General features: G+C 73.0%; 45 protein-coding genes, 1 tRNA gene and 1 other RNA gene (2 of these 47 running past the window's edge). 16 read left to right on the plus strand and 31 right to left on the minus strand.

Annotated features, from left to right (window positions below; genetic code table 11):
* Window positions 1–1,038, minus strand: partial view of an MFS transporter gene (locus tag ACLJTM_RS05520; RefSeq protein ID WP_411102172.1) — the 5' portion only. 492 nt of this gene lie to the left of the window's left edge; only the first 1,038 of its 1,530 coding nucleotides appear in the window; the start codon lies at window positions 1,036–1,038; its stop codon lies beyond the left edge, outside the window.
* 239 nt (window positions 1,039–1,277) lie between these two features.
* On the opposite strand from ACLJTM_RS05520, the gene ACLJTM_RS05525 reads away from it, so the two are divergent.
* Both ACLJTM_RS05525 and ACLJTM_RS05530 read left to right on the plus strand, forming a co-directional pair.
* A tRNA-Cys gene (locus tag ACLJTM_RS05525) sits at window positions 1,278–1,349 on the plus strand.
* 206 nt (window positions 1,350–1,555) lie between these two features.
* Window positions 1,556–2,197 (plus strand): SLATT domain-containing protein, encoded by a 642-nt coding sequence (locus ACLJTM_RS05530; protein WP_411102173.1) that lies wholly within the window; start codon window positions 1,556–1,558, stop codon window positions 2,195–2,197.
* Between the two features lie 463 nt (window positions 2,198–2,660).
* Here the strand turns inward: ACLJTM_RS05530 and ACLJTM_RS05535 are convergent, their stop codons facing one another.
* The 12 genes from ACLJTM_RS05535 to ACLJTM_RS05590 form a co-directional block, all read right to left on the minus strand.
* A complete protein-coding gene (locus ACLJTM_RS05535) occupies window positions 2,661–3,386 on the minus strand; it encodes a hypothetical protein (protein WP_411102174.1) in 726 nt (241 codons plus the stop codon).
* The gene (locus ACLJTM_RS05540) at window positions 3,383–5,713 is read right to left on the minus strand and encodes a hypothetical protein (protein ID WP_411102175.1); all 2,331 of its coding nucleotides are present in this window, start codon (window positions 5,711–5,713) and stop codon (window positions 3,383–3,385) included. The genes ACLJTM_RS05535 and ACLJTM_RS05540 overlap by 4 nt, the downstream gene beginning before the upstream one ends.
* Window positions 5,714–5,743: 30 nt before the next feature.
* Window positions 5,744–6,166, minus strand: coding sequence for a hypothetical protein (locus ACLJTM_RS05545; RefSeq protein WP_411102176.1), 423 nt, complete (start codon window positions 6,164–6,166; stop codon window positions 5,744–5,746).
* Window positions 6,167–6,215: 49 nt separating this feature from the next.
* A complete protein-coding gene (gene mycP / locus ACLJTM_RS05550; protein WP_411102177.1) occupies window positions 6,216–7,397 on the minus strand; it encodes a type VII secretion-associated serine protease mycosin in 1,182 nt (393 codons plus the stop codon).
* 21 nt (window positions 7,398–7,418) lie between these two features.
* Window positions 7,419–8,903 carry a WXG100 family type VII secretion target gene (locus ACLJTM_RS05555; protein ID WP_411102178.1) on the minus strand — a complete coding sequence of 495 codons (1,485 nt, stop codon included), beginning with the start codon at window positions 8,901–8,903 and terminating at the stop codon, window positions 7,419–7,421.
* Window positions 8,903–9,409, minus strand: a complete 507-nt coding sequence (locus ACLJTM_RS05560) for a hypothetical protein (RefSeq protein WP_411102179.1) — start codon at window positions 9,407–9,409, stop codon at window positions 8,903–8,905. The genes ACLJTM_RS05555 and ACLJTM_RS05560 overlap by 1 nt, the downstream gene beginning before the upstream one ends.
* A gap of 167 nt (window positions 9,410–9,576) precedes the next feature.
* The gene (locus tag ACLJTM_RS05565) at window positions 9,577–11,919 is read right to left on the minus strand and encodes a xanthine dehydrogenase family protein molybdopterin-binding subunit (RefSeq protein WP_411102180.1); all 2,343 of its coding nucleotides are present in this window, start codon (window positions 11,917–11,919) and stop codon (window positions 9,577–9,579) included.
* Window positions 11,916–14,024 carry a 2Fe-2S iron-sulfur cluster-binding protein gene (locus ACLJTM_RS05570; RefSeq protein ID WP_411102181.1) on the minus strand — a complete coding sequence of 703 codons (2,109 nt, stop codon included), beginning with the start codon at window positions 14,022–14,024 and terminating at the stop codon, window positions 11,916–11,918. The genes ACLJTM_RS05565 and ACLJTM_RS05570 overlap by 4 nt, the downstream gene beginning before the upstream one ends.
* Entirely contained in the window at window positions 14,021–15,034 is a 1,014-nt protein-coding gene (locus tag ACLJTM_RS05575) for an FAD binding domain-containing protein (protein WP_411102182.1), read from the minus strand. The genes ACLJTM_RS05570 and ACLJTM_RS05575 overlap by 4 nt, the downstream gene beginning before the upstream one ends.
* Before the next feature lie 168 nt (window positions 15,035–15,202).
* Window positions 15,203–16,840: a beta-N-acetylhexosaminidase gene (locus ACLJTM_RS05580; RefSeq protein WP_411102183.1), complete on the minus strand. Its 1,638-nt coding sequence runs from the start codon at window positions 16,838–16,840 to the stop codon at window positions 15,203–15,205.
* Between the two features lie 147 nt (window positions 16,841–16,987).
* On the minus strand, window positions 16,988–17,278 hold the full coding sequence (locus ACLJTM_RS05585; protein WP_257556126.1) for a DUF3039 domain-containing protein: 291 nt from the start codon (window positions 17,276–17,278) through the stop codon (window positions 16,988–16,990).
* Between the two features lie 29 nt (window positions 17,279–17,307).
* The gene (locus tag ACLJTM_RS05590; RefSeq protein ID WP_411102184.1) at window positions 17,308–17,868 is read right to left on the minus strand and encodes a YqgE/AlgH family protein; all 561 of its coding nucleotides are present in this window, start codon (window positions 17,866–17,868) and stop codon (window positions 17,308–17,310) included.
* 263 nt (window positions 17,869–18,131) lie between these two features.
* Here ACLJTM_RS05590 and murA point away from each other — a divergent pair, with 263 nt between their 5' ends.
* Window positions 18,132–19,478 carry a UDP-N-acetylglucosamine 1-carboxyvinyltransferase gene (murA, locus tag ACLJTM_RS05595; RefSeq protein WP_411102185.1) on the plus strand — a complete coding sequence of 449 codons (1,347 nt, stop codon included), beginning with the start codon at window positions 18,132–18,134 and terminating at the stop codon, window positions 19,476–19,478.
* Between the two features lie 308 nt (window positions 19,479–19,786).
* Here murA and ACLJTM_RS05600 read toward each other — a convergent pair whose 3' ends face one another.
* From ACLJTM_RS05600 to ACLJTM_RS05635, 8 genes are all read right to left on the minus strand, one after another.
* Window positions 19,787–20,068, minus strand: a complete 282-nt coding sequence (locus tag ACLJTM_RS05600) for an HU family DNA-binding protein (protein WP_007264399.1) — start codon at window positions 20,066–20,068, stop codon at window positions 19,787–19,789.
* A gap of 353 nt (window positions 20,069–20,421) precedes the next feature.
* Complete coding sequence (locus ACLJTM_RS05605; protein ID WP_411102186.1) at window positions 20,422–21,825, minus strand: NAD-dependent malic enzyme; 1,404 nt, start codon at window positions 21,823–21,825, stop codon at window positions 20,422–20,424.
* A gap of 495 nt (window positions 21,826–22,320) precedes the next feature.
* On the minus strand, window positions 22,321–24,627 hold the full coding sequence (locus ACLJTM_RS05610) for a HelD family protein (protein WP_411102187.1): 2,307 nt from the start codon (window positions 24,625–24,627) through the stop codon (window positions 22,321–22,323).
* A gap of 137 nt (window positions 24,628–24,764) precedes the next feature.
* Window positions 24,765–25,325 carry a CGNR zinc finger domain-containing protein gene (locus ACLJTM_RS05615; protein WP_411102188.1) on the minus strand — a complete coding sequence of 187 codons (561 nt, stop codon included), beginning with the start codon at window positions 25,323–25,325 and terminating at the stop codon, window positions 24,765–24,767.
* A gap of 114 nt (window positions 25,326–25,439) precedes the next feature.
* Window positions 25,440–25,988, minus strand: coding sequence for a GNAT family N-acetyltransferase (locus ACLJTM_RS05620; protein WP_411102189.1), 549 nt, complete (start codon window positions 25,986–25,988; stop codon window positions 25,440–25,442).
* Between the two features lie 50 nt (window positions 25,989–26,038).
* Window positions 26,039–27,190 (minus strand): uroporphyrinogen-III synthase, encoded by a 1,152-nt coding sequence (locus ACLJTM_RS05625; RefSeq protein WP_411102190.1) that lies wholly within the window; start codon window positions 27,188–27,190, stop codon window positions 26,039–26,041.
* 117 nt (window positions 27,191–27,307) lie between these two features.
* A complete protein-coding gene (locus ACLJTM_RS05630; protein ID WP_411102191.1) occupies window positions 27,308–28,675 on the minus strand; it encodes an MFS transporter in 1,368 nt (455 codons plus the stop codon).
* Between the two features lie 97 nt (window positions 28,676–28,772).
* Window positions 28,773–29,756 (minus strand): LysR family transcriptional regulator, encoded by a 984-nt coding sequence (locus tag ACLJTM_RS05635; RefSeq protein ID WP_411102192.1) that lies wholly within the window; start codon window positions 29,754–29,756, stop codon window positions 28,773–28,775.
* Window positions 29,757–29,840: 84 nt separating this feature from the next.
* Between ACLJTM_RS05635 and ACLJTM_RS05640 the strand changes: the two genes are divergently transcribed.
* From ACLJTM_RS05640 to ACLJTM_RS05655, 4 genes are all read left to right on the plus strand, one after another.
* Complete coding sequence (locus tag ACLJTM_RS05640; protein ID WP_411102193.1) at window positions 29,841–31,256, plus strand: MFS transporter; 1,416 nt, start codon at window positions 29,841–29,843, stop codon at window positions 31,254–31,256.
* A gap of 49 nt (window positions 31,257–31,305) precedes the next feature.
* Window positions 31,306–32,532, plus strand: coding sequence for an SH3 domain-containing protein (locus tag ACLJTM_RS05645; protein ID WP_411102194.1), 1,227 nt, complete (start codon window positions 31,306–31,308; stop codon window positions 32,530–32,532).
* Between the two features lie 152 nt (window positions 32,533–32,684).
* Complete coding sequence (locus ACLJTM_RS05650) at window positions 32,685–32,960, plus strand: type II toxin-antitoxin system Phd/YefM family antitoxin (RefSeq protein WP_411102195.1); 276 nt, start codon at window positions 32,685–32,687, stop codon at window positions 32,958–32,960.
* Complete coding sequence (locus ACLJTM_RS05655) at window positions 32,957–33,214, plus strand: Txe/YoeB family addiction module toxin (protein WP_411102196.1); 258 nt, start codon at window positions 32,957–32,959, stop codon at window positions 33,212–33,214. The genes ACLJTM_RS05650 and ACLJTM_RS05655 overlap by 4 nt, the downstream gene beginning before the upstream one ends.
* A 60-nt stretch (window positions 33,215–33,274) precedes the next feature.
* Here the strand turns inward: ACLJTM_RS05655 and ssrA are convergent.
* The 5 genes from ssrA to ftsE all read right to left on the minus strand — a co-directional run bounded on the left by ssrA (window position 33,275) and on the right by ftsE (window position 37,244).
* Window positions 33,275–33,663: a transfer-messenger RNA gene (ssrA, locus tag ACLJTM_RS05660) on the minus strand.
* A gap of 110 nt (window positions 33,664–33,773) precedes the next feature.
* Window positions 33,774–34,259: an SsrA-binding protein SmpB gene (gene smpB, locus ACLJTM_RS05665; RefSeq protein ID WP_411102197.1), complete on the minus strand. Its 486-nt coding sequence runs from the start codon at window positions 34,257–34,259 to the stop codon at window positions 33,774–33,776.
* 18 nt (window positions 34,260–34,277) lie between these two features.
* The gene (locus tag ACLJTM_RS05670; RefSeq protein WP_411102198.1) at window positions 34,278–35,504 is read right to left on the minus strand and encodes a S41 family peptidase; all 1,227 of its coding nucleotides are present in this window, start codon (window positions 35,502–35,504) and stop codon (window positions 34,278–34,280) included.
* Window positions 35,505–35,571: 67 nt separating this feature from the next.
* Window positions 35,572–36,537 carry a permease-like cell division protein FtsX gene (ftsX, locus tag ACLJTM_RS05675; protein ID WP_411102199.1) on the minus strand — a complete coding sequence of 322 codons (966 nt, stop codon included), beginning with the start codon at window positions 36,535–36,537 and terminating at the stop codon, window positions 35,572–35,574.
* Window positions 36,538–36,554: 17 nt separating this feature from the next.
* A complete protein-coding gene (gene ftsE, locus ACLJTM_RS05680) occupies window positions 36,555–37,244 on the minus strand; it encodes a cell division ATP-binding protein FtsE (protein WP_031146209.1) in 690 nt (229 codons plus the stop codon).
* A gap of 236 nt (window positions 37,245–37,480) precedes the next feature.
* Between ftsE and ACLJTM_RS05685 the strand changes: the two genes are divergently transcribed.
* Window positions 37,481–37,672, plus strand: coding sequence for a hypothetical protein (locus ACLJTM_RS05685; RefSeq protein ID WP_411102200.1), 192 nt, complete (start codon window positions 37,481–37,483; stop codon window positions 37,670–37,672).
* Window positions 37,673–37,796: 124 nt separating this feature from the next.
* Here the strand turns inward: ACLJTM_RS05685 and prfB are convergent, their stop codons facing one another.
* Window positions 37,797–38,906, minus strand: a complete 1,110-nt coding sequence (prfB, locus tag ACLJTM_RS05690; protein WP_411102201.1) for a peptide chain release factor 2 — start codon at window positions 38,904–38,906, stop codon at window positions 37,797–37,799.
* A gap of 316 nt (window positions 38,907–39,222) precedes the next feature.
* On the opposite strand from prfB, the gene ACLJTM_RS05695 reads away from it, so the two are divergent.
* Window positions 39,223–40,224 (plus strand): isopenicillin N synthase family dioxygenase, encoded by a 1,002-nt coding sequence (locus tag ACLJTM_RS05695; RefSeq protein WP_411102202.1) that lies wholly within the window; start codon window positions 39,223–39,225, stop codon window positions 40,222–40,224.
* Window positions 40,225–40,243: 19 nt separating this feature from the next.
* Here the strand turns inward: ACLJTM_RS05695 and ACLJTM_RS05700 are convergent, their stop codons facing one another.
* Together ACLJTM_RS05700 and ACLJTM_RS05705 are read right to left on the minus strand one after the other, a co-directional pair.
* Entirely contained in the window at window positions 40,244–41,494 is a 1,251-nt protein-coding gene (locus tag ACLJTM_RS05700; RefSeq protein ID WP_411102203.1) for a serine/threonine-protein kinase, read from the minus strand.
* Between the two features lie 159 nt (window positions 41,495–41,653).
* Window positions 41,654–43,408 (minus strand): protein kinase domain-containing protein, encoded by a 1,755-nt coding sequence (locus ACLJTM_RS05705; RefSeq protein ID WP_411102204.1) that lies wholly within the window; start codon window positions 43,406–43,408, stop codon window positions 41,654–41,656.
* 436 nt (window positions 43,409–43,844) lie between these two features.
* On the opposite strand from ACLJTM_RS05705, the gene ACLJTM_RS05710 reads away from it, so the two are divergent.
* The 5 genes from ACLJTM_RS05710 to ACLJTM_RS05730 all read left to right on the plus strand — a co-directional run bounded on the left by ACLJTM_RS05710 (window position 43,845) and on the right by ACLJTM_RS05730 (window position 53,016).
* Complete coding sequence (locus tag ACLJTM_RS05710; protein ID WP_411102205.1) at window positions 43,845–46,847, plus strand: FHA domain-containing protein; 3,003 nt, start codon at window positions 43,845–43,847, stop codon at window positions 46,845–46,847.
* 178 nt (window positions 46,848–47,025) lie between these two features.
* Window positions 47,026–48,348, plus strand: coding sequence for an ABC transporter substrate-binding protein (locus tag ACLJTM_RS05715; RefSeq protein WP_411102295.1), 1,323 nt, complete (start codon window positions 47,026–47,028; stop codon window positions 48,346–48,348).
* Between the two features lie 118 nt (window positions 48,349–48,466).
* The gene (locus tag ACLJTM_RS05720) at window positions 48,467–49,732 is read left to right on the plus strand and encodes a carbohydrate ABC transporter permease (RefSeq protein ID WP_411102296.1); all 1,266 of its coding nucleotides are present in this window, start codon (window positions 48,467–48,469) and stop codon (window positions 49,730–49,732) included.
* The gene (locus tag ACLJTM_RS05725; protein WP_411102206.1) at window positions 49,729–50,634 is read left to right on the plus strand and encodes a carbohydrate ABC transporter permease; all 906 of its coding nucleotides are present in this window, start codon (window positions 49,729–49,731) and stop codon (window positions 50,632–50,634) included. Before ACLJTM_RS05720 ends, ACLJTM_RS05725 begins: the two co-directional genes overlap by 4 nt.
* 111 nt (window positions 50,635–50,745) lie before the next feature.
* Window positions 50,746–53,016 carry a CDP-glycerol glycerophosphotransferase family protein gene (locus tag ACLJTM_RS05730; RefSeq protein WP_411102207.1) on the plus strand — a complete coding sequence of 757 codons (2,271 nt, stop codon included), beginning with the start codon at window positions 50,746–50,748 and terminating at the stop codon, window positions 53,014–53,016.
* A gap of 19 nt (window positions 53,017–53,035) precedes the next feature.
* On the opposite strand, the gene ACLJTM_RS05735 is transcribed toward ACLJTM_RS05730, so the two are convergent.
* Window positions 53,036–53,647 (minus strand): TetR/AcrR family transcriptional regulator, encoded by a 612-nt coding sequence (locus ACLJTM_RS05735; RefSeq protein WP_411102208.1) that lies wholly within the window; start codon window positions 53,645–53,647, stop codon window positions 53,036–53,038.
* 147 nt (window positions 53,648–53,794) lie between these two features.
* Here ACLJTM_RS05735 and ACLJTM_RS05740 point away from each other — a divergent pair, with 147 nt between their 5' ends.
* Both ACLJTM_RS05740 and ACLJTM_RS05745 read left to right on the plus strand, forming a co-directional pair.
* Window positions 53,795–54,721 carry an ABC transporter permease gene (locus tag ACLJTM_RS05740; RefSeq protein ID WP_411102209.1) on the plus strand — a complete coding sequence of 309 codons (927 nt, stop codon included), beginning with the start codon at window positions 53,795–53,797 and terminating at the stop codon, window positions 54,719–54,721.
* Window positions 54,714–55,484: an ABC transporter ATP-binding protein gene (locus ACLJTM_RS05745; protein ID WP_411102210.1), complete on the plus strand. Its 771-nt coding sequence runs from the start codon at window positions 54,714–54,716 to the stop codon at window positions 55,482–55,484. The genes ACLJTM_RS05740 and ACLJTM_RS05745 overlap by 8 nt, the downstream gene beginning before the upstream one ends.
* 96 nt (window positions 55,485–55,580) lie before the next feature.
* Here the strand turns inward: ACLJTM_RS05745 and ACLJTM_RS05750 are convergent, their stop codons facing one another.
* Window positions 55,581–57,671, minus strand: partial view of an NAD-glutamate dehydrogenase gene (locus tag ACLJTM_RS05750; RefSeq protein ID WP_411102211.1) — the final stretch only. It continues 2,889 nt past the right edge of the window; the window shows 2,091 of its 4,980 coding nt (coding positions 2,890–4,980); the start codon falls outside the window, past its right edge — the gene reads right to left on this strand; the stop codon is at window positions 55,581–55,583.

Below are 57,671 nucleotides of genomic sequence, written 5' to 3' on the forward strand. Positions count from 1 at the left end.
CAGCCGCGCCCGGTACGGGTCCATCCGCCCCTTCGACTGCACCCACGACCCGCCCGCCCAGGTCAGCCCGCCCAGCGCGAGCGAGAAGCCGGCCATCGTCGGGCTCAGCCCCCGCTGGGTGACCAGCATCAGCGGTACGAAGCTCTCCGCGGCGATGAACGACCCCGCGGCCACCCCGCGCAGCAGCACCACCGATGGCAGACCGCGCCGCGCCAGGTACGTTCCGCGCGGCAGCAGCCCGAGCACGGCCGGGACGAGCAGCGCCGCACCCAGCACGGCCGGGACCAGCGACAGCCACCGCAGGTCCTGCGCGGCGTACTGGAGGAGCCCCGCCCCGGCCGAGATCCCGAAGGCCAGCCGGATCCGCCGCCGGTCGAAGGCCGCCGGCTCGCCGCCGACCGGGCCGGAGGCGGTGCGCCGTATGGCGGGCAGGGCGACGACGAGCGGTACGACGACCAGCGCCGGTATCGCCAGGAACACCCAGCGCCAGCCGAGGTGCTCGGTCACGGTCCCGGCGGCCAGCGGACCGACGATCGACGGCACCACCCAGCTCGCCGCGAAGGCCGCCATGATCGCGGGGCGCAGCCGCTCCTCGTAGGCCCGGCTGACGACCACGTACAGGGCGACGATCACGAGCCCGCCGCCGAAGCCCTGCACGGCCCGGCCGAGCACGAACACCCACATCGAGCCGGCGGTCCCCGAGAACACCAGCCCGGCGGCAAAACACCCGATGCCGACGGTCAGCGGCCGCAGCGGCCCCTGCCGGTCGGCCCACTGGCCGGACAGGACCATGCCGAAGAGGCTGGTGGTGAAATAGGCGGAGAAGGCGAAGGCGTACAGCCCGATCCCGTCGAGCTCGCGGGCGGCGACGGGCATGGCCGTGCCGACGGCGGTGGCCTCGAAGGCGATCAGGAACACGACGGAGATGATCCCGACGCTGAGCGCCCGGTACGCCGGGTCCAACACCCCGCCGCCCGGGGGCGGGGTCGGCGGGGCCGGTGCGGTCTTCTCGGGCACGCGGGGTTCGAGGGCGCTCATCGCCCCAGCGTAAGGTGCGTAGCCCCGCCGCGACCCTGTCCATTCGACGGATCCCGCCCTCAGCCCGCAGACCTAGGCCGCCTCGTTCGGACCGTGCCGGGGCCCGGCCCGCCCGAAGGCTGCGGGGCGGCCCGGCGTCCCCGCTGTGTGAACGGGGCATGGCAGTCGTATTGCACGCCCCGCGCACCCCTTCCCCCCACCGCGCCCGCCCCGTACGTTCGTACCCGTCACCACCACACAGCCGTGTGCCCGAGTGGTTGAGGGACTCGCCTGCAAAGCGAGTTACGCCGGTTCGATTCCGGTCACGGCTTCTGATGGCTAGACCAGGTGAATCGAAAGGTTGGCACCCCAGAGGGGTGCCAACCTTTCCTCATCCGTCTCACTTCCCGTCTCAGCCAGGGTGCAAGCACGGCCAGACTCAACGCCCGCGCCGCGTGGGTGTTGCCAACCGCCTCTCTCCGACTCTTGCCCCGGCCACGCCATGCGGCGGGACGCAATTAGGGCGAGAATGAGAGACGTGACGCATCTGTCGATGCGGTCGCGATCCTCCCGGCATGTGCACACTCAACCGTGGTTCAACCCTGCCGTGGTGATTCCCATGCCCGATCCACAAAAACCCCATCCCGATGGCTCGGCCTATCGGAGGCTCGAAGCCTGGTGTCATGACATGCGCATGAGTTACTGGTTTCACGAGTGCACGGCGACATCGTTCAGCAAGCGCGGCCGTTACCTAGCCGCTGGGGCATTCATCCTGTCTACCCTTGTCGGCGCAGCGATCTTCTCCACCCTGGAGTCTCTGCCTTCGATGGGTTGGAAGATCACAGCCGGTCTGTTGAGCGCCCTCTCTGCGGTCTTGACTGGGATTCAAGCCCTATTGAAGTATCCCGAGCTAGCCAGCCTCCACCACCAAACCGCCGCTTCCCTGTTCCCACTGATACGTCGAGCCGAAATAGAGCTCGCCCAAGGACCGCCGTCTCCAGATACATTAGAGAGCATCGGCGAGGAGTGGGGAAAGATGCAATACGATATGCCGGACGTGTCAGAGCGAATTAAGCGCCGCATATCAAAAAGGGTGGATCAGCAAATCGCTTCCGCCGAACAACGGAGTCGTGGCGAATCTCAAACCCGCCGCCTCGGGACTGACCCCAATCTGACGTGAGACCAATGAGGCGAGGGCTCAGCCGCCCAGCCACGGTGGCCAGGTGGCCAGCCCCGGGGCAGCAGCAATGCACGTTGCCGCCAGGCGATTTCACCTGACTTGCTTCGTCGTGTGACTTCCACTTCAGACCGTCGACCTGCTGCGCCACGTCGGTCCGCGCCGCGTCGAATATGTGCTGACAGCGCGCGGCCGTAGCCGTCATAGACCGCCCCATGAGGCCCGTCACGGTCCGCTCGGACGCTGAGGATGAGAAGCATCGTGGCCACCGTGCGCCGCGCGTCGTGCGGCCGCCGGCCACGAACCCCCGGGAACATTCCGGCGCGGACCTGACCGGAGGAATGCAGCCCCGGAGTACGAGTGCCCGCCTCCGACTCCGACGACCCCGGAGGCGCCGGGAGACGCCGGACACCCCGTCGCACCCAACGTCAGTCAGAGCCAAACCGACGGCCACCTCGCCCGCGCCTCACCTACGGGGGCTCTCGCTCGGCTGCGCGCCAGCAGGGGGTGCCGACTTCGGGAGGGCGGTCGGTCGGGACGGGAGACCGCCGCCGTCCGCGCAGCGCAACTCCCGCGCGACGGTCAGGGCTGCCGCATGCGCGATCACGCGGTACTCCTGTGTCAGGCTCTGCCGGTCCTCGGTCTCCCGGCTTCGATCCTCCTCGAATCGGGCTGTGATCCTCAGAGGCACATCCCGCGTGGAGCCTGCCCGCGGACTCACGCAGTCGAACTCGATCTCGTACCCAGCCGTCCTGGGCTGACCTACAACGCCAGTGCGAAGGGCTGCGCCTTGCATGTCGTCGGGGACGCTCTCGTGCTTTCTGGAGGCAATGAACACCATGTGAGCCTCCAGGTCCTCCCCCTCCCGGGACGACTTCACCTCACACTCCCCATTCGGCATGTTCCTGGCCTTTCCCCCTGCCCGGTACGCCACCTCCATGGCCTTGGCGACTTCCACCGCGCCGGAATCCCGCTCAGGGCGGGCGGCTTCGAACACGGTTGACGCCAGCAGCCGCTCCAGTGCTTGCCCGGCCGCCGGAGAGAAAAGGGTCCCCCCACAAACCTCTGCCACCGGGACAATCCTCGGCAACGCCTGACCGGGACCTTCCTCCGAGGTGCCGGGATACGCCGCACACGCTGCCGCACACAGCGCCAGCAGTGCCACGCCGACGGCCGCCCGCCCGCGCTTCACGGCTTTTCTCCCGTCTCCGGGGCGTGCCCTTGCTGGGCGGCAAGCGAGTTGCCGTTCCTGTAGCCGATGTTCATCGACTCGATCAACTCCCTTCCCAGCACGCTCGTCCCACTCACGCTGCGGCGCTCCATGAACTGGTTCAACGGAGTCTCCACACTGCGTTCACCGGCCTGGAACATCGCCCTGGTGCTCGCATGCGTGGCGTCGTCGACCTTGTCCTTTTCCTTCTCCACCGACTTGTCCGACCACTCCGTGATCGCCGACGAAGCAGCTTGTTCCACTGCGCCGCTTCCCCAATCGATGGCCGTCGGCACTACAAGCGCCGCTACTCCGACACCGACGGCCGAGCCCGGGATGAGTGCCACTGCTCCGCCGACAACGGCAGACGTACCGAACTCGATCCACCCGCTGCGTTTTTCGACGGCCTTCTCGTACTCCTCATGCTTCTTCTCCGCTTCGGCGCCGAGCTGGCCGGCACGGGATTCGTCGAGCATGCCCTGCGCTTCCGCAGTGATGGCGATGACGGACCGGGCCCGACCTTCGTCCACCCGACCGTCGTGAAATCCCTGCGCCTCCAGCACCGACGCCCCATAGATGCGTTCGGCGACGGTGACGGTCGCCCAGGAATCCGGGTGCTGACCCAAAGCGCTCAACAGGTCCCGTGCGTCTTCACGGCTCAGAGTCGCGTGATTCGAGGCTTCGTCCAAGGCCTCGAAAACGCCGCCGCTGGCATTGTCCGTGAGACCCCGATTGACATCGTCGATATACCCGGCCGTCATGCGGCCGAGACTGTCGGCAAGGGACTCGTGCCGCTTGAGGAGCCCGGTATCGCCCCCGTACGCATCGACCACCGCTTCCATGATGTGCGCGGTGTCGGCAGTCTTGCGCAGTACCGGCGCCGGGTCGTCCCAGGCGTGCCCGAGTGTTGCGGCTTCCAGCGCATGCCCCAAGGCATCGGGCATGTACTGCCGGGCCTTCTCCACGCCCTTGTCGTTGATGTCGTTCGAGTCGGGCAGGGAGGCGTACTTCTCGTCGGCGAAGTAGTCCAGGTAGTTCGTGACGCCCTTGCCGAGTTTCGGCACCCCGGACGTGACCGTGCCGTCCTGGTTGTACGCGGGCAGTTCGTCGCCACTGCGTGTGAAGAACTCCGTCGCGGCCTCCGGGCTGTGCCCCAGGGCCTCGAGGAAGCTGTTCACGGGATCGAACCCGGCTCCACTGCCCCCGGACGGATTGAACTGGGTCTGAGTCCAGCCGTTGACCGGCTTGTTCTGGAAGAAGAACTGCTTGTCCTTGGACTGCACTTGGATGACGTGATCCGCGAGGGGGACGAGGAACCGTGCGTCGTAGTTGCCGTACCTCATGATGCCGCCGAGAAGCTGGTAACCGAACGGATGGTTCCCGTCGTGGGGTAACAGCGGAATCCGCTCCGTTCCCAGACGCCGCAGGTCCTGGGCGAAGCGGTCCGGAAGATGCCGGGGGTTGTCGGGGTCGGTGGCGGTCGCCAGGTTGAGTCCCAGGTTCGTCTGCAGGTCCTGAATGTCCTTCAGCCGCTCCTGGTCGTAGCCGCGGGCCCCCGTGTCGATGGAGAGCTGCCCGTAGAACTGCAGTGCCCCCTTGGGGCCGAGCGCCCCGTAGAAGGCCGTCGAGAACTCGGGCACGGACTGGTTGTCCGCGAGAAGCTCGTTCAGTTCTACCAGCTCCTCGTGGCTGAGGTCGCGGCCCTTCTTTGCGAGCGCGGAAGCGCGACCGGCCTGTTCGACGTCGAGGCTGCCGTACGTGGGCGGGCTGAAATTGTGGACCTCCGTGAGGTTGGCGGCCAGAAGGCGGGCCAGCGACTGGTCCGTGTCGTCGCACTGGTCGACGATCGCGTCGATCTTCTGCTGCCACAGTCCGCGGTTCTCCCGGAGGGAGCGCTGGTAGTCGGGGTCGTGGCGGGCGGCGTTGCGTTCGCCCTCGGTGGCCAACGGGACCGCAGTGACCCGGCCGACTGCGTCGACCTGGAATCCCGCCGCAGGGGCCTCCTCAGCGGCGATCTTCTTCAGCTGCTCCTTGGACGACCGGAAGACGGCGAGGCCCTCGGTCAGACCCTGGTGAACCCCCTTGGCCGCCTCGGCCGCGTCGTCGAACTCCTTGGCCGTCTTGGCGACGAACTCCCGCCCCACCCCGGCAGTGACCCCGGCCCACTGGGCCTTGTCCGCCTTCGCCTTCATGCCGTTGCGGGCCGACTCCGCCAGCTCGTCCAGCTTCTCGGCCATCTCCTTCCAGTCGGTGGCGGCCTCCTGGAGCTTGTCGACCGGTGCGTTGATCACGTTGTCGTACGTCAGCACGTTCGGTTAAGCCTTCCCGTTGCGCCCGCTCTACTGGAGGTACTGGTCAATCGCCGCGCTGGCGAAATCCACCTGGAGGTGATGCTCATCCTTGGCGTGCGAGCGGAGCGAGTAGTTCAGGCCGTTGGAGACGTTCGCGCAGGCGGCCACGAGGGTCTTCACCTGGCTCTCCCAAACGGTGTGTGCCTTCAGCAGGGCCGCGCCGGTCGCGAAGCCCTCCTTGGTGAGGGCCCCGGCGGCTTCGGAGGTCGTGGTGGCAGCGTGCTTGCCGTCCGCCAGCAGCCGGGAGTGCAGCGTGTGCGCCGCGGTCCCGATCGCGCCGATGTGGTCCTGGTTCAGGTCGAGGTCGCCGCTGTCGCCGCTTCCGGGCTCGACGGTCACCTGGTTGAGCCTCATGGACACGTGGGCGGCGGCCGTGGCGCGCGCCGCCAACCATTCCTCGTCGAACGACATCGCGTGCACTCCTGCGGGTGTCAGGTGGAACCGGACGGGTGGGAGCCGGTCAGCTGTTCCTGCGCCGTACGACGACTGCGGTGACCGCTCCGCCGATCAGCAGGCAGGCCCCCAGCCCGAGGGCGATCCAGGGCAGCGCGCTGCCGTCTTCCTTCTCCTTCGCCGCCTCGGCCCGAGGCCCGGACTCGGGCGCGTCCGACGCCTTCGGCGTCGAGGAGGGCGACGTGCCGGCCGCGGCGGCGGCGAGGTCGGGCAACGGGAACACGTCCGCGGGGCCGGGGTCCCCGGGGGTGGGGACGGCGATTCGAGGGCGTACGACTCCGTAACCGACGAAGTCGTTGCGTTCGGTGCCGTCCACGGGCTTCCCGGCGGTGTTCAACAGCACGCGCAGGACCTGGTTGTTGGTCCAGTCGGGGTGCGCGGACCAGAGGAGGGCTGCCGCAGCGGAGGTCAGGGCCGTGGCGTCACTCGTGCCATGGTTTTTACAGAGGCCCGTTTTGGCTGTACAAGCCGTAACGATGTTCGTGCCGGGCGCGGACATGTCGACCTGCGGACCGTGCTGCGACTCCTTCGTAGGCTCACCGTCAGCGTCCACCGCCCCGACCCCCACCACACCCGGGGTCGCCGCGGGATAAAGGAGTTCGTTGACCGTCTCTCCGTCGTTGCCGGCTCCAGCAAAGATCAGCTTGCCCTTCGACAGGGCGTACTTCACCGCCTCGGCCCGACCTCGGTCTTCCTCAGGCTTGCTCTGAGTAGCCATGGAGATATTGATGATTTTGGCATCGGAGTCAGCTGCATACCGGATGGCCGCAACCCACGACGGGGTGCTCGCTCCCTCCAGCATATTGGGCACCCGGATCGGCAGGATCTTGGCTCCCGGCGCCAACCCGTATGCGCCGTCACCACTGGGGTGCCTACCGGTACCGGCAATGATCGCCGCCATCGTCGTGCCGTGACCGTCATAGTCGTTGTCCGTGTCACCGGGTGCATCTCCAGCAGGAAAGACTGCGCCAGGAACAACCTGCCCCTCAAGTTCCGGGATGCGGTTAACTCCGCTGTCGATCAACGCGATGGTGACGCCCTTGCCAGTGCTGATCTTCCAGATGTCGTCCGCCTTCATGGCGTCGAGATGCCACTGCTGCGAGCGGATGGTGTCCGCGTGGGCCGGAGTCGCGGCGACCCCGACCAAGAGCAAGCCCACCAGGGTCGAGGTCGCTTTACGCATGCGCATCCCGTGCAATGTCCGTTCCGCTCAGTCGATCACGGGCGGAACAACGCGACGGTTGCTCTGCCAGGTCTCTTCGTCCTCGGCCAGGTAGTCGGCGCGCCCGCCCCCCTGATCCTCGCGACGCTGGCCGGGCGTACGCGTGCCCGCACCTGCATGGCCCATGGCACCCGCTCCCGCGCCACCACTGCCGTTCCGGACGAGGCCCGAGCCGCCCTGGGTGAAGTGCTGGCCGCCCGCCACCGGACGGCCACCCGCCGCGGCCCCGGTCTGGCGGCCGCCGACGACCCCGCCTGACTCCGTGGCCAGCCGACGGCCCATGGGGGAACCAGCCTGGCCAGCGTGTGCGCCCCCGACTCCGTGACCCATGCCTCCGCCCAGTCCGCGACCGAGCCCCTGCTGTCCTTCCGCCCCGATGACCGTGCCGCGCGGGAGGCCCTGGGCGGGGCCGGTGGAGGTCACCGGCCGGCCCCCGGTGATGCCGGTTTCACGAGGAGGCAAGCCCAGGGGTCCGACCAACTTGCCGCTTGCGCTGCCGGGGCCCGTCAGGGTCGGGAACGGACCGAAGGGACTGCCCCCACCGGGCCTGGCCATCCCCACGACCGGCAGGCCCGGCATGGGGCCGACGGGCCCAACGGGGCCGGGGCCGACGGGTGTCGGCCCGGCCGGGAGGCCCGTCGTCGGGGGCAGGGTCGGGTTCGGAAGTGTCTGGACGTGGTCCAGGCCGACGTTCACCTCGCGGTCCGGCACCCCGGACAAGGGGGGCAGCACATGACTCGTCGCCGGTGGAGGAGTCGTGTCCGCCTGCGGGAGGCGCCCGGGAGCAGAACCCGGTTCCCGGTACCCGTCACCGGCTCCACCGGGCGCGACACCCGAGGAAGCGGGCCCGTCTACTGCTCCGCTGGACCCGCCGCCCGGCCTGGCCACCCCATTGTCGCTGTCTACACCCACCGGAACCAGAGCCTTCGGAAGCGTCGGAAACGTAGGAAGCGTCGCCTTGTCCATCTCCGAGGACGACGTCTCGTAGCGACCTGCCAGCTTGTTCATCGCGTCCACCGCCCGGGCGTGGTCGCCGTTCAGCTTGCGCCACGCCTCCTGGCCGAGTTGTACCGCGTCCGGGTCGTTGTGGTACTCCCGGGACGTCTCCAGGTTGGACTTGAGCGCGGCTTCACGCGACGCGCTGTACGGGGGCATGGCGCCCTTGCCGTCGGCGTCCGGCTTGACCTCGCTCATGATCTGGGCGGCCTCGGTCATCTGCTTGCCGCCCGCGGCGCTGTAGTCGGCCAGCACCAGCGTGGCGCTGCCCATCTTGTTGACCCACTCCTGGAAGGCCTCGGCGGCCTCGCCTTCCCAGCCCGTGACCTTGTGCTTCTTGAGCTTGTCGCCGATCTTTCTGATCGCGTCCGCAGCGTCGGTGAGCTGTGTGCCTCTCGTCCGAACCGCTGCCGGATCGATCGAGGCGATCATCGCGTGCAGCTGCGCGTGCGTGTAGCCCTCGAAATCGCCGGCCATCAGACCACGCCGCCCTTCTTCGTACCATTGACGCTCGGCGCGTTGGGCGTGGTATCCGGCTTCTTCGCGTAAGGGTCGCGTTCCGGCACGTACTGTTCCCGCGCCTCCTTGGCGATGGCCAGCATCCGCCGCTTCGTCTCCTCGTCCACCCCGTCGTAGCCCTTGCCCGCCGACATGATGGCGATGCCCAGGGCCTCGATCTGCCCCGCCAGGCCCTTCGACAGCTTCTGCAGCTCCGAGTGGACGGTGTTGTACGACTTGTGCAGGGTGCCCGCCTGCGTGAAGTCCGCGGTGCCGAGCGCGGACTGCGGCAGGGTGCCGTCGGCCAGTTTGCCGTGGTCCGCCGGGGACTTCTCCAGCGAGACGAGGAGGTCGTCCACGAGGACCTTGTAGTCCTTGAGCGAGTCGTACTCGACCCGCAGGGCCGCCGCCTGCGCCAGGACCGCGTCTGCGATCCCCGGCGTGAGGTTCTGTCCCAGCAGTCCCGGCCCGTTGTCAGCTGCCACGATGGCCTCCCCGACTTCCCGTCTCCCCGTGGGCGCGGCGTCTCCGCCGCTCCCCGTCCCCGTCGGCGACCGTTCGCACGCGCGCGGGAACGGCCCCGCCGATCACTCTAGCGACCGGCACCAGCGCCCCCAACCCCGGGGTTGCAGCTGCAATGGGACTCACACGGTCACGAGTTGGGTGCGGCCACCGCCGCCGACGGGCGGATCGGGAGCCTGTTCACCGGGCGGCCCGTCGCCGCGCGGACCGCCGAGGCCACCGCCGCCGGGGTCGTCACCACCGGGACCGCGCTCGCCGCCTTGGCCCCGAAGGGGGCCACCACGTCGCGTTCCTCGACCAGTTTGACGATGCGCACGGCCGGGGCGTCCAGCGATGTCGGCAGGGCGTACCCGGTCAGGTCGGGGTGGCGGACCAGGCCGGAGACCGTACGGAGGTTCTCCGTGAGGGCCGCGCCCACGCCCTGGGTGACGCCCGCCTCGATGCGGGCGGCAAGCTGCCGCGGGTTGAGGATCCGCCCGACGTCCTGCGCGACCGCCAGCTCCACCACCCGTACCGAGCCCAGCTCGATGTCCACGTCCACCACGGCGCGGATCGCACAGAAGGCCAGGCCCACGAACGCGTCACCCTGGCCGTCCGCGTCCAGGGGCTCCGTCGGGTGGGGGCGGCACTGGGCCGTGGCCCACAACTCCTTGCCCTCCAGGGCCTCTGCGACCGTCGTGGAGAACGCCCCGTCGTACGAGGTGATCCGGCCGTCCGTGATCTGCAGCAGCTCGGTGGACATGCCCAGCTTGTGGGCCACCGGCTGGAGCAGCTGCGTACGGACCATCTTCGCCGCGCGCTCCACCGCCCCGCCCGACACCCACGTGTGCCGGCCGTGCGCCGAGGGGCCCGCGGGCGGCTGGTCGGTGTCGACGGGGGCCATCGCCACCTCGTCGACGCCGAGCACCTCCTGGACGATCTGGCGGGCCAGCGTCGCGAAGCCCTGGCCGGTGTCGACCGCCGCGCAGATGACCGTGGCCGTGCCGTCCACGACCTTGACGGTCGCCGTCGACACCTCGTCGGTGCCCTCGGCGCCGAGCATGTGGACCATGCCGACCCCGTACCCGACGCCGCGGCGCACCGCGCCCGGTTCGCCCGCGCCCTCCGGGCCGCCCGGGAGCAGCCACTCGTCCTCGGGTGCGTCCTTGGGCAGCGCGGGCAGTTCGACGTCGCGGACCGCCCGCAGGAGTTCCGCCACCGGCGCCGGGCAGGTCACCGTCTGGCCGGTCGGCAGGAGGTCGCCCGTCGCGAGGACGTTGCGCATGCGCAGTTCCGCCCCGTCGAGGCCGAGGGCCGCCGCGAGCTTGTCCATCTGGCCCTCGTACGCGGCGCACACCTGCATCGCGCCTTCGCCGCGGACGTGGCCCGACGGCGGGTTGTTGGTGCGCACCGCCCAGCCCTCGACGAAGGCGTGCGGGACGACGTACGGGCCGCAGGCGAAGGCCACGGCCGCGGCCAGGGACTCCGCGGAGGCGTCGGCGTAGGCGCCCGCGTCCATCAGGATCTGCGCCTCGACCTTGACCAGGCGGCCCTCGGCGTCCGCGTGGTGGCGGTAGCGCAGCAGGGTCGGATGGCGGTGGGTGTGGCCGAGGAAGGACTCCTCGCGGGTCGCGACGAGTTTGACGGGGCAGCCCGTGCGCAGGGCCAGCAGGCCCAGCGGCAGCTGGAAGGCGGCGTCCTCGCGGTCGGCCGTCGCGCCGGGGACGCCGGTGACGACGACCCGTACGCGGTCGGGTTCCAGCCCGAAGCAGGCCGCCGCCAGGTCACGGTCGCCGTGCGGGTCGGTGGAGGCGGTGTAGAGCTCGACGCCCCCGTCGGGCCGCGGCACGGCCAGCCCCGCCTCGGCCCCGATCGGTGCGGGGTCCTGGCGGCCGATCCGGTAGAGGCCCTCGACGACGACCTCGCCGGTGGCCTCCGGGTCGCCGTAGCGCAGCGGGATGTGCCGGATCAGGTTGCCGTCGGGGTGCAGGGCGGGGGCGCCGAAGGACTGCTCGGGGTCGGTGACCGGGTCGAGGAGCTCGTACTCGACGGCGATGGCGGCGGCGGCGAGCCGGGCCGTGTCGGGGTGGTCGGCGGCGACGGCGGCGATGGGCTCGCCGTGGTGGCGGACGACGTCGTGGGCGAACACCGGCCGGTCGGCGACCCGGCGGCCGTGCGTGGTCGCGCCGGGGACGTCGGCGTGGGTGACGACGGCGCGGACGCCCGGCATCCGGGCGGCGGCCGTGGTGTCGACGGACAGGATCCGGGCGTGCGCGTGCGGGGAGCGCAGGACGGCTGCCCACAGCAGGCCCTCGGCCCACAGGTCGGCGGCGTAGGGGAAGGTGCCTTCGGTCTTGGCGCGGGTGTCGGCGGCCGGGACGGAGGCTCCGATGCCGCGCGGGGCCTGCTCCTGCGCGGCGTCGTCGGCCGGCGCCGCGAGGGCCGTCGTGCTGTTCAGCGCCGTCGTCGCGGTCGCCGCGTCCTGCCCGCTCACGCCGTGCCTCCGTGGTGGATGCCGCCCTCGCCGGGCGCTGCCTGGTGCGGGATGCGCGGTTCCGCTGGGCCCTGGGCCGCCGCGGAGCCGGCTGCGCCGGCCGCCGCGCCGGAGGCGGTCGCCTCCCGCTCGGCCACGACCTCGCGGACGGCGTCGACGACTCCTGCGTAGCCGGAGCAGCGGCAGAGGTTGCCGCACAGCGCCTGCCGGGTCTCCAGCTCGCTGGGGGCGTGGTTGCCCTCCAGCAGGTCATGGATGGTCATGGCCATGCCGGGCACGCAGAACCCGCACTGGACCGCACCCGACCGGCACAACGCCTGCTGCACGTCCGAGAGTTCCCCACCGGTCGCCAGGCCTTCGACGGTGCGGACCTCGCTGCCCGCCGCGGTCGCCGCCGGGACCAGGCAGGAGGCGACCAGCCGGCCGTCGACCTGTACGGCGCAGGCGCCGCACTCGCCCTGCGAGCAGCCGTCCTTGGCGCCGGCCAGGCCCAGGCGCTCGCGCAGCACGTACAGGAGGGACTCGCCGATCCAGGCGGCGGTGACCGGGCGGTCGGCGCCGTTGACGCGCAGGACGTAGGAGGCCGACGGGTGCTCGTGGTGGGCGACGGCCCCGGTGTCCGCGGTGTCTTCGTACGCCGGCTCCCCGGCCGGGGTCCCTTCGCCGGTCCCCGCACCCGGGGGTGGCACGGCGAGATCGGCGGCTCCCTCGTCCGGGGCGGGCGCGGCCTCGGTGTCCTCGGGCGGGGGGGCGTCGGGTCCGTGCCCGCCGGCCGGGCCCTGTTCCGCCGCGGCCTCCAGCGGCCCGGCGCAGGCGGAGCCGTGCCCGTCCCCCGGGGCCGGCTGCGGGGCGGGGAAGGCGTCCTGGGCCGGCTGCGGGGCGCGGCCGAAGGCGGCGAAGCCGAGCCCGTCGGTGTCCCCGGGCAGGGTGGTCCGGGGGGCGGGCACGCCCTCGGCCCGGGGAGCTCCGAAGAGGTCGAGGCCCTCGGGGGCGGCCGGCCCGGCCGGGTCGGGTTCGGCGGAGCCGGGGTGGGGCCGTTCCCCGGCGGGCGGTGCGCCCGCCGGGCCGTGCGCGGCGTCGATGTCGTGCGGGGCCGGGTGCGCCGGCTCGCCCTCGGGGAGGGGGGTGCCCACGCCGGGGCCGCCGAGCACGCGGGGCCCGCGCGGGCGGACTGCGCCCGCGTCGGCGCCGACTCCGGGGCCGCCGAGCAGGCGTCCCGCGGCCGGGGCGGAGGCGGCGGCCCCGGCGGCCGAGGCCGCGGCCGCCTCGTCGGTGCCCGGGAGCTCGCCCGGGCCGGGGCCGGCGTCGGGGCCGCCGTACGTGTCGTAGGGCGCGGGCGGGTAGCCGCGGGAGTCGTCGAAGCCGGGGTGGTTCGCCCAGGGGGCCGCCGCCCCGCCGGGCAGCGTGGCCGGGGCCTGGCTCCAGTCGGCCGCGTAGCCGGCCGGGGGGAACTCGTCGGGCCGGGCGGGGAGTTCCTGCACGGACCACTGCCCGGTCGCGGCGGCCGCGGCCGCTCCGCCGTCGTGCGGGGCTCCGCCGTCGTGCGCGGCCTCGGGGAAGCGCCATTCGGCGGTGTCCCCCGGCTCGTGGCCCGCAGCCGGCCCGCCGGCCGGGTCCGCGCTGGTCTGCCCCTGCGCCTGACCCTGCGCCTGACCTTGCGCCTGGGCGGTCTCGGACGGGTCCTGCCGGGCGAAGGCCGCGGCCACCGCGGCCGGGATGGGAACCGACGCCGGGATGGGGCCGCCGACCGGCGCCGGGCCGTGGCCGGCTGCCGGGGCCTGCGCCGTCTGCGCGGGCCCGGTCCGGCCCGCCTCGGGCCACTGCACCGGCATCGTCCAGGTGCCCGTGGCGGAGGGGTCCGCGCTGGCGGAGCCCAACGGCACGATCATCGGCGGCGGCACGTAGCCGTGCCCCGGGGCCGCAAGCGGCTCCCCGGTGTCCAGCGCGTCCAGCATCTCCTGGGGCAGCTTCACGAAGGCCGTGGCGTCGGAGTCGTACTCGCCGCCGTGCGGCACCGGCTCCCAGCCCCAGTCGGACCCCGGCGCACCCGTGTGGCCCGGGTCCCCATTCGCTCCGCTCACGTACCCGTTCTCGTTCCCGCTCATGAGGTCAGCGCCCTCCCCAGGGCCCTCCGTGCCAGTACGGCCACCGTCCGCCGCAGATGCAGTACGCCCGGGGCCACCGGTTCGCCCTGGTCGGGCACGCAGGCCGCCGCGACGTAGTCGCCGAACGCCTCCAGCGCCTCGGGGGCCAGGGTCCGCCCGCCGTCCCAGTCGATCAGCGAGGCCACCCACTGCTCGGCCTCCAGCGGCCGCAGCGGCATCGGGGCGACCGCACCGATCGCGCAGCGCACCCCCCTGCGCGCCGGGTCCAGCACGAGCCCCACGGATGCGACGGCGCGCCCCGGCCCGGTGCGCCCCGTAGCCTTCAGGAACACCTGCGGGGCGTGCAGCAGCGGCACCCGCACGAAGCCGATCAGCTCGCCGGGGCGCAGCATCTCGCGGCCGGCCAGCAGGTGCGACACCGGGACCTCCCGGCGGCCTCCCGGGCCGACGATGACGAGGACGGCCTCCAGCGCGGCCAGCACGGGCAGCGCGTCACCCGTGGGCGCGGCGGTGGCGATGTTGCCGCCGAGGGTTCCGGCGTTGCGGATCTGCGGGGGCCCGGCCGCGCGTGCGGCGGCCGCCAGTGCGGGGATCAGGGCGGCGAAATCCGGCCGTCCCATCCGCGCGTGCGTGAGTCCCGCGCCGAGCAGGGCGTGCCCGTCCTGGTACTGCCAGCCGCGGATCTCGTTGATCCGGCCGAGGCCCACCAGGGCGGCGGGCCGCAGCAGCCCGGCGTTGACGGCGGCCATGAGGTCGGTGCCGCCCGCGACGGGCACGGCGGCAGGCATGGCGGTGAGCGCCGCCACGGCCTCGTCCAGTGAGGCCGGCAGCGTCACGGATTGCGCCGCCTGCGGCCCCGGGGGGCCCTGGGGCGCGTCCGGAGCGTGCAGTGCGTGCGGTGCGTGCGTGGTCAACCCAGCTGCCCCTTCCCGATGTCCCGGTTCCGGCGCTCGCGCCTGTTCCGCCGTACGGTACGTGCTCACCGCCGGGACGTGGCAACTCTGGCACATCTTCCGTGCCGCCCGGCGCGAGGGTGGGCCGGGTGCCGGGGCGCCCGCCCGCCGTGCCGGCGCCGGGCCGCCGCCGCAGCTCATCCGCACTGCGCTCCCCCACCTCACCCCGATCGCCCGTTTTTCCTCGTATAAGGGGAAATCTAGGAAGAGTTCCCCTTCTCTTCCTCACACGTTCGGGGGCGCTCCCTCGCGCGGACGTCCGAGCACTCCGGGCCTGCGCTGCCACGGCAGGGGCCCGCCCGGTGGCCGGTACCCGACGCCGAGCGCGTCCAGCCGCGCGTAGTGGACCGCCATCCGTTCCTCGAAGCCGGCGAAGTCGCGTTCCTGCGGCGGGGGTTGCGGGGACCACACCACCTCGGCGAATGCCGCGAGCCGGGGGAACACCTGGTAGTCGACACGGTCCTGGTTGTCCGTCACCTCGGTCCACATGTTGGCCTGGGCGCCCAGGATGCGGGCGGCGGCCTGCTCCGAGAGCTGCGGCGGGACCGGCTCAAAGCGGTAGACGTCCTCCAGCGTGCGCACGTACGCGATCGGCACCGGCTCCTCGGGGCCGGCCGCCTGACGGTAGTCCAGGTACACGTGCTGCGCGGGGCACATCACCACGTCGTGGCCGGCCTCGGCCGCGGCGACGCCGCCCGCGTAGCCGCGCCACGAGGACACCACGGCCCCGGGCGCGAGGCCCCCCTCCAGGATCTCGTCCCATCCGGTCAACCGCCGTCCTCGGGAGGCGAGCCAGGTGTCGAAATGCTTGATGAACCAGGACTGCAGGCCGTCCTCGCCGTCCACGCCCAGCTCCCGGATCCGGGCCTGGGCCGCCGGCGAGTCCCGCCACTGCCCCTTGGGGCACTCGTCGCCGCCCACGTGGACGAAGGGCGAGACCTCGGCGGGGAAGAGGTCGAGCACCTCCTCGAAGACCCCTTCGTAGAAGCGCAGTACGGCCTCGGTCGGCGCGAGCACGTTCTCGTTGACCCCCCAGTCGTCCCACACCTCCAGCGCGGCGGTGTCGACGACGTCGGTGTTGCCGAGTCCGGGGTACGCGGCGATCGCGGCCTGCGAGTGCCCGGGCAGGTCGATCTCCGGGACCACCCGCACGTGCCGTTCGGCGGCGTACGCGACGATCTCGCGCACGTCGTCCTGGGTGTAGTAGCCGCCGTGCGGGGTCTCGTCCCACAGCGGGGAGTCGCGGTGCCCGCGCCGGGAGCGCGCCCGCCAGGCGCCGACCCCGGTGAGCCGCGGGTAGCGCTTGATCTCGATCCGCCAGCCCTGGTCGTCCGTCAGGTGCAGGTGGAGCACGTTGAGCTTGTGTGCGGCGAGCAGGTCGATGTACCGGAGCACGGCCTCCTTGGGCAGGAAGTGCCGGGCGACGTCGAGGAGCAGTCCGCGCCACCCGAACCGCGGCCGGTCGGCGATCTGCACGTACGGCAGGCTCCAGGTGCGTCCGGGCAGCGGGGCCCGGCGGTGGGCGTCGGGGCCCAGCAGCTGACGGAGGGTCTGCAGGCCCCGGAAGAGTCCGGCCCCGCTCGCTCCGGCCAGGGCGGCGCCGTCCGCGTCGACGGTGAGGGCGTAGGCCTCGGGCCCCTGGCGTCCGGCGAGCCCCGCATCGAGGCGCAGCCGTATGCCGGCGCTCTCCCCGGGTGCGGCGGCGGGCAGGTTCCAGCCGGTGGCGGCGCCGAGTTCGCGGCGCAGCCAGCGGGCGGCGGCCGCGCAGTCCGGGGCCGCGTCGAGCAGGGGCTCGGGTCCGAACGCGTAGCGGAGCCCGTCTTCGTGGAAGACGGCGGCCCGGGGTGCGGGGATCAGGTCCATGCGTCAGCCCTTCGCAGCAGCCTGTTGCGCTCTGCGCAACGCCCGTTCCGCAGAGTGCTCGTCGCGCCGACCCTAGTACGCCGAAGGCCCCCGGGGTACGCCTCGGGCGCACTCCGGGGGCCTTCGCTGCTGCGGGCAGGGCCCGGACTACTTGTCCTTGCCGCCCTTGTCCTTGTCCTTGTCCCCGCCGGGGCCCATGGACTCGTAGATCTCCTTGCACATGGGGCAGACCGGGTACTTCTTCGGGTCCCGGCCCGGCACCCAGACCTTGCCGCAGAGCGCGACGACGGGGGTCCCGTCGAGCGCGCTCGCCATGATCTTGTCCTTCTGGACGTAGTGGGCGAAGCGCTCGTGGTCGCCGTCGCCGTGGGACACCTGCGGCGTCGGCTCTACGAGGGTCCCCGTACCAGTCCCGCGCTCGGGCTCAAGAGTGCTCATGAAATCCAGGGTACTGAACCGCGACCGGCTCAGTTGAGCGACGGGTCGTCCGGATAGGTGGCGACCATCGCGAGGTCGCTGCGCTGGCGGCGCAGCACGGCCCGCCAGAGCCGTTCGGGATCGGGGAAGGACACGTCGCCGGGTTCGGAGTCCACGACGTACCAGGCACCCTCGCCCAGTTCGGTCTCCAGCTGCCCCGGCCCCCAGCCGGAGTAGCCGGCGAAGATCCGCAGGCCGCCCAGGGCCGCCGCGAGCAGTTCCGGCGGGGTCTCCAGGTCGACCAGCCCGATGGCCCCGTGCACCCGGCGCCAGCCGAGCGGGCCCTCCTCGCCGGGGATGACCGCCACCCCCAGGGCGGAGTCGAGCCCCACCGGGCCGCCCTGGAAGACCACGCCCGGGTCGCCGGCCAGCGGGGCCCAGGACAGCAGGACGTCGCGGACGCCCACCGGGGTCGGCCGGTTGAGGACCACGCCGAGGGAGCCCTGCTCGTCGTGGTCGAGCAGGAGCACCACGGCCCGGTCGAAATTCGGGTCCGCGAGGGCGGGCGTGGCCACGAGCAGTCTCCCTGTGAGGGAGGACACCTCGGTCATGCGGCCATGATCTCGCACATTTCCCCGATTCGGGGGACCCGGCGGCAAGATCGGACCCCGTGCAGCTCAGGGCGCACGGCGGCCGGGCGGCGGCACGCGGCCGACGACAGGCGGAATGCAACGCTCCGCCATGGGGCGGGCACAGAGGGTGCCGTACCGGATTCCCGACGGTCTCCCGGCCGCGTCAGCCATACAAACAAAGGGGTGGTGGCCCTTACTCTTTTCTCTGGCCACCCGCCCATCCCTCCCGGAACGCGAGATTCATGACCGGCACAGTCAGTGACGATGTACTGCTTGTCCACGGCGGCACCCCGCTCGAGGGCGAGATCCGTGTCCGCGGTGCGAAGAACCTCGTGCCCAAGGCCATGGTCGCCGCTCTGCTCGGCAGTGGACCCAGTCGGCTGCGCAACGTTCCCGACATCCGCGACGTGCGCGTCGTACGCGGTCTGCTCCAGCTGCACGGGGTGACGGTCCGCCCCGGCGAGGAGCCGGGCGAGCTGGTGCTCGACCCCACCCACGTCGAGAGCGCGAACGTCGCCGACATCGACGCGCACGCGGGTTCGTCCCGCATCCCGATCCTGTTCTGCGGCCCCCTGCTGCACCGCCTCGGCCACGCCTTCATCCCCGGCCTCGGCGGCTGCGACATCGGCGGCCGGCCGATCGACTTCCACTTCGACGTGCTGCGCCAGTTCGGCGCGACCATCGAGAAGCGGGAGGGCGGCCAGTACCTGGAAGCCCCGCAGCGGCTGCGCGGCTGCAAGATCCGCCTCCCCTACCCGTCGGTCGGCTCGACCGAGCAGGTGCTGCTGACGGCCGTCCTGGCCGAGGGCGTCACCGAGCTCAGCAACGCCGCGGTGGAGCCGGAGATCGAGGACCTCATCTGCGTCCTGCAGAAGATGGGCGCGATCATCTCCCTCGACACCGACCGGACCATCCGGATCACCGGTGTGGACCGCCTCGGCGGCTACAACCACAAGGCGCTCCCGGACCGCCTGGAGGCCGCCTCCTGGGCGTCCGCCGCGCTGGCGACCGGCGGCAACATCTACGTGCGCGGCGCCCAGCAGCGCTCGATGATGACCTTCCTGAACACCTACCGCCGGGTCGGCGGGGCGTTCGAGATCGACGACAACGGCATCCGCTTCTGGCACCCGGGCGGCCCCCTCAAGGCCATCGCCCTGGAGACGGACGTGCACCCCGGCTTCCAGACGGACTGGCAGCAGCCGCTGGTCGTGGCCCTGACGCAGGCCTCCGGCCTCTCGATCGTCCACGAGACGGTCTACGAGTCCCGGCTCGGCTTCACCTCGGCCCTCAACCAGATGGGTGCCCACATCCAGCTGTACCGGGAGTGCCTGGGCGGCAGCGCCTGCCGGTTCGGCCAGCGCAACTTCCTGCACTCGGCGGTCGTCTCCGGCCCGACCAAGCTGCAGGGCGCCGACCTGGTCATCCCCGACCTGCGCGGCGGGTTCTCGTACCTGATCGCGGCGCTGGCGGCCGAAGGCACCTCGCGGGTGCACGGCATCGACCTCATCAACCGCGGTTACGAGAACTTCATGGAGAAGCTCGTGGAACTCGGCGCGAAGGTCGAACTGCCCGGCGGCGACCTCGTCTGACGCACCGTCTGCGCAGCCCCCTGGCCCTCTCGGGCCGGGGGGCTTTCGCATGGGGCTCCCGCCCGGCCCGCGGGGGCTCCAGGGGCCCTCCAGGGGCCGCCAGGAGGCCGGGGCGGGGCGGACGGGCCCCGGCCCGGGCACGGGCGCGGAGCTCCGGCGCGGAACCGGGGCGCGGGTCCGGGGCGCGGGTCCGGGGCGGAACGCGACGGAGGGCGGCCGCCCCACCCGGGGCGGCCGCCCTCCGTCGTTCCGTCAGAGCGCACTGCACGGCGTCCCGGAGGCCTGCGGCCCCCGGCGCCGGAACAGGGCTACTTGCCCTTGGCGGCTTCCTTGAGCTTGGAGCCCGCGGAGACCTTCACGCTGTAGCCGGCCGGGATCTGGATGGGGTCGCCGGTCTGCGGGTTGCGCGCGGTGCGAGCGGCACGGTGGGTGCGCTCGAAGGTCAGGAAGCCGGGGATGGTGACCTTCTCGTCGCCCTTGGCGACAATCTCGCCGACGGTCTCGGCGAGCGCGGCCAGAACGGCGTCGGCGTCCTTGCGGGTCACCTCGGCGCGCTCGGACAGAGCGGCCACCAGCTCACTGCGGTTCATGTTGTACTCCCGTGTTCAACGTGCCTTGGAGGCGTGAGATCGAAGCCGATGCTGCCAGGGCCCTCGGACAGTCCCCGGACCCGGGTCTGAACGTCAGACCCTCTCGCCCGGTTACGCATCCTGCCCCCACCAGCGGCGGGAAAGCCAATCCGGCACCCGCCGGGGTCACACGAAAAGCGCCACAGTCACGCGGCGGTGACGCTCCGTCCGCACGCGCCGGGATGCGGACCGCGGACCGTGCGGCATCGACGCAACCCTAGAGGCGGCCCACCGGGCCCGCATCCCGCGACGCGCCGGGACGGCCGGGCCCGTGAGGGCCGTCACAGCCGCCCGCGGACCCCGCCGCGCCTCCGTCAGGCCCCGGAGGCAGCCTTGCGCACCGCGCCGGCGACCGCGCCCGCGACCTTGTCGTTGAACACCGACGGGATGATGTAGTTCGCGTTCAGCTCGTCCTCGCCGACGACGTCCGCCAGCGCGCTCGCGGCGGCCAGCATCATCTCGGTGTTCACGGTCCGGGACTGGGCGTCCAGCAGGCCGCGGAAGACACCCGGGAAGACCAGCACGTTGTTGATCTGGTTCGGGAAGTCGGACCGGCCGGTGGCGACGACCGCGGCCGTCTGGCGGGCGACGGCGGGGTCGACCTCGGGGTCCGGGTTCGCGAGCGCGAACACGATCGCACCCTCGGCCATGGCCGCCACGTCCTCGCCGGAGAGCACGTTCGGTGCGGAGACGCCGATGAACACGTCGGCGCCCACCACGGCTTCCTTGAGGGTGCCGGTGTAGCCCTCGGGGTTGGTGTTGTCGGCGATCCAGCGCAGCGGGGAGTCCGCCGCGGCGTCGACCAGGTCGGGCCGGCCCGCGTGCACGACGCCGTGGATGTCGGCGCTGACGGCGTTCTTGACGCCCGCCGCGAGGAGCAGCTTGAGGATGGCCGTGCCGGCCGCGCCCGCACCCGACATGACCACCTTGACGTCGCCAACTGCCTTGCCCACGACGCGCAGTGCGTTGGTGAGCGCGGCGAGCACCACGATCGCGGTGCCGTGCTGGTCGTCGTGGAAGACGGGGATGTCCAGGGCCTCGCGCAGCCGGGCCTCGATCTCGAAGCAGCGCGGCGCGGAGATGTCCTCCAGGTTGATGCCGGCGAAGCCGGGGGCGATGGCGCGGACGATCTCGACGATTTTGTCGGTGTCCTGGGTGTCGAGGCAGATCGGCCAGGCGTCGATGCCGGCGAAGCGCTTGAAGAGGGCCGCCTTGCCCTCCATGACGGGCAGCGCGGCCATCGGGCCGATGTTGCCGAGGCCCAGCACGGCGGAGCCGTCCGTCACGACTGCGACGGAGTTGCGCTTGATGGTGAGGCGGCGCGCGTCCTCGGGATTCTCGGCGATCGCCATGCACACGCGGGCCACGCCCGGGGTGTAGATCATGGACAGGTCGTCGCGGTTGCGGATGGGGTGCTTGGACGCCATCTCGATCTTGCCGCCGAGGTGCATCAGGAAGGTGCGGTCGGAGACCTTGCCGAGGCTGACGCCCTCGATCCCGCGGAGCTTCTCCACGATCTCGTCCGCGTGGGCGGTGGAGGTCGCGGCGATGGTGACGTCGATCCGGAGCTTCTCGTGCCCGGAGGCGGTCACGTCGAGGCCGGTGACCGAGCCGCCGGAGGACTCCACGGCGGTGGTGAGCTGGGAGACCGCGGTTCCGCTCGCGGGCACTTCCAGACGGACCGTCATCGAATACGAGACGCTGGGCGCCGTTGCCATGGCCGTGTTCCTCTTCTGTCCCTGGTTTTCGCTGTACACACAGGGTCCCGCTGCACGCCGGGTGCGGCAGGGCCTGTTGTCCGATCGTCCCACCTACCAGCCGGTACAAGGTAACCAGCTACAAATTTCGGAAGAACTCTTCCACCATACGAGAGAGCTCGGCGCGACGGAATGGTGGGTTGACACAAAACAGGTCCGCGCCCTCCACTCGTGGAGGGCGCGGACCTGGTGAAACGACTGGCGACACCGACCCGCCATGCTCGCCTCGCGGCAAGTGGTCGCTCTAGGCGACGAAGGTTGGGCCCGGGGGCTTGGATCGAGTCGGTGCCGTAACCCAGGCTAACAAAGGATCGCCGGAAGTGGCTCCCCTACCGGCAGTCCGTCTGCGGCCGCCACGCGCCTGGCCGCGGGCCATCCGGCCGTACGGCGCCTCCCGCCGCCCCGCGGGGCCCGCCTCGGGGGCCCTACGGGGGCCCGGGCCCCGGGGCCCGCGCCTCAGGGCCGCAGGAGGTCCGGCACCCCGTCCGCGTCCGGCCGGTCCCGCTCCGCCGAGACGACCGTCAGCTGCTGCGTCGCCCGCGTCAGGGCCACGTAGAGCACGCGCAGGCCGGCCGGGGACTCGTCGGCGATCTCCGCCGGCGAGACCACCACCGTGGCGTCGTACTCCAGGCCCTTGGCCTCCAGGCTGCCCAGCGCCACCGCCCGTCCGCCCAGGTCCGCGAGCCAGCCCGCGGCCTCGGCCCGCCGGTCCATGGCCACCACCACGCCGACGGTGCCGTCCACCTGCTCCAGCAGCCGGCGGGTCTCCTCGCGCACCGCCGTGCCCAGGTCGCCCGCGGCGGCCGTGAACCGGGGCTCCAGGCCCGTGGAGCGCACCGCGGTCGGCGGCTCCATGCCGGGCATGGCCAGCCGCAGCACCCGCGCCGCGACCTCGGCGACCTCGGCCGGGTTGCGGTAGTTCACCGTGAGCGTGAACCGGCGCCGCGGCCTGCTGCCCAGCGCCTCGTCGCGGGCCGCCGCCGCCTCCTGGGGGTCCGTCCAGGAGGACTGCGCCGGGTCGCCGACCACCGTCCAGGTGCCGTGCCGACCCCGGCGGCCCACCATCCGCCACTGCATGGGCGTCAGGTCCTGGGCCTCGTCGACGATGACGTGCGCGTACTCGGTGCGCTCCGCCGCGAGCCGCTCGGCCCGCTCCCACTGGGTCTCCTCGCGGGTCGGCATCAGCTCCTCCAGCCCGCTGAGCTGCTCCAGCGGGTCCAGGTTCCGCTTGCGCCGCGGCCGGGCCGGGGCGCCCAGGAGCTGCTGGAGCTCGTCCAGCAGCGCCACGTCGTGCACGGACAGCGGCCCCTTGCCGTCCGGGCCCGCCCGGCGCAGCGAACGGGCCAGCTGGCGGATCTCGCGCGGGTTCAGGTCCCGGCGGGACCAGCGGCCCAGGCGCCGCTCGTCCGCCATCGCGGCGAGCACCGCGCGGGGGGTCAGCTCCGGCCACCAGGCGTTCAGGAAGTCGATGAAGGCGTCCTCGGTGGAGATGTCCTCGTCGAAGGCGGAGCGCAGCTCGGCGGCCAGCTCGGGGTCGCTGTGCCGGCCGGCGCTGCCGGACTTGGCGTACAGGGCGTCGAGGAGCAGCTTGCGGGCGCGCGGGCGCAGCAGGTTGACGGGGGCGGTGCCGCCGAGGACGTTCTGCCGGATCCGGTCGAGTTCGGCGGCCTCCAGCTCCTGGCGGCGGCCGAAGGCCACCACCCGCAGCCGGTCGGGCGCCTCTCCCAGCTCCAGGGCGCCGCGGACGGCCTTGCGCAGGACCTTGAGCATCCGGGAGGAGCCCTTGATCCGGGCCACGGCCGGGTCGTCGTAGGTGGTCGCCTCGGCTCCGTCGACGAGCGAGCCGAGCGCGCGGATGGCGACCTGCCCCTCCTCGCCGAGGGAGGGCAGCACGCCCTCGGTGTACGCGACGAGCAGCGGCGTCGGGGAGACGATCAGGATGCCGCCGGAGTAGCGGCGGCGGTCCTGGTAGAGCAGGTAGGCGGCCCGGTGCAGGGCGACGGCGGTCTTGCCGGTGCCGGGGCCCCCCGCGACCTCGGCGACGGAGGCGGCGGGCGCCCGGATGACCAGGTCCTGCTCGGCCTGGATGGAGGAGACGATGTCCCGCATCGAGTGCGTACGGGCCCGCCCCAGCGCGGCCATCAGGGCGCCGTCGCCGATGACGGGCAGCTCCCGGCCGTCCAGGGACGCGGTGACCTCGGGGCGCATCAGGTCGTCCTCGACGCCCAGCACCTTGCGGCCCTTGGAGCGGATGACGCGGCGGCGCACCACGCGGCCGGGGTCCTTGGGGGTGGAGCGGTAGAACGGCGCGGCGGCCGGCGCGCGCCAGTCGATGACCAGCGGCGTGTAGTCGGAGTCCAGCACCCCGATGCGGCCGATGTGGAGGGTCTCGGCGACCTCGGCGGTGAGGTCCTCGCGGATCGCGTCGTCGGCGGGCTCGACGGAGGTGTAGGCGCCGTCGGCGCCCCGCTCCCCGTCCTTGCCGAGCACCAGGTCGATGCGGCCGAAGAGGAAGTCCTCGAACTCGTTGTTGAGCCGGTTCAGGTGGATGCCCGCCCGGAAGACCTGCGCGTCGCGTTCGGCGAGCGCGCCGGGCGTCCCCACCTGGCCGCGCTGGGCCGCGTCGTTCATCAGGAACTCGGCCTCGTGGATCTTCTCCTCAAGGCGTCGGTACACCCGGTCGAGATGCGTCTGCTCGACCGCGATCTCCCGATCGCGGACGGAATCCGCCGTGCTGTCGACAGCGGCATTCTGCGCGGCCACCAAGGCCCCCTTCTGACGTGCATGGGCGACCGTCAACCGTACGCGAACCGGGCCCCTGTCCGCACGCCCGTTCCGGAACCGGGGGGTGTCGCACGGTCCGGGGCGGTCCGGCCCGCGGACACCGGCGGGCCCGCGGCTCAGGCGGAGCCGGCCGCCAGGACCCTGCGGCGGTGCCGGGCGACGCGCTCCCGGTTGCCGCACAGTTCGCTGGCGCACCAGCGACGCCGGTGCCCGCGGGAAGTGTCCAGGTAGACCCGGGTGCATCCGTCGCCCTCGCAGGTCCGCAGCAGCGCCAGGTCGCCGGGGTCCGTCAGCAGCTCCACCGCGTCACGGGCGACGGCGGCCAGGAGGGCCCCGCATTCCACGCCCCCGCACAACTCCCGTACCAGGTGCCCTTCCTGGTCCCGTACGGCACACAGTCCCGGGGGTGGACCGGCTGCCAGCGCGTTGACGCGGGCGAGGGCCCGCTCGTCGGGTTCGGCGCCGGCCGGCGCCGACCGTACGAGGCCGTCCACGTCGCCGCGCAGGGACCGGAAGGCCGCGGCCCAGTCGGGGCCCACCCGGGCCAGCGGGGTGCGGTCGGGGACCAGTCCGGCCCCGGCGAGCCACAGCCGCAGCGCATCGCCGTCCCGGATCCCCTCGTGGGGGGTGGAGGTGGCCACCAGGTCCAGGCAGACCCGGCCGGAGTCGAACCTCATGCCCGTCACCGCCTCGCTGTCGCGGGTGTGTCGCCAGAGTGCCCGTCCGCCGCCGCAGTGGGAAGCCCCCGGACCGGCCCCGCGACAGACAGGACGGCGCACCCGGCCACAGCACTAGGGTGCGGGCGGCCGGTCGTGCAGGAGCCGCTGGAACAGCCGGTGGTCGCGCCAGGCGCCGTTGATGTGCAGGTAGCGCGGCGCGAGGCCGTACCGCTCGAACCCGGCCTTCGCCAGAACCCGTTGGGAGGCCAGGTTGTCGACGAGGGTGCCGGCCTCCACACGGTGCAGGCCCACCTCGTCCCGGGCGATCCGGCAGACCTCCTGCACGGCGGCCGTGGCCAGCCCCCTGCCGTGCCAGTCCCGGTCCACCCAGTAGCCGATGCCGCCGCTGCACAGCGGGCCCAGCACGATGGAGCCCAGGTTGATCGCCCCGACGGGCCTGCCGGTCGCCGTCTCCACGAACACGTACGGGCGCAGCCGGCCCGCGTCCCGGTCGGCGAGGGCGCCCTCGATGCGCTCGCGCTGGCCCTGCTCCGTGTAGAACGCGGCGGGCCTGACCGGCTCCACGTGCGCCATGGCCGCCCGGTTCCGCGTGAACGCCTCGGCGAGTCCGGCGGCGTCCGCCGGCCGCAGACCCCTCATCTCCACCCCGTCAATGACCATCCGGGCACGCTAGCCGACCCCGCGCGCCGGGCGGAACGGCGACGGCCGGTTCAGTCCGGCAGGCCGCCGCCGTACTTGGCCTCGCCGCCGGCGTCCAGCGACAGCCGGTAGCCCCGCTTGACCACCGTCTGGATCAGCTTCGGAGCCCCCAGGGCCACCCGCAGCCGGGCCATGGCCGTCTCCACCGCGTGCTCGTCCCGGCCCGCGCCCGGCAGGGCCCGCAGCAGGTCCGCCCGCGCCACCACCCAGCCCGGCCGGCGGGCCAGGGCCCGCAGCAGGGCCATCCCGGCGGGCGGCACCGGCCGCAGTTCGGCGTCGACCAGTACGGCATGCCCGCGCAGCTCCAGCCGGTGCCCGGCCACCGGCAGCACCTTGGCCCGGCCGGGCAGCTCCTGGCAGAGCAGCTGGACGAGCGGGCCCAGCCGGAACCGCTCCGGCTGCACGGTGTCCACGCCGTGCGCCTGCAGCGGCAGGGCCGTCACCGGCCCCACGCACGCCGACAGCACCCCGCCCCGCAGTGCGGCCAGCACCTCCTCGCGCATCCCGCGTTCGCCGGCCCGGGAGAGCAGGGAGGCCGCAGCCGGGGCGGAGGTGAAGCTGACGGCGTCGACCCCGCCGCCGACCACCGCGTCCAGGAGCCGGTCCAGCGGCCCGAGGTCTTCCGGCGCCATCCACCGGTACACGGGGACGGCCACCACCTCGGCCCCGCCGGCCCGCAGGGCCTCGACGAAGCCGGGCAGCGGCTCCCCGTGCAGCTGGAGGGCGATCCGCCGCCCGGCCACCCCGGCGGCGAGCAGCCGGTCCAGTACCTCGGCGAGGGACTCGGACTGCGGGGACCAGGCCTCCACAAGCCCGGCGGCCCGGATGGTGCCCTTCACCTTCGGTCCGCGCGCCAGCAGTTCGGTGGCCCGCAGCCGCTCCACCAGCTGCTCGCCGATCCCCCAGCCGTCGGCGGCCTCGATCCAGCCGCGGAAGCCGATGGCGGTGGTGGCGACGACCGCGTCGGGGGCGCAGTCGATGAGTTCCTTCGTGGCGGCCAGCAGTTCGCCGTCGTCGGCCAGGGGCACGATCCGCAGGGCGGGGGCGTGCAGGACGCCGGCGCCCCGGCGGCGCAGCAGGGCGATCAGCTCGTCCGCCCGGCGTGCGGCGGTGACTCCGACGGTGAAGCCCGCGAGCGGACCGGTCTGCTTGTCGTGGTCCATCGTGACCTGCCTGCCTTGCTGCCGTGCCCAGTGGGTCGCCGTCTCCTCGCCGGACCGAGCCTGCCAACGCGGCGTGTCAGGCTCGGTTCCGTCGCATTTCGGTGCGGTTAAGTGCGGTCACACCGACGTGAGCTGCGGTTCCTGTGCCTCCCCGGTGGCCGGGACGGCGGTGGGGGCGGGCCTTCGAAGGTATACCGCCCACGTCACGGCGCAGCACACCGCGTAGCAGGCGAGGAAGGTCACGAAGGCGGCCGTTCCGGAGCCGGAGCGGGAGAAGGCCTCGCGGAAGACCAGGTTGATGCCGAGCCCGCCGAGGCCCCCCACCGCGCCGATCAGTCCCATGGCCGCGCCGGAGAGGCGGCGTCCGTAGGCGGCCGCGTCCTCGCCCGACATGCCGCGGGCCACAGCCTCGGCCTGGAAGATCCCGGGGATCATCTTGTACGTCGAGCCGTTGCCGAGCCCGCTCAGGACGAACAGGGCGACGAAGCCGGCCAGGAACACGGGCAGCGACTCCCGCACCGAGGCGAGGACCACCACCCCGGTCGCGGCGGCCATCGCCACGAAGGCGGCGAGGGTGATCCGGGCCCCGCCGAAGCGGTCCGCCAGCGCCCCGCCGACCGGCCGGACCAGGGATCCCAGGAGGGGCCCGGTGAAGGTCAGCGAGGCGGCCTGCAGCGGGGTCCGGCCGAACTGGGTCTGGAGCACCAGTCCGAAGGCGAAGCTGTAGCCGATGAAGGAGCCGAAGGTGCCGACGTAGAGGAAGGACATGATCCAGGTGTGCGGTGCGCGCAGGGCCTCGCGCACGGCTCCGGTGTCGGCGCGGACGGGTGCCAGATTGTCCATGCGCAGCGCCGCCATGGTGGCCGCGGCCACGACGAGCGGGAGGTAGGCGGCGAGCAGCAGCCTCGGGTGTCCGGCTCCGGCGGTGCCGATGACCAGCAGGGCGGCGAGCTGCACCACCGGGACGCCGATGTTGCCGCCGCCCGCGTTCAGGCCGAGGGCCCAGCCCTTCTTGCGGAGCGGGAAGAAGGCGTTGATGTTCGTCATGGACGAGGCGAAGTTGCCGCCGCCCACGCCGGTCAGCGCGGCCACGGCTAGGAAGGTGCCGTAGGAGGTGCCGGGTTCCATGACCACCAGGGCGGCCGTGGTCGGGGCGAGCAGCAGCAGGGCGCTGACCACCGTCCAGTTCCGGCCGCCGAACCGGGCGACGGCGAAGGTGTACGGGATCCGTACGAGGGCGCCGACCAGGGTGGCGGTCGCGATGAGGAAGAACTTCCCGGCGGGGTCGATGCCGTACTGCGGCCCCATGAAGAGGACCAGCACGGACCACAGCGACCAGATGGAGAACCCGATGTGCTCGGAGAGGACCGAGTAGAGGAGGTTGCGGCGGGCGATCGGCTCGCCCGTCTCCTTCCAGAAGGCCTCGTCCTCGGGGTCCCACCGCTCGATCCAGCGGCCCCCCGTGCGCGGTGCGGTACCGGTCATCACGTGCCTCCACAGCTGTCGCGTCCGTGGTGACGACCGTAGGGAGGGTGCGTTTCGGTCCCGGTCCCCGCCGGATGACCGCTGCGCAACCTCGGACTCACCCGCCGCCGGGCGCGGGTGTGAGACCGGCCGGCAGCCAGCTCCCGGCGGGCACCGCCAGCCAGCCCCGCTCGGCGGCCAGGGCCGCGGCCGCCGCGTGCAGGGCGTCCAGGGCCGGGTGGCTGAACCCGCTGCGCCACACCATGGACAGCGGCGACAGCGGGACCGGCGCGGTCAGGGGCCGTTTGACGCTCCCCGGCATGTCGGGGAAGTCCACGGTCACCAGCACCGGGTTGCGGGTCTTGGCCATGATCCGGCGGAACTCGTCCTTCCCGACCGCCACGGGTGCGGGCGGCGCCGCCGCGATCCCCCGCCCGGCGAACAGTTCGCGCGCCAGCCCCGTCCACTCCAGGGTCCGCGGGTTCCCGGCGCCGGTGTACACCTGCTCCCCCACCAGTGCGTCCAGCGGTACGGGGCCGGGCGCGGCGAGCGCATGGTCCTCGGGCAGCAGCACGGCGAGCGGCTCGTACCGTACGGGCCGCCGGGCGAGCCGGGCCCGCAGCGACGGGTCCAGGCCGTCGGCGTACCCGAAGGAGACGTCGAGGCGGCCGGCGGCGATCTCGGCGGCGGCGTGGGTGAGCCCACTCTCGAAGCGGGCCATCAGCTCGCAGTCGGGGGCGAGTTCACGGGCCCGCTCCAGGACGGTGCGGCCGGTGCCGGGGCCGTCGGTGTTCAGGTCGACGAGCAGCGGCCGCGGCCCGGACCCCGGGCCGAAGGCGGCGGCCAGGTCCTCGTGGGCCCGCAGCACCCGCCGGGCCAGCGGCAGCAGCCGGTGCCCCTCGGCGGTGAGCTCCACCTGCCGGGTGGTCCGGGTGAACAGGGGCGCGCCCAGGACGTGTTCGAGCCGGCGGATGTCCCGGCTCAGGGCCTGCTGGGCGGTGTAGAGGCGGGTGGCGGCCCGGGTGAAGTGCAGCTCTTCGGCGACGGCGAGGAAACCGCGCAGCAGCCGGGGTTCCACGTCGCGGGGTATCGCGGGGGTCACCCGCGGAGACTAACAACACGGTGGCGTGAATGCCCCCGGAACAGGTGTTGGACCGGGTCCGGGGGCGGGACGCAGGCTTGGCCCATGCCCGCGACCACCGCCACCGCAGCCCCTGCCGGCGCCGCCCCGGCCCCTGCCACCCGCACCGCGACCGCCGCACTCACCGGGTCCGCCGCGCGGGCCGGGGGCGGCGGCGTCCGCCCGCCCCGCATGACCGTCACCGGCGGCACCCTGGTCATCGCCTCGGCTCCGCCGGCCCGCGCCGGCGCCCGTGTCCGCGACCGCCGCTCCCCGGGCCCGTACCGGCAGTTGTTCGCCCGCCCCGGAACCCGCGGCTTCACCGCCGGCAACCTCCTCGCCCGGCTCCCCATCGGCATGTTCGGCGTCAGCGCGGTGATGATGATCGCCGGGCAGCGCGGCTCGTACGCCCTCGCCGGGGCGGTCACCGCGACCGGCCTGGCCGCCACCGCGGTCGTGGCGCCCTGGACCGCCCGGCTGGTCGACCGCCACGGCCAGGCCCGCGTCGCCCTGCCCGCCACTCTCTTCGCGGTGCTCGGCTCGCTGGCCCTGGTCGTCTGCGTCCGCACCCAGGCCCCCGCTTGGACCCTCTTCGCCTCGTACGCGGCGACCGCCACCACCCCCAACATCGGCGGCATGTCCCGGGCCCGCTGGACCCACCTGCTGCGCGGCTCCCCGGCCGCGCACCACACCGCGATGTCCTTCGAGCAGGCGGCGGACGAGCTCTGCTTCATGCTCGGCCCGGTGCTGGCCGCCCTCCTGTGCACCGCCGCCTTCCCCGAGGCGGGCACCCTCACCGGCGCGGCCCTGCTGCTGACCGGGATGCTGCTCTTCCTCTCCCGGCGGGCCACGGAGCCCCCGGTGGCGCCCGCGCCCCGGCACGGGTCCCCGCTGCTGCGCGCGCTGGCTCCGCTGCTGGTCCTTTTCCTCGCGACGGGGCTGGTCTTCGGCTCCCTGGAGGTCGCCTCGATCGCACACCTCGCCGGCCTGGGACTGGGCGGCTGGTCCGGCCCGGTACTGGCCCTGCAGGCGGCCGGGTCCTGCGCGGCCGGCCTGGTCTACGGCACCCGGCGCCCCCGCTCGCTGCGCCGCTGCGTCGGCGCGCTGTCCGTCCTCATGGCCCTGCCCTGGGCCGCCGCGGGCACCGGCTCGCCGGCCGCCCTGGCCGCAGCCCTGCTGCTGGCCGGCATGGCCACGGCCCCGACGATGGTCACCGCCATGGCCCGGGTCCACGCCCTCACCCCGCCGGGCCGCCTCAACGAGGGCATGACCCTCGCGGTCACCGCCATCCTCGGCGGCGTCGCGGCCGGTTCGGCAGCCGCGGGCCTGGCCGTCGACCACCTCGGCACCACGGCGGCCTACGCCCTCCCCGCGGCGGCCGGTCTGCTCGCCCTGCTGGTCACGGCAGCGGGGCGATCGCTCCGGCGGGCGGGTGATCACTCCCGCGTGGTACGCACGGCTGCGGCCCGTGATCCGCAATAACTGGGGTGTCTTCCCCCCAGCGCCCTTCTCCTTTGCGGAGGAACCACCCGTGCCTGCTTCCCGTTCCGTCGTGCCCGCCGCCCTGATCGTCGCGGCCGTCACCGCGACCGGCCTGGTGCCGGCCGCACCGGCCCTGGCCGACGCGTCGAACCTCCGGTTCTCGCAGCCGTACGTCCCCTCAATCGCCCCCGGCACCACGGGCCGCATCGTCATCGCGGCCACCACCGGGGCGGATCCGGCCGTCAGCAGCACCTTCCGGATCGTCGCCCCGGAGCGGACCACCTTCCCGGAGGCCCGCTTCTACTGGAACGGCCGGCGCACCTCCGCCCCCTGCACCCGGTCCTCGGACGCCCGGCTGCTCACCTGCGAGGCCGGCACGCGCGCCGGCTTCGCCTTCCCCGCCGGCGAGCAGACGCGGCTGGGGGTCTCCGTCCACGTGGACGCGGACGCCCCGGAGGGGGCCACCCTGCACGGGGGCGAATGGGGCACCGGCCACGAGGCCCCCGCCCTGTTCGCCGTCGCCACTCCGGTGACGGGCCCCAAGGGGGACAAGGGCGACAAGGGTGACAAGGGCGAGAACGGCCACCACGGCGAGAACGGCCACCACGGCCGGCCAGGCCGCCCCGGCCCGCAGGGCGAGAAGGGCGAGAAGGGGGACAAGGGGGACAAGGGGGACAAGGGGGACAAGGGAGACCGCGGCGAGAACGGCGCACCCGGACCGCAGGGCCCCCGCGGGCCGTCCGGCGGCCTCCCCGGCCCCAAGGGCGACAAGGGCGCGAAGGGCGACAAGGGCGACCGCGGCCCCGCCGGCCCCCGCGGCCCGCTGGGCGCGAAGGGCGCCAAGGGCGACCGCGGCCCCGCCGGAACACCCGGCCCCCGGGGCCCGCTGGGCGCCAAGGGCCCGAAGGGCGACCGCGGCCACACCGGCCCGCAGGGCGCCAAGGGCCCGAAGGGCGACCGCGGCCCCGCCGGCCCGAAGGGCCCGAAGGGCGAGACCGGCAAGCCCGGCTCCTGCAAGTGCGGCGGCGGCGACGGCCACCACGAGACCCCGAAGGCCCGCATCGTCGCCCCCGGCAAGGGCCTCGGCATCCGCTCCGGCCCGGGCACCGGCTACGCCAAGACGGGCAAGGCCCCGACGGACTCGGTGGTCGCCCTCCAGTGCAAGGTCAACGGCCAGGAAGTCGACGGGAATGCGATCTGGTACAAGCTCGCCGACGGCCGCGGCTGGATCTCCGCCCGCTACGCCCTGAACCTCAACAAGGTGCCGTTCTGCTAGCAGCGGCCACGGGCACCCGCCGGACATGACGAAGGCCCCGCAGCCTCAACGGCCGCGGGGCCTTTCCCCGCGCACCCGAGGGTCGCGGTCGTACGAGTTTCCGGTACCTGTGCCGTACGATAAACTCGTACCACCGAGAGAAGGCGGATGCCATGTCCATCAGCGCCAGCGAAGCCCGGGCCACGCTCTTCCCGCTGATCGAGCGGGTCAACACCGACCACGCCCCGGTGCGCATCACCTCGAAGAACGGCGATGCCGTCCTCATGTCCGCGGACGACTACGACGCGTGGCAGGAGACCGTCTACCTGCTCCGCTCCCCTGCGAATGCCCGGCGACTCATGGAAGCGGTGGCACGTGACCGCGAAAGCGCTCCTTCGGTCGCCAAGACGATGGAAGAGCTGAGGGAGTTGGCCGGGGGCGAGGCGTGAGGAGCGTCCACTTCGACGCGGACGCCTGGGAGGACTTCCTGTTCTGGCTCGCCTCGGACCGGAAGACCGCCCGAAGGATCACCCGCCTGATCGGCGAGGTCCAGCGCGACCCGTTCAGCGGCATCGGCAAGCCCGAACCCCTGAAGGGGGAACTGTCGGGCTACTGGTCCCGCCGCATCGACGACGAGCACCGTCTCGTGTACCGGGCCGACGACAAAGAGGTCAAAATCCTCAAAGCCCGCTACCACTACTGATCCCGGACATGACGAAGGCCCCGCAGCCTCAACGGCCGCGGGGCCTTCGCCCACATGGGGTGGTGGAGATGGCGGGAATCGAACCCGCGTCCAACGGTGCAGAGGCAGGGCTTCTCCGAGCGCAGTCCGCTGCGCTTTTCTCAGCCCCGGAGATCACACGGACAAGTCTCCGACGGGCTCAGTCACTGTTTGATTTCCCTCCAACCCCCGTGACCGGGGCTAGAGGTTTAGATCCCTTGTTGACGCCAGGATCCGGACCGGGACCACTTCCGGGCTGACGCTCCTCACAGAGGCTTCAGCTCACTGTTATTAGGCAGCGAGGGTGAAGCGGGAGTTATCGCTCTTGGAGTTGGCGATTATTGTTTGCGACATGTGGTTAGCGAGATCATTGCCGCTTCCTCGGCTCGCTTCCCCTGCATCGACATCCGCTGTCGAAACCGATCATCCCCATGTTTCACGCTGTTCAGTTGTTCCTGCCGGTCTTGCACAGGCCGCTCCTCCCCCGAGGGGGTGGCGCTGCCGCCATGGTACGCGAAGTGGACCACTGCGTGCCAGGAGATTAAACCGTACCCCGCTGCTTGCGGCGGATCGCCGAGATCGTGCGGTTCGTCTCGCGGGTGTCCTGCTTCTCGCGCATCGTCTGGCGCTTGTCGTACTCCTTCTTGCCCTTCGCCAGCGCGATCTCGACCTTCGCCCGGCCGTCCTTGAAGTACAGGGACAGGGGCACGATCGTGTGGCCCGACTCCTGCGCCTTGCGGTCCAGCTTGTCGATCTCCTCCCGGTGCATGAGCAGCTTGCGCTTGCGCCGGGCGCTGTGGTTGGTCCAGGTGCCCTGGCTGTACTCCGGCACGTGGACGTTGTACAGCCACGCCTCGTCGCTCTCCACGGACACGAAGCCGTCGACGAGCGAGGCCCGGCCCTGGCGCAGGGACTTGACCTCGGTACCGGTGAGCACGAGACCGCACTCGTAGGTGTCGAGGATCGTGTAGTCGTGCCGCGCCTTCTTGTTCTGGGCGATCAGCTTGCGCCCTTTTTCCTTAGCCATAGTGCGGTCATTTTCGCACTACGGACCCACCCCGAGGCCACCCAATACCGTGGCGGCCCGTTCCTCGACCCCGTCGCCCGCCGCCAGGTCCGGGACGATGCCCCCGCCGTCGAGGCTGCGGCCCCCCGGCGTGCGGTACGTGCCCACCGTCAGCTCGGCCACCGAGCCGTCCGGGAGTTCGGTGGGCATCTGGACCGAGCCCTTGCCGAAGGTGCGCGTGCCCACCGCCACGGCCCGGCCGCGGTCCTGGAGGGCGCCCGTGACCAGTTCCGCGGCGCTCATCGTGCCGCCGTCGACCAGGGCCACGAGCGGGCGGGCGGTGTCCCCGCCCGGCGCGGCGTACAGGGCGCGCTGGGAGCCCCGTACGTCGTACGTCGCCACGAGCCCGCCGTCGAGGAAGGCGGAGGCGGCGGCCACCGCCTCGGTGACCAGTCCGCCCTTGTTCCCCCGCAGGTCGAGCATGACGCCGGTGCCGGGCGGGGCGGCGCGGACGGCGGCTTGGACGCGCTCGCCCGAACCGCGGCTGAAGGACGCCACCTTGATGACGGTGATCCCGCCGGGCAGGCGCCGTACGGTCACGGGCTCGGTGCGCAGCTGCTCGCGGCGGACGGTCTCGGTGAGGGCGGCGCCGCCCCGGTCCAGGTGCAGGACGACGGGGGTGCCGGCCCGGCCGCGCAGCAGGGCGACGACGTCGTCCACGGCGAGTCCGGTGACGGCCTGGCCGTCGACGCTCAGCAGCCGGTCCCCGGTGCGCACGCCGGCCCGGTCGGCGGGGCTGCCGGCCTGGACCTTCTCGACGGCGATCCGGCCGTCGGGAGCGCGTCCGGCCCAGATGCCGACCCCGGTCCAGTAGCCGTCGAGGTCTTCGGCGAAGGCGGCGTACTCGCCCTGGTCGTAGACCATGCCCCAGCGGTCCCCGCTGCGGCTGACGACCTCCTCGGCGGCCTTCTTGCCGGACTTCCCCTCGGCGACGGCCTCGGCGGCGGCGCGGGCGACGGCCTCCCGGTCGGCGGTGCCCGCCGGGCGGGACGGCCCGGGTGCGGGGCCGGCCGGGGCGGCCGCGGCGGCGGGCCCCGGGGTGGCGGCGCCCGCGGCGGCGGTCGGGGCGGCGGCGGCTGCGGCCTCCTCGCGGTCCCAGCAGCCGGTGCCCCCGGCGGTGGCGACGGACACGAGGAAGACCAACGTCAAGACGGCCCCGCGACGCAGGTCGCGGGGCCGGGGACAGAAGGCGGGCAGACCCGGCATGGCGCCGAGTCTAGGACAAGCCCCGTGGCGGTACGGCGGGTTGACCGGACCGCCCGCGGGGCGCTTGTCACACCTTCAGGTACTTGCGCAGGGCGATGAAGGCGGCCATGGAGGGCATCAGGAGGCCGATGAACAGGACGTACGGCAGCTTGCCGAGCACCGAGCCCCAGCCCATGAAGTCGATGAGCTGGATCTTGTCGCGCAGTCCGACGCCGTGGTCGATCACGAAGTACTGGCCGGAGGCCAGCATGGCGCAGGCGAACAGGGCGCCGATCAGGCCCGCTACGGCGGCCTCCATGATGAAGGGGACCTGGATGTAGAAGCTGGAGGCGCCGACCAGCCGCATGATCCCGGTCTCCCGCCGGCGGCTGAACGCCGAGACGCGCACCGTGTTGACGATCAGCAGCAGCGCCACGACCAGCATGACCAGCATGATGCCGAGGGCGGCGTAGTTGAGGTAGTTGAGGATCCGGAAGAGGTCGTCGATCTCCTTGCGCTGGTCGTCGACGGTGTGGATGCCGTCGCGGCCCGCGAAGGCGCTGGTGATGACCTTGTACTTCTCCGGGTTCTTCAGCTTGATCCGGAAGGACTCCTGCATCTGGTCCGGGGTGATGGAGGAGGCCAGCGCGGTGTGGCCGTACTGCTCCTGGTAGTGCTTGTAGGCCTCGTCGGCCGACTCGTACGCGACGGACTTGACCAGGTCCATCTTCTTGAGCTCGGACTCGATCTGCTGCTTCTGCTCGGGGGTCACCGCACCCTTGGCGCAGGTGGCGACGCCTGCGGCGGCGGCGCCCGCGGCCTCCGGCTTGCCGGTCCCGCCCGCCTCCTCCGCGTCCTGCTTGTTGCAGAGGTAGATCGAGACGTTGGCCTTGTCGTACCAGTAGCCCTTCATCGAGCTCACCTGCTCGCGCATGAGCAGGGAGCCGCCGAACAGGGCCAGCGACAGGGCCACGGAGATGATGACCGCGAAGGTCATGGTGAGATTGCGCCGGAGACCGACGCCGATCTCCGACATGACGAACTGGGCGCGCATTGCGTCTCAGGGACCTTTCAGTGCTGGTAGCCGTAGACGCCGCGCGACTGGTCGCGCACGAGTCGGCCCTGTTCGAGTTCGATGACGCGCTTGCGCATCTGGTCGACGATCTGCTGGTCGTGGGTGGCCATGATCACCGTGGTGCCGGTCCGGTTGATCCGGTCCAGCAGCTTCATGATCCCGACCGAGGTCTGGGGGTCGAGGTTGCCGGTGGGCTCGTCCGCGATCAGCAGGGCGGGGCGGTTGACGAAGGCGCGGGCGATGGCCACGCGCTGCTGCTCGCCGCCGGAGAGCTCGCCGGGCATGCGGTCCTCTTTGCCGCCCAGGCCCACCAGCTCCAGCACCTGCGGGACGGCCTTGCGGATCTCGCCGCGCGGCTTGCCGATGACCTCCTGCGCGAAGGCGACGTTCTCGGCCACCGTCTTGTTGGGCAGGAGCCGGAAGTCCTGGAACACGGTCCCCAGCTGGCGCCGCATCTGCGGGACCTTCCAGTTGGAGAGCTTGGCGAGGTCCTTGCCCAGGACGTGCACCTGGCCGTGGCTCGCCCGCTCCTCGCGCAGCAGGAGCCTGAGGAAGGTGGACTTGCCGGAGCCGGAGGAGCCGACCAGGAAGACGAACTCGCCCTTCGCGATGTCCAGGGAGACATCTCTGAGTGCGGGGCGGCTCTGCTTCGGATAGGACTTGGAGACGCTGTCGAATCGGATCACGGGTGCACCACGGTCGCCGGGAGTAGGTGTGCGTGACCATACGCGAACGGGCGAGGGGTGTGGACCCGGCATCCGGAGTTGCCCGATATGTCCCCTGCTCCCGGGGGTCCTGACCGCGATTGCCCGGACGGGCCGCGCCGAATGTCGTGGGAGCTGGCACAGTGGTAGGGGGAACCGTCTCGTTCCCCGCGCCGTTGTCTCTCACGGGAGACCTGAGGGGACGAGAGGAGGAGCGCATGACATATGACCGGCTCGTGTGCGCGAACTGCGCCGCACCCGTCAGCCAGGGCCGCTGCCCGGTGTGCCGGGCGAACCGGGAGCGCCTCCAGCAGGAGGGCCCCTTCTCCGGCCTGAACCCCGTGGCGCTCATCGTGCTTCTGGTGGTCTTCGTGGCCGCGCTCGCGCTGGTGGCCCAGCAGACGGCGTAGGGCGCCCGGACACCCGGACGCCCGGGAGCGGCCCGTCAGCGCCGCGTACCGATCACCCGTACGAGGAGGGGCCCGGACACGATCGTGTCCGGGCCCCTCCTTGTCACCCGTGCGTGCGCCTGCGTCAGGCGGTCTGCTCCTGCTGCTTGCGCCAGCGGATGCCCGCCTCCAGGAAGCCGTCGATCTCGCCGTCGAGGACCGCCTGCGGGTTGCCGACCTCGAACTCCGTCCGCAAGTCCTTGACCATCTGGTACGGGTGCAGGACGTAGGAGCGCATCTGGTTGCCCCAGGAGCTTCCGCCGTCCTTGAGGGCGTCCATCTTGTCCTTCTCCTCCTGGCGGCGCCGCTCCAGCAGCTTGGCCTGGAGGACGTTCATGGCGCTGGCCTTGTTCTGGATCTGCGAGCGCTCGTTCTGGCAGGACACCACGATGCCGGTCGGCAGGTGCGTGATGCGCACCGCCGAGTCGGTGGTGTTGACGCCCTGGCCGCCGGGGCCCGAGGCGCGGTAGACGTCCACCCGCAGCTCGGCCTCGTCGATCTCGACGTGGTCGCTGGTCTCGACGACCGGGAGCACCTCGACGCCCGCGAAGGAGGTCTGGCGGCGCCCCTGGTTGTCGAAGGGGGAGATGCGCACCAGGCGGTGCGTGCCCTGCTCGACGGAGAGGGTGCCGTAGGCGTACGGGGCCTTGACCACGAAGGTGGTCGACTTGATGCCGGCCTCTTCCGCGTACGAGGTCTCGTACACCTCGGTGGCGTAGCCGTGCCGCTCGGCCCAGCGCAGGTACATGCGCTGGAGGCGCTCGGCGAAGTCGGAGGCGTCGACGCCGCCGGCCTCGGCGCGGATGTTGACCAGGGCCTCGCGTTCGGCGTACTCGCCGGACAGCAGGGTGCGGACCTCCATCTCGTCCAGCGCCTTGCGCACCGACACCAGCTCGGCCTCCGCCTCCGCGAGGGTGTCCGCGTCGTCCATCTCCTGGGCGAGCTCGAACAGCACCGCGAGGTCGTCGATGCGGCCCCGCAGGGTCTCGGTCTTGCGGACCTCGGCCTGGAGGTGCGAAAGCTTGCTCGTGATCTTCTGGGCGGCCTCCGGGTCGTCCCACAGGGACGGCGCGGCTGCCTGCTCCTCGAGCACGGCGATATCCGCCCGCAGCTTGTCGAGGTCCAGGACGGCCTCGATCGACCCCATGGTCGAGGAGAGGGACTTGAGCTCTTCGGAAACATCGACGACTGCCACGGGTCCAGCGTAGCCGGTCCCCGGACGGGGCCGTCCGGGCAGGCCGGTTCACCCGTACTGGTGGGCCCGGGTACGGGCGTACCCTCACCGTATGACCGTTCGCCTTGTCAAACGCCGCCATGTGGATCACATGCGTGTCACGACGACGAGCTGTCGGCCGCCGGACCATCCCCAAGCCTGATCCACCCCGATCCGACTTGGTCCTGTACGCGGCTTCCGCGGCCCCGGCGCCATCCCTGCCGGGTCCCCTCCCCATGCCCGCGATCCCCGCCATCTCCGGGGAACAGGACCCCGTGACATCCGAAACGGAGCCGTCATGCCGTCCGCGCACTCCCTCCCCGTCCTGGACCTCTCCCAGGCCGACGACCCGGCCCAGCGGGCCGGTTTCCTGAAGAAGCTGCACGCGGCAGCCAGGGACACCGGTTTCCTGCACCTGACCGGACATGGCGTGACCGACGCCGAGACCACGCGCATCCTGGAGCTGACCAGGGCCTTCTTCGCCCTCCCGGAGGCCGACCGGCTCGCGGTGAGCAATCTGAACTCCCCGCACTTCCGCGGGTACACCCGGATCGGCCACGAACTGACCGGCGGCGCCACCGACTGGCGGGACCAGCTGGACGTGGGCGCCGAGCGCCCCGCCCCGGTCCTCGGGCCGGACGACCCGGCCTACCTGTGGCTGGAGGGCCCCAACCAGTGGCCCGCCGCCCTCCCGGAGCTGCGGACGGCGGTCCTGGAGTGGCAGTCGCGGCTGGCGGCGGTGGCGCACCGGCTGCTGCAGGAGCTGCTCGTCTCGATCGGCGCTCCGGCGGACTTCTTCGACGGCGCCTTCGCGGACCGGCCCCACCTGCACACCAAGCTGATCCGCTACCCCGGGTCGGCCCCGTCCGGTGCGGACCAGGGAGTCGGCGCGCACAAGGACTACGGCTTCCTGACGCTGCTGCTCCAGGACTCGGTGGGCGGGCTCCAGGTGGTCCGGGACGGCGGGTACGTGGACGTTCCGCCGCTGCCGGGGGCCTTCGTGGTCAACCTGGGCGAGCTGCTGGAGATTGCGACCGAGGGCTACCTGACGGCCACCGACCACCGGGTGGTCAGCCCGCCGGGGGCGGTGGAGCGGTACTCGGTCCCCTTCTTCTACAACCCCCGCCTGGACGCGGTGGTGGAGACCGTCCCGGGCGACTACCTGCGCTCCGCCCCGGGCCTCGCGCACGACGAGACCAACCCGCTGCACGCGCAGTACGGCCGCAACGAGCTCAAGGGCTGGGTCCGGGCCCACCCGTCGGTGGCCCGGCGCTGGCACCCCGAGCTGGTACCGGCGTAGCCGCACCCCGGGCCCCGTGCTACGGGGTGCGGGGGCCCGACTGCCTGCTGTCCTGCGGGGGCGCCGGCTCCTCGTCCGACACGGCGAGCCAGGTGCCCAGGCCGATCGCCGCGGCCAGGGCCGCGGCGGAGGCGGACAGTACGAGTCTGCGCTTGCGGGCGGCCTCGGCGCGGTGCCGGGCGGAGCCCGGCCGGTGGCCGCCGGCCGGGCGGGGGACCCGGGCGGTGCCCAGGGCGCCGCCCGCCAGCTCGTCCGGCCCGGGCACGCGCATGGAGGTGTGGGTGTCCCGGTTGGAGTCGGTCGCTGAGCCCGGCACCAGCGGGACCACGCCCCGGCGGCGGCCGGGGTCGGCGGCGGCCGGCTCCTTGGCGGGTTCGGATTCGGGTTCCGCGTCGTCGGGTTCGTCGACGTCCAGGGGCGGCATGCCGGCCAGCAGCGGCAGCAGGTCCCGCAGCCGGGCCGACAGCTCCGAGGCCCGCAGCCGCGAGGCGGGGGCCTTGGCCAGGCACTGCACCATCAGCTGCCACAGTTCGTCGGGGATTCCGGGGAGCGGGACGACCGTCTCCGTCACGTGCCGGCGCAGCACCGCCCCGGGGTGGCCGCCGCCGAACGGGGTGAAGCCGGCCAGCAGCTCGTACAGGACCGTGGCCAGGGCGTATATGTCGACCGCCGCCCGCGGCGGGAGGCCCTCCACGATCTCGGGGGCCAGATAGTCCGGGGTGCCGATGATCCGGGTGGTCGGGGCCGAGGCCCGGCCCGCCGGGGCCCGGCGCGGGGAGTCGATGAGCTTGGCCACGCCGAAGTCGGTCAGCAGCGCCGGGTGCGCGCCGCCGGGGCCGAGGGGGCCCTGCATGTCCAGCAGGACGTTCTCCGGCTTGACGTCCCGGTGCACCACCCCCGCGGCGTGTGCGGCGGCGAGCGCGTCCGCCACGTCCGCGACGATCGCCACGGCCGCCTCGGGGGCGAGCCGCCGCTCGCGGTCCAGGCGCGTGCGCAGGTCCGTACCGCGCACCAGGTCCATGACGAGGGCGAGGTCGTTCCCGTCCACGACGAGGTCGCGGACGGACACCACGTGCGGGTGGTCCAGGCCGAGCAGGGCGCTGCGCTCCTGGACGAAGCGTCCGACCAGTTCCTGGTCGGAGGCGAGGTCCTCGCGCAGCAGCTTGACGGCGACGGGCCCGTCCGGCCCCTCACCCAGCCACACCGTGCCCGCGCTGCCGCGCCCCAGGATCTGGTGCGCGGTGTACCGGCTGCCGATCTTCCGTGCCACGACTGCTCCCTCAGCGGCTGGCCTACGCACCAAAGCTACGCGGCCGGGTCGTGGTTGGAGGCCAGTAGGGGGCCCGATTCACGGTGACCTTCACTTCTGCGGGCGAAATCATGCCCCAGAAGTCGACAAATCCACGAAGTCGGCGCTACGGGCCCTGGTTCAGGGCTGTCCGCCACCCGCCGAGTCGCCCACCGAACCGACCCAGTCGGCCACTCCGGTGCCCCAGCTCCAGAGTTGGTCGAACCAGCCCTTGCCGGTGCCGACCCACTCCTGGAGCGGGGTCAGCTCCCAGACCAGCCAGCCGGCCACGAAGAACAGCAGGACCATGACCAGGCAGCCCTTGAGGCAGCCGAGCCCCGGGATGCGTACCGGGTTGGCGCTGCGCCGGCGCGGTTCACGCGGGGGCCTGGGCTCGCGCGGCTCCCGCTGCTGCGGCGGCGGACCCTGCGGGGGCTGCTGCTGCGGCTGCCGGTACTGGGGCTGCTGCGGCTGCCGGTACTGCTGCGGCTGTTGCTGCTGCGGCTGGTAGTGCTGCGGCGGCGGGGGCGCGTACTGCGGCTGCTGGTACGGAGGTTGCTGCTGGTACTGCTGCGGCGGCGGACCCTGGCGGTACGGCTGCTGCTGCGGCTGCTGCTGCCGGCGCGGCTGATGCTGCGGCGGCGGGGGCGCCTGCCGCTGAGGGCGACGGCGCAGCGGGTCGTCGTTCGGGTCGAGGTACTGGACCTGCGTCTGCTCGTTGCGGTCCCGGGCGGCCCGCATCTGCGACTGCCACGGGTGCGGCTGGTCGGGCTGCTGCACGGGGGGCATCACCGAGGTCGGGTCGGCGCCGGGGCCCGGGCCGCCCGTGTGCGGCAGCACCGAGGTGGCATCGGCCGCGCCGACGGGCGGCAGGACGCTGGTCATGCCGTTCGGGTCGTACGCGCCCATCGGCGACCGGGCGGCCCCGCCGGGCAGCACCTGGGTGTGGTCCGCGGCGCCCGGGGTCTCGGGGACCGGGGCGGGCGAGGGGTCGGGGGCGAGCAGGGCGCCGACCCCGAGCGCGGCCTCCACCTCGGCGGCCGTGGAGTGCACGCCGATGCCCGAGGCGACCACGCGCAGCCCGCGGGCCAGGCTCTGGGCGCTGGGGCGCTCGGTGGGCTCCTTGCGCAGGCAGCGCTCGATGACGGTCCACAGCGGCTCGGGCACGGTCGAGGGGCGCTGCGGCTCCTCGCTGAGGTGGCGGTGGAGCACCTCCAGCGCGGTGCCCCCGGCGAACGGCGGTCGGCCGGTGAGCAGCTCGTAGAGCAGGATGCCCGCGCCGTAGATGTCGACGGCGGAGGTCTGCGGGCGGCCCTCGGCGGACTCGGGCGCCACGTAGGCGGGGGTGCCGACGAACTCGTGGGTGCGGGTCAGGCCGGGCGAGTCCGCGAGGCGGGCGATGCCGAAGTCGGTGAGCATCGGCTGCATCCGGCCGCCCCGCTCGTCGAGCAGGACGTTGGCCGGCTTCAGGTCGCGGTGCACCACGCCGTCGGCGTGGCTGGCGGCGAGCGCGTCCGCGATCTGGGCGGTCAGCAGGCTCGCGGCGACGGGGGTGAAGGGGCCGTTCTGGCGGAGGTACTTGTGCAGGTCCGGGCCCTCGATGAGGTCCATGACCAGGGCCAGCAGATCGCCTTCGACGACGAGGTCGCGGGTGCGGACGATGTTGGGGTGGGTCAGGCGCAGCAGCACCGAGCGCTCCCGCAGGAAGCGCATGACGATGTCCGCGTCCTGGGCCAGCTCCTCCTTGAGGACCTTGATGGCCACGGTCTCGCCGGGCTGACCGGCGACGGCCGCCTCCGCACCGGCGGTCTCGCGCTGGCGCGCACGCCAGACGGTGCCCGTGGCGCCGCGCCCGAGCGGCTCCTCGAGCAGATATTTGCTGCCGACTGGCCGCACGTCTCGCGCTCCCCTGCTGTAGTCGTCCGCTGTGTGTTCTCGTACGGGTTTTTCCGGCCCACTCTAGGGGGTGTACCGGGGGAAGACGCCGAGCGCCGGAGGTTGGTTGCCGCACACGTGTACGGAGGGTGATGTGCGCCGGGTATGCCGGTGGCGCTTTTCCTCGGCTTTCCTCGCCATTCACCGGCTTACCGGCCGGATCTGCACAGGGCCGCGACCGATCAAGATCACTTGTTGCCGGGTGCCGGGCGTGTTGTCGGCGACAGGTGCGAGGATGCACCCGTACGGAACGGCACGGGACGGGAGCCCTGCCGTCCGGCAGACCTGACCGGACGACGCGTCCGTGCCGGGCGGGGGGCGATCGGGCGGGCACGTCCCGGACCTTCCCTGCCGGGCGCACACACCGCGCACCGCGCAGAAGGGACCGCTGACGGCGATGCAGATCCGGCTGACCGTCCTTGGGTCGCGCAGCGGCCATCAGACCGCGACCGCACCGGCGAGCTGTGACGTACTCGTCACGGCGCCGGCCGGTACCGCCCTCGCCGCGGTCGCCTCCGGGCTCGCGGCCACCGTGGGCGGCCCCGACACCGGGGGCACCGTCGTGCTGTACGCCGGCGCCGAGCGGCTCGACCTGCAGCGCCGGGTGCTGGGTGAGCCTCCGCTGGTGGACGGCGCCGTCCTGGCGCTGCACGGGCCGGTCCCGGACGTGCTGCCCGAGGAGAGCCCCGGCGCCCCCCAGCTGCACGTGGTCGCCGGACCCGACGCCGGCGGGGTGCACCTGCTGCACAGCGGCCAGATCCGGGTGGGCCGGTCCGCCGACGCGGACGTCCCGCTGGACGACCCCGACGTGTCCCGGCTGCACTGCGCGGTGACCGTGGCGCCGGACGGCCGGGTGACGGTGGCCGACCTGGACTCGACGAACGGCACCACCCTGGACGGCGCCCCGGTGGGCCCCCGGCCGACGGCCCTGCCGCCGGGGGCCCTGCTGCGGGTCGGCGAGTCCACCCTGCGGCTGACGCCCGCGGGCACGGCCGCGCCCCTGCCCGTGGTCCCGGACCCGGAGGGCCACCTCGTCCTGCCGCGCCGCGCGCAGCCCGTGCCCGGCGCCGGGGCCGTGCCCGGCCGGGTGCCGCACCCCGCGGGCCCCGAGGGCGTGGGAGCGCCGGCCGCGCCGCGGGCGGCGCTGCCCCGCCAGGCGGGACCCGCGGCCCCGCCCCGCCCGGCGCCCGCCGGCGCCCCCGCGGCGGCTGCGTACCCGGCGGGGCCGGCCGCAGGAGCCGGCGGCCGGGACGAGGGCGCCGACGAGGGCGCCGCGGGCGGCCGCCGCAGGGGCCTCGGGGCCTGGGCCCGCCGCTGGGTGCGCGGGGAGGAGCTCCCGGAGGCCGAGGCCGTGCCGGAGGCGGTGGCCGCCGCCGCGCCCGACCCGGACGACCCCGCGTCGCTGCTGCTGGCCGCCCTGGGCCCCAGCGAACGCCTCTGGTCCCGCGGCCCCGGCCATCCCGGGGTGCTGGACCTCGGCCTCGGGGCGGGCAGCCGGGTGGCGTTGCGGACGGTCGGCGGCCTGGGGCTGGCCGGGCCCCGCGCCCGGCTCGCCGGAGTGGCCCGCTGCCTCGTCGCCCAGCTGGCGGCGCTGCACGCACCGGCCCAGCTGGAGATCGTGCTCGTGTGCACCGACCGGGCCCGGGGCCTGGCCGAACGGCGGCGCGACTGGGGCTGGCTGGGCTGGCTGCCGCACGTACGGCCCGCGCACGGCCAGGACTGCCGCCTGCTGCTGGCCTACGACCGCGACCAGGCCGCCGCCCGGACCGGCGAGCTGACCCGGCGGCTCGACGAGGGGCCGCTCGGCACCCATTGGGCGGCCACCGACCCCGAGGGCGTCCGCCAGGCCGCCCGGGCCTACGCGGGCCCGTACACCCTGCTCGTCCTGGACGGGGACCCCGGCACGGGGGCGCTGCGCGACGTCACGGGGCGCCTCGCCTCGCACGGCCCGGCGGCGGGCATCCATGTCCTCGCGCTCGCCGAGGCCCCGGCGGCCACGCCCGCCTCCCCGGTCGCCGAGACCTACGAGAGCGCCTGCGCGGCCAACCCGGCCTTCCGTGACTGCGGGGCGGCGGCCCTGCTCAGCGGGGACGTGGCCACGACCGTACGGACCTTCGCGGTCAGCGGCGGCAGACCCGTCCCCTCCGGGGCCTCGGCCACCGCCGACGCCGTGTCCGCGGCCTGGGCCGAGCGCTTCGCCCGGGCCCTGGCGCCCCTGCGCGCCGACGCGGGCTCCGCGCAGCCCTCCCGGCCCACCTCCGCGACGCTGCCGGCCACCGCGCGCCTCCTCGACGAGCTGGGACTGGCCCGGGCCACCCCGGCTTCCCTGATGGCCCGCTGGGCCGCCGGCACCGACCAGGGGCAGGGCTCGGGCGGCCTCGCCGAGATCGTGCTGGGCAGCGGACGGCGCGGGGCGGTCGGCGCCGAACTGGTCCACGACGGCCCGCACCTGCTGATCGAGGGGCCCGCGGGAAGCGGCCGTACCGAGTTGCTGCGGTCGGTGGCGGCGTCCCTGGCGGCGGGCGCCCGGCCCGACCGGCTCGGGCTGGTCCTCCTCGACGGGGCGGGCGGCGAGCGCGGCGAGGGTCTGCTGCCCTGCACCGAACTCCCCCACGTGTCCGCCCACCTCGTCGCCACCGACCCCGTGCGCATGCGGGAGTTCGCGCAGGCCCTCGGCGCGGAGCTGAAGCGGCGCGCGGAATTCCTCGCCGGGGTGCCGTTCACCGAATGGCACGGCCGGGACCACGACCGGCACGAGCTCGCCGAGCGGATGGTCTCGCCCCGGCCGCCCACCCCCGGGGAGCTGCGCGGCGACATAGAGTCCCCCCGTTCGGGCACGCTGCGCCTGCGGTCCGCGGCGGCCCGGGCCACGGAACAGGCGCCCGGGCCCGGGCCGCTGCCCCGTCTGGTGGTCCTGGTCGACGACCTCGACGCGCTGGTCGCACCGGGGCTGGGCAGTACGGGCCGCCCCGCCGCCGGTTCGGTGGTCCGGGCACTGGAGGCGGTGGCCCGCGACGGTGCCCGGCTGGGGGTACACCTGGTGGCCACCACCGCCCGCCCGGACCGCACCGCCGACACCGGGCTGGCCCGCCTGGCCACCCTGCGCGTGGAGCTGGACGCCCCCGACCAGCCGGGCCCCGGCCGCGGCCTGCTGCGGTACGCCGACGGCCGGACCGTCCCCTTCCAGGCGGGCCGGGTCACGGGGCGGATCCCGCGGACCGCGACCTTGCGGCCGACCGTGGTCCCGGTGGAGTGGGAGCGGATGGGCGATCCGCCGGCCCGCCGCCCGGTGCGGGAACTCGGCAACGGGCCCACCGACCTCGCGCTGCTGGCCAGCGCCCTGGACCGGGCCTCCCACCTGGTCTCGGCGACGCCCGTGCCGTTCCCCGCGGCCCCCTGAGCCGCCCGCGCACCCTCTGACCGGCCGGCGCCCCGCCTCCGCCGGCCGGCCCGTCCGGCTGGAGGCGGTATTGCGGGGGCGGGCGGGTCGGGCGTAGACCTGTGGTTCGGGACACACCATGAACCTCGGGGGCAGAGCCATGCGCACGCGCGGAACGAGCCGGACGAAGATCAGCTGGATGGCCCTGGCGGCCGCGGGAGCCCTGGCGCTCACCGCGTGCGGCGGCGATCCCGAGCCGGCGGCGGAGGCCGGGCCGAGCGGGGCGCCGACCGCCCCGACCGTCGAACTGCCGCAGCTCCAGGGCGAGAAGCTGGAGGTCGCGGCCGTCTGGACGGGCCCGGAGCAGGAGAACTTCACCAAGGTGCTCAAGGAGTTCGAGAAGCGGACCGGCGCCACCGTCACCTTCGTCCCGGCCCAGGACCCGATCGTCACCTTCCTCGGCTCGAAGATCGCGGGCGGCGCCCCGCCGGACGTGGCGCTGCTCCCGCAGGTAGGGGCCCTGGTCTCCGCGGTGCAGAACAAGTGGGCGCAGCCGGTGGGCCCCGAGGCCCAGGCGCAGCTCGACAAGAACTACTCGGCGGGCTGGAAGGCCCTCGGCGCCGTGGACGGCACCCAGTACGGCGTGTACTACAAGGCGGCCAACAAGTCGCTGGTCTGGTACAACGCGAAGGCCTTCGAGGCGGCAGGGGTCAAACCCCCGGCCACCTGGAAGGAGTTGGTGGCGGCGGCGGACACCCTGTCCGCCTCGGGGACCCCGGCGGTCTCGGTGGCCGGCGCGGACGGCTGGACCCTCACCGACTGGTTCGAGAACGTCTACCTGTCCCAGGCGGGGCCGGAGAAGTACGACCAGCTGGCCAAGCACCGGATCAAGTGGACGGACGACAGCGTCAAGCAGGCGCTCACCACGCTGGGCGAACTGTTCGGCCGCAAGGACTTCCTGGCGGGCGGGCCCCAGGGGGCGCTGTCGACGGAATTCCCCAAGTCGGTGACCCAGACCTTCACGGGCGGCGACCGGCCGGCCGCGGCGATGGTCTTCGAGGGCGACTTCGTGGCGGTGAACATCGCGCAGACCGAGGCGAAGGTCGGCAAGGACGCACTCGTCTTCCCCTTCCCCGCGGTCGGGGCAAAGGCGCCGGTGGTCTCGGGCGGGGACGTGGCGGTGGCCCTGAAGCCGTCCAAGGGCGCGCAGGCCCTGCTGACCTTCCTGGCCTCGCCGGACGCGGCACAGATCCATGCCCGCCAGGGTGGTTTCATCTCCCCGAACAAGGCGGTCGACCCGGGCGCCTACCCGGACGCCATCCAGCGGGACATCGCCAAGGCGCTGATCGCGGCGGGCGACGACTTCCGCTTCGACATGTCGGACCAGGCCCCGGCGGCCTTCGGCGGGACTCCGGGCGCGGGTGAGTGGAAGGCGCTCCAGGACTTCCTGGCGAACCCGTCGGACGTGGCGGGTGCGCAGGCGAAACTGGAGGCGGACGCGGCCAAGGCCTACGGGAACTGATCCGGTGGCGGCCACGGTCACCACCCGGCACGAGGACGAGGACAAGGGCCGGGGCGCGGGCGGCGGCGCCGGCCGGACCGGCCGGACGGCGCGCTCTGCGGAGGCCCGGCGCCGCCGCCTGGTCGCGGCGGCCTTCCTGCTGCCGGCCTTCGTCCTGCTGGGCGCGCTCGTCGTCCACCCCATCGGGTACTCGCTGTTCCGCAGTTTCTTCGACCGCTCGGGCTCCGGTTTCGTCGGGGTGGACAACTACCGGGAGATCCTGGCCGACGACACGATCCGCACGGCCCTGACGAACACCGCGCTGTGGGTGGTGCTCGCCCCGACGACGGCCACCGCCCTCGGACTGATCTTCGCGGTGCTCACCGAACGGGTGCGCTGGGGAACGGCGTTCAAGCTGCTGGTGTTCATGCCGATGGCCATCTCGATGCTGGCGGCAGGCATCATCTTCCGCCTCGTCTACGACCACGACCCCGACCGGGGCGTGGCCAATGCGGTCTGGGTGTCCGTCCACGACACCTTCGCGGAGTCCTCGGCCTTCCCCAAGGCCCGCCCCGGCCGGGACTCCCCCCTGGTGCCCGCCGGGGGCGGCGCGTTCGTGACGCGCGACCCCGTGCGTGCGGGCACCCCGGTGCTGCTTCCCCTGGTCGGTGTGGCCCCGGAGGCGCTGCCGGAGGGGACCCGTACGGCCAGGGCGGCGCCCGCCGACCCCGGCCGGGTCACGGGTACGGCCTGGCAGGACTTCACCCGGGGCGGGGGCGGCAGCACCAACGCGGTCGACCCGGCCGAGTCCGGCTTCGCCGGGATGCGGGTGGAGGCGGTCAAGGACGGCGTGGTGGTGGACACGGCGAGGGCGCGGGCCGACGGCACCTTCAGCCTGTCCGCGAAGGCCGACGGCGCGCTGCTGCGGCTGCCCGCCGCGAACTTCCGGGAGGCGTACGGCGGGGTGCAGTGGCTGGGGCCGGCGCTGGTGACCCCGGCGGTCATCGGGGCGTACGTGTGGATGTGGGCCGGGTTCGCGATGGTGCTGATCGGGGCCGGTCTGGCCGCCGTACCGCGCGAACTGCTGGAGGCGGCGCGGGTGGACGGGGCGAACGAGTGGCAGGTGTTCCGCCGGATCACCGTGCCGCTGCTGGCCCCGGTCCTGGTGGTCGTCCTGGTCACCCTGGTCATCAACGTGATGAAGGTCTTCGACCTGGTCTTCGTGATCGCGCCGGGCGCGGTGCAGGACGATGCGAACGTCCTCGCACTGCAGCTCTACCGGACCTCCTTCGGCACGGACGCCGATCCGGGCCTGGGCAGCGCCATCGCGGTACTGCTGCTGGTACTGGTGGTGCCGGTGATGCTGGTGAATATCCGCAGGCTCCGGAAGGAGGGCTCCCGATGACCGCCCCGGCTCCCGCCCGCACCACCGGCCCGGCCCCGGTCCCGGCTCCGGGGCCCGCGCCCTCCCGGCGGGCCGCGAGCGCCCTCGCGGGCGGGGCGCTGCGGATCTTCCTGATCCTGGCGGGGCTGTTCTGGCTGATGCCGACACTCGGGCTGCTGATCTCCTCCTTCCTCTCCCCCACCGACCTCAACAAGGGCGGCTGGTGGCAGGCGCTCACCGCACCCGCCCGGCTCACCACCGGCAACTACGAGCGGCTGCTCGCCAACGACACGATCACCGGCTCGCTCCTGAACACGGTGGCGATCGCCGTCCCGGCAACCCTGCTCGTGGTGGTGCTCGGCGCGTTCGCGGGATACGCCTTCGCCTGGCTGGACTTCCCGGGCCGGGACTGGCTCTTCCTGGTCGTCGTCGGGCTGCTGGTGGTACCCGTCCAGGTGGCCCTGATCCCCGTCTCCGAACTCTTCGGCTCCATCGGGCTGTTCGAGACCACCGCCGGGGTGGTCCTCTTCCACACCGCCTTCGGTCTGCCCTTCGCCGTGTTCCTGCTGCGCAACTTCTTCGCGGAGATCCCGCGCGAGCTGCTGGAGGCGGCCCGGCTCGACGGGGCGGGCGAACTGCGGCTGTTCGCCCGGGTGGTGCTCCCGCTGGGCGGTCCGGCGATCGCCTCGCTCGGCATCTTCCAGTTCCTGTGGGTGTGGAACGACATGCTGGTCGCGCTGGTCTTCGCGGACTCGGCGAACCCGCCGGTGACGGTCGCCCTGCAACAGCAGGTACGGCAGTTCGGGAACAACATCGACGTGCTGGCACCCGGGGCGTTCCTGTCGATGGTGGTGCCGCTCGTCGTCTTCTTCGCCTTCCAACGGCAGTTCGTCTCCGGGGTGATGGCCGGCGCGATCAAGTGAGGGAGGGGCGGGCCGGCGCGGGCTAACCCGAATGCCGCACGCCGCGTAACCCGATCACCACGCCGGGGGTTCTGGGGCCGTATCGCCCGCCCGCCGACCCCTGGATGTGCCGTGCCCCGGTTCAGCGTCATCGTGCCCGCGTACAAGGTCCAGGCGTACCTCCGGGAAAGTCTGGAATCGGTCCTGACGCAGTCCCACCCGGACCTCGAACTGATCGCGGTCGACGACGCCTCACCGGACTCGTGCGGTGCGCTCATCGACGAGTACGCGGCCCGGGACCCGCGGGTGACCGCCGTGCACCTGGCGCACAACCTGGGTCCGGGTCCGGCCCGCAACGCGGGCCTGGCCCGGGCCACCGGGGACTACCTGATCTTCCTCGACGGTGACGACACCCTGGCCCCGGGCGCCCTGCAGGCCGTCACGGACCGGCTGAAGGACACCGGTTCCCCTGACGTCCTGGTCTACGGCCACGCGTGCACCTCCTGGACGGGCGAAGTGGTGCGCGAGCCGCTGTGCGGCCGGCTCTCGCAGGAGGGTCCGGCCAGCTTCCGGCTCGCCGACCGCCCGGCGCTGCTCGGCATCCCGATGGTGGTGTGGAACAAGGCCTACCGCCGCGAGTACGTGGAGCGCGAGGGCCTCGCCTTCCCGCCCGGCTTCCACGAGGACACCCCGTGGAGCTGGCCGGCGCTGCTGGCCGCCGAGTCCGTGGCCGTCCTGAGCCGGGTGTGCGTCCACTCCCGCCGGCGCCGCACCGGGTCGATCCTGACCACGTGCAGCCGCCGCCACCTCGACGTCTTCGACCAGTACGACCGGGTCTTCGCGTACCTGTCCGGCCGCCCCGAGATGGAGCGCTGGCGGCCCGCGGTGCACCGGCGGATGGCCGAGCACTTCTGCGCCCTGTACGCCGACCCCCGCCGGCTGCCGCGCGGCAGCCGGGCGGAGTTCTTCCGCCGGGCCGGCGTGCTGCTGCGCCGCTACCGGGCGCCCGGCGGCGCGGGCGCGCTGCCGCTGTCCCTGTCGCGGACCGACCGGGTCCGGCACACCCTGATGCGGCTGGGCGCCCGGCGCACCCACGGGCTGCTGTCGGCCCTGCGGGCGGCGGGCCTGGCGGCCGGCCGGGGGGCCGCGGCCGTGGGGCGGGGCCTGGGCGAGAGCTCCCTGCGCCTGCACTACCGGTTCCAGCGGCTGCTGCCGCTGCGGCCCGAGCTGGCGGTGTTCTCCGCGTACTGGCACGGCGGTTACGCCTGCAACCCGGCGGCGATCGAGGCGAAGCTGCGGGAGCTGGCGCCCCGGATGCGGACGGCGTGGATCTGCAACCCGGAGCACGCGGCGACCCTCCCGCGCGGGACGGCGGCGCTGCGCCCCGGCTCGGCCGCGTACTGGAGCGCCCTGGCGCGGGCCGCGTACCTGGTCACGAACGTCAACGTCGAACGGGCGCTGGTCAAGCGCCCGGGTCAGATCCTGGTCCAGACCCAGCACGGCACCCCGCTCAAGCGGGTCGGCCTGGATCTCCAGGACCGGCCGGCGGCCACCCCGACCGGCGATGTCGCGGGGCTGCTGCGGGGCGCCGACCAGTGGGACTACCTGCTCTCCGCGAACCGGCACTCCACGCTGGTCTGGGAGAAGGCCGTCCCGGCCGCGTACACCACCTTGGAGTACGGCTACCCGCGCAACGACGTCTTCCACCGGGCCTCCCGGGCGGACGTGCTGGAGCTGCGGGAGCGGCTCGGCATCCCGCCGGGCTCCACCGCGATCCTGTACGCGCCCACGCACCGCGACTACCGGCGCAGCCGCCCCGACCACCTGGACTTCGAGCGGGTCCTGCGCGACCTCGGCCCGCGCTACACACTGCTGGTCCGCACGCACCTCACGTACGCGGACTCCGGCGTCCCGGCCGACGCGCCCGCGCGGCTCGTGGACGTCTCCGGGCACCCGTCGGTCGAGGAGCTGTGCCTGGCCTCGGACGCGCTGGTGACGGACTACTCGTCGCTGATGTTCGACTACGCGGTGCTGGACCGGCCGATCGTGATCCACGCGGACGACTGGGAGGCGTACGAGGCCGCCCGCGGCACCTACTTCGACCTGCGGGCGTGCCCGCCGGGTGCGATCGCGCGGACCGAGGACGAGCTGGTGGACATCTTCGCCACGGGCCACTGGCAGGGATCGCGCTCCGCGCAGCTCAGGGCGGCGTTCCGCGCCCGGTTCTGCACGCACGACGACGGCCACGCCGCGGAGCGGGTGGTCCGCCGGGTGTTCCTGGGCCAGAGCGCTCCGGTCCCGGCGGTGGTCCCGCCGCAGGAGAGGCGTCCGGCGCCGGCGGCCCCGGCCCCGGCCGTGGAGCCCGCGCCGGCGGCCGTCTCGGCGCCCCGCTTCCCCTTCTGACGGGGGCGGGCCGCGGGTTTCAGGAGGCTCGCAGCCCGGCGACCACCGAGCGCGCCAGGTCGTCCAGGTAGTCCGCGGGGACCCGGTCCCGGACGACGACCTGGCGCCAGTACAGCGGGCCGATCACCAGGTCGAGCGCCCGGCCCGGGTCGGTGCCCGCGGGCAGTTCGCCGCGCTCGACGGCGCCCGAGACGATCCCCTGCGCCATCCGCTCCTGTCCGTCCAGCAGCGCGCCGCGGACCGCGTCGGCGATCTCCGGGTTCCGGGCGGCCTCGACCAGCAGGTCGGGGATGACGGCGGAGGCCACCGGGTGCCGCAGCACGTGGGACATGACTTCGAGCAGCGCCCGTACGTCCCCGTGGAGGGAACCGGTCTCCGGCACCGGGAGCCCGTCCACGGCGAAGGCGCCCACCAGGTCGAGGACCAGGTGCAGCTTCGACTTCCACCGCCGGTAGACGGCGGTCTTGCCCACGCCGGCCCGGCGGGCGATGCCCTCGATCGACATCTTCGAGAACCCCACCGCGGCCAGTTCCTCCACGACCGCCTCGCGGATCGCCTCGGTCACGTCCGCCCGCAGGACGGCGGCCCCGGCGGGGGCACGGCGGGCGGGGGCGGCAGGGTCCGTGGTCATGGACAGAGCATAGCCGGGCAGGCCGACTCCCAGTCGTCACGACGATACGGTTGCGTTCCGTCGGGTCACGCCCTACTGTCACCGTAGCGACGATACGGACCCGTCCCATCGCTCGCAGGCCCCGGACCCCCGGCGAAAGCGACCCTCGTGACCACCGCGACCGCACCCCTGCACCCGCCCGCACCGCCCGCGCAGCCCGCCACCTCCGCGGAGCGCGCCGCCCTCGCAGCCGCCCACGGGCTGACCCTGAGCGGCGCCCGCCCCTCCCTGCCGCGCTACGTCGCACAGCTCTGGGGCCGCCGCCACTTCGTGGGCGCGTACGCCACCGCCCGCATGCAGGCGCAGTACAGCACCGCGAAGCTCGGCCAGGTCTGGCACCTGGTGACCCCGCTGCTCAACGCGGCCGTCTACTACTTCATCTTCGGCAAGGTGATGCACGCCAGCCACGGCGTGCCCGACTACCTGCCCTTCCTGATCACCGGCGTGTTCGTCTGGGACTTCATCGGCAGCTCGGTCAACGCCGGCACCCGCGCCGTCCACGGCAACCTCGGCCTGGTCCGCGCCCTGCACTTCCCCCGCGCCAGCCTGCCCATCTCCACCGTCGTGCAGCTCTTCCAGCAGCTGCTCGTCACCATGGGAGCCCTGGCCGTGCTGCTCGTCGCCTTCGGGCAGACCCCCGGCCCGGCCTGGCTGCTGGCCGTCCCGACCCTGCTGCTGATGGCCGTCTTCGCCGCCGGCTGCGCCATGGTCCTGGCCCGCGTCGGCAGCAAGAACCCGGACGTCAGCCAGCTGATGCCGTTCGTCCTGCGCACCTGGATGTACTCCTCCGGTGTCATGTGGTCCATCGACCAGATGCTCAGCACCGACCAGCTGCCGCACTGGGTGCTGGTGGTGCTCAAGAACCAGCCCGCGGCCGTCTACATCGACCTGATGCGCTTCTCGCTCATCGACAGCTTCACCGCCCGGGCGCTGCCGCCCCACGTGTGGGCCGTGGCCGTCGGCTGGGCCCTGCTCGCCGGAGTCGGCGGGTTCATCTACTTCTGGAAGGCCGAGGAGGAGTACGGCCGTGGCTGACACCGCTGTGAAGACCCCCACCGTCATCGCCGACGAGGTCCACGTCGTCTACAGGGTCAACGGAGGCGGCCGCAAGGGCGGCGCCACCGCCGCCCTCAGCCGGGTCTTCTCCCGCAAGCCCGCCCCCGGCGTCCGCGAGGTGCACGCCGTGAAGGGCGTCAGCTTCACCGCGTACAAGGGCGAGGCGATCGGACTGATCGGCTCCAACGGCTCGGGCAAGTCCACCCTGCTGGCGGCCATCGCAGGCCTCCAGCCGGTGGCCCGCGGCGCCGTCTACTCGCACGGCCAGCCCTCGCTGCTGGGCGTGAACGCCGCGCTGATGAACGACCTGACCGGGGAGCGCAACGTCGTCCTCGGCGGCCTCGCGATGGGCATGACCAGGCAGCAGATCCGCGAGCGCTACCAGGACATCGTCGACTTCTCCGGGATCAACGAGAAGGGGGACTTCATCTCCCTGCCGATGCGCACCTACTCCTCCGGCATGGGCGCCCGGCTGCGGTTCTCCATCGCCGCCGCCAAGGACCACGACGTCCTGATGATCGACGAGGCCCTGGCCACCGGCGACGCCGCCTTCCAGCGGCGCAGCCAGGCCCGCATCGAGGAACTCCGCGAGCGGGCCGGCACCGTCTTCCTCGTCAGCCACGGCATCAACACGGTCCGCGAGACCTGCGACCGCGCGATCTGGCTGGAATCAGGCGTCCTGCGCATGGACGGCCCCGCCGAGGAGGTCTGCGCCGCCTACGAGGCCTTCACGCGCCGCTAGAGCCGTCACCGGCCGGTCCGGCGCGGGACCCGCGCACAAGGCCCCGGCCCCCGGAGCACATCCGGGGGCCGGGGCCTTGCCGTGACCGCAGGCGGCCTAGCTGTGGGCGCGCAGCAGGCTGCGCATCGTCCGCATCGCCACCGACAGGTTCGCCAGGTCGAAGTCGTCCGAACTGCGGATCTCCTCCAGCGTCGTCCGGGCCCGGCCGATGATCGCCGCGTTCTTCTCCTCCCACGCCCGGAAGCGCTCCTCGGGAGTCGAGGTGCCGTTGCCCACCGACAGCACGTCGGCGGTCAGGGCCGCGTGCGCCGCGAACAGGTCCTCGCGGATGGAGGCACGGGCCATCGACTGCCAGCGGTCGGCCCGCGGCAGCTCGATGATCCGGTCCATCAGCTGGGTGATGTCCAGCCGGTCGGCGAGGTCGTAGTACACCTCGGCGACGTCCAGCGAGGCCACCCCCGTGCGGTCCGCGATGGCCACGACGTCCAGCGTGGGGAAGGCGGAGGAGAACCCGGCGACCTTGGCCGCCAGTTCCTCCGGGACGCCCTCGCCGATCAGCTCGTCCATGATCGACTGGTACCACTCCAGGTCCGCACCGCGAACCAGCTTCGGCACCTCCGCCCAGACGTGCGCGACCCGCTCGGCGAAGAACTCGATGGTCTCGGTCACCTGGAGCGGCTGCGGCCGGTTGTTGAGCAGCCAGCGGGTGCCGCGCTCGACCAGCCGCCGCGAGTGCAGCCTGATCCGGGTCTGGACACCGGCCTCGACCTTGTTGTCCAGCGCCTCGACCGCGTCCCACACTTCGGCCAGTCCGAAGATCTCGCGGGCCGCGAGCTGCGCCCGGACGATCTCCTCCGTGGAGGCTCCGGTCTCCTCCCGCAGCCGGTGCAGGAAGGTCGAACCACCCGTGTTGACGGTGTCGTTGACCAGGACGGTCGTGATGATCTCCCGGCGCAGCGCGTGCCCGTCGATCTGGTCGGGGAAGGCGTCGCGCAGGGCGGACGGAAAGTACGCGTAGAGCAGCCGGCGCAGGTACGGGTCGTCCGGCAGCCCGGTGGCGATGAGCTCGTCCGCCGTGGTGATCTTGGTGTAGGCGAACAGGACGGCCAGCTCCGGCTGGGTCAGGCCCTTGCCGTTGTTCAGGAGTTCGCGGATCTGCCGGTCGGCGGGCAGGAACTCCAGCTGCCTGTTCAGCAGCCCGGCGCGCTCCAGCCGGCGCATGAACCGCTGCTGGGCGTGGAGCAGGCTGGGGGCCTGGGCCGCACCGTTGGCGAGCGCCACGTTCTGCGCGTAGTTGTTGCGCAGCACCAGGTGCCCGACCTCGTCGGTCATCTCGGCGAGGAGGCGGTTGCGCTGCTTCACGGTCATGTCGCCGTCGGTGACGACCGCGTTCAGCAGGATCTTGATGTTCACCTCGTGGTCGGAGGTGTCCACGCCCGCGCTGTTGTCGATGGCGTCGGTGTTGATCCGGCCGCCTTCGCCGCCTGCGCCGGTCCGGGCGAACTCGATCCGGCCGAGCTGGGTCAGGCCCAGGTTGCCGCCCTCGCCGATGACCTTGGCCCGCACGTCGGAGCCGTTGACGCGGATCGCGTCGTTGGCCTTGTCGCCGACGTCCGCGTGGGTCTCGGCCGTCGCCTTGACGTAGGTGCCGATGCCGCCGTTCCACAGCAGGTCCACCGGGGACTGGAGGATCGCCTTCATCAGGTCGGCCGGGGTCATCTTGGTGACGCCCGCCTCGATGCCGAGGGCTTCGCGGACGTGCGCGTTGACCGGGATCGACTTGGCGCTGCGCGGGTGGATGCCGCCGCCCGCGGACAGCAGCGAGGTGTCGTAGTCGGCCCACGAGGAGCGCGGCAGCTCGAACAGCCGGCGGCGCTCCGCGTACGAGGTCGCCGCGTCCGGGGTCGGGTCGATGAAGATGTGCCGGTGGTCGAAGGCGGCGACCAGGCGGATGTGCTCGGAGAGCAGCATGCCGTTGCCGAAGACGTCACCGGACATGTCGCCGACGCCGACGACCGTGAAGTCCTGGGTCTGGGTGTCGTGCCCGAGCTCCCGGAAGTGCCGCTTGACGGACTCCCAGGCGCCGCGGGCGGTGATGCCCATGCCCTTGTGGTCGTAGCCGGCGGAACCGCCGGAGGCGAAGGCGTCCCCGAGCCAGAACCCGTAGGACTCCGCGACCCCGTTGGC

It is taken from the genome of Streptomyces sp. cmx-4-9 (genome assembly GCF_046548835.1).
Lineage (GTDB): Bacteria > Actinomycetota > Actinomycetes > Streptomycetales > Streptomycetaceae > Streptomyces.

Excerpts from the sequence above, each read along its gene's own strand:
- ACLJTM_RS05545 (WP_411102176.1), bottom strand. The coding sequence starts at position 6,166 with ATGTCGTTCGACGAGGAATGGTTGGCGGCGCGCGCCACGGCCGCCGCC.
- mycP (WP_411102177.1), bottom strand. The coding sequence starts at position 7,397 with ATGCGCATGCGTAAAGCGACCTCGACCCTGGTGGGCTTGCTCTTGGTC.
- ACLJTM_RS05555 (WP_411102178.1), bottom strand. The coding sequence starts at position 8,903 with ATGGCCGGCGATTTCGAGGGCTACACGCACGCGCAGCTGCACGCGATG.
- ACLJTM_RS05570 (WP_411102181.1), bottom strand. The coding sequence starts at position 14,024 with ATGAGCGGGAACGAGAACGGGTACGTGAGCGGAGCGAATGGGGACCCG.
- ACLJTM_RS05575 (WP_411102182.1), bottom strand. The coding sequence starts at position 15,034 with ATGTGCCAGAGTTGCCACGTCCCGGCGGTGAGCACGTACCGTACGGCG.
- ACLJTM_RS05580 (WP_411102183.1), bottom strand. The coding sequence starts at position 16,840 with ATGGACCTGATCCCCGCACCCCGGGCCGCCGTCTTCCACGAAGACGGG.
- ACLJTM_RS05585 (WP_257556126.1), bottom strand. The coding sequence starts at position 17,278 with ATGAGCACTCTTGAGCCCGAGCGCGGGACTGGTACGGGGACCCTCGTA.
- ACLJTM_RS05590 (WP_411102184.1), bottom strand. The coding sequence starts at position 17,868 with ATGACCGAGGTGTCCTCCCTCACAGGGAGACTGCTCGTGGCCACGCCC.
- murA (WP_411102185.1), top strand. The coding sequence starts at position 18,132 with ATGACCGGCACAGTCAGTGACGATGTACTGCTTGTCCACGGCGGCACC.
- ACLJTM_RS05600 (WP_007264399.1), bottom strand. The coding sequence starts at position 20,068 with ATGAACCGCAGTGAGCTGGTGGCCGCTCTGTCCGAGCGCGCCGAGGTG.
- ACLJTM_RS05605 (WP_411102186.1), bottom strand. The coding sequence starts at position 21,825 with ATGGCAACGGCGCCCAGCGTCTCGTATTCGATGACGGTCCGTCTGGAA.
- ACLJTM_RS05615 (WP_411102188.1), bottom strand. The coding sequence starts at position 25,325 with ATGAGGTTCGACTCCGGCCGGGTCTGCCTGGACCTGGTGGCCACCTCC.
- ACLJTM_RS05620 (WP_411102189.1), bottom strand. The coding sequence starts at position 25,988 with ATGGTCATTGACGGGGTGGAGATGAGGGGTCTGCGGCCGGCGGACGCC.
- ACLJTM_RS05625 (WP_411102190.1), bottom strand. The coding sequence starts at position 27,190 with ATGGACCACGACAAGCAGACCGGTCCGCTCGCGGGCTTCACCGTCGGA.
- ACLJTM_RS05630 (WP_411102191.1), bottom strand. The coding sequence starts at position 28,675 with ATGACCGGTACCGCACCGCGCACGGGGGGCCGCTGGATCGAGCGGTGG.
- ACLJTM_RS05640 (WP_411102193.1), top strand. The coding sequence starts at position 29,841 with ATGCCCGCGACCACCGCCACCGCAGCCCCTGCCGGCGCCGCCCCGGCC.
- ACLJTM_RS05650 (WP_411102195.1), top strand. The coding sequence starts at position 32,685 with ATGTCCATCAGCGCCAGCGAAGCCCGGGCCACGCTCTTCCCGCTGATC.
- smpB (WP_411102197.1), bottom strand. The coding sequence starts at position 34,259 with ATGGCTAAGGAAAAAGGGCGCAAGCTGATCGCCCAGAACAAGAAGGCG.
- ACLJTM_RS05670 (WP_411102198.1), bottom strand. The coding sequence starts at position 35,504 with ATGCCGGGTCTGCCCGCCTTCTGTCCCCGGCCCCGCGACCTGCGTCGC.
- ftsX (WP_411102199.1), bottom strand. The coding sequence starts at position 36,537 with ATGCGCGCCCAGTTCGTCATGTCGGAGATCGGCGTCGGTCTCCGGCGC.
- ACLJTM_RS05685 (WP_411102200.1), top strand. The coding sequence starts at position 37,481 with ATGACATATGACCGGCTCGTGTGCGCGAACTGCGCCGCACCCGTCAGC.
- ACLJTM_RS05695 (WP_411102202.1), top strand. The coding sequence starts at position 39,223 with ATGCCGTCCGCGCACTCCCTCCCCGTCCTGGACCTCTCCCAGGCCGAC.
- ACLJTM_RS05710 (WP_411102205.1), top strand. The coding sequence starts at position 43,845 with ATGCAGATCCGGCTGACCGTCCTTGGGTCGCGCAGCGGCCATCAGACC.
- ACLJTM_RS05715 (WP_411102295.1), top strand. The coding sequence starts at position 47,026 with ATGGCCCTGGCGGCCGCGGGAGCCCTGGCGCTCACCGCGTGCGGCGGC.
- ACLJTM_RS05725 (WP_411102206.1), top strand. The coding sequence starts at position 49,729 with ATGACCGCCCCGGCTCCCGCCCGCACCACCGGCCCGGCCCCGGTCCCG.
- ACLJTM_RS05735 (WP_411102208.1), bottom strand. The coding sequence starts at position 53,647 with ATGACCACGGACCCTGCCGCCCCCGCCCGCCGTGCCCCCGCCGGGGCC.